At 60.8% G+C, this 57,671-nt stretch carries 47 protein-coding genes and 1 pseudogene (2 of these 48 only partly in view); 24 read left to right on the plus strand and 24 right to left on the minus strand.

Annotated elements, in window-relative coordinates:
* The 7 genes in view from nuoH to nuoN are tightly spaced (at most 33 nt apart) and all read left to right on the plus strand, a layout consistent with a single transcriptional unit that may run on beyond the window.
* A protein-coding gene (gene nuoH, locus ACY8D3_RS10025) for an NADH-quinone oxidoreductase subunit NuoH (RefSeq protein ID WP_462383904.1) crosses the window boundary here: on the plus strand, positions 1-162 show its 3' portion. 828 nt of this gene lie to the left of the window's left edge; the window shows 162 of its 990 coding nt (coding positions 829-990); its start codon lies beyond the left edge, outside the window; its stop codon occupies positions 160-162.
* Between the two features lie 11 nt (positions 163-173).
* A complete protein-coding gene (nuoI, locus tag ACY8D3_RS10030) occupies positions 174-722 on the plus strand; it encodes an NADH-quinone oxidoreductase subunit NuoI (RefSeq protein WP_462383906.1) in 549 nt (182 codons plus the stop codon).
* A gap of 13 nt (positions 723-735) precedes the next feature.
* Positions 736-1,239 (plus strand): NADH-quinone oxidoreductase subunit J, encoded by a 504-nt coding sequence (gene nuoJ / locus ACY8D3_RS10035; RefSeq protein WP_462383908.1) that lies wholly within the window; start codon positions 736-738, stop codon positions 1,237-1,239.
* The gene (gene nuoK, locus ACY8D3_RS10040; protein ID WP_462383910.1) at positions 1,236-1,544 is read left to right on the plus strand and encodes an NADH-quinone oxidoreductase subunit NuoK; all 309 of its coding nucleotides are present in this window, start codon (positions 1,236-1,238) and stop codon (positions 1,542-1,544) included. Before nuoJ ends, nuoK begins: the two co-directional genes overlap by 4 nt.
* Positions 1,541-3,388, plus strand: a complete 1,848-nt coding sequence (gene nuoL / locus ACY8D3_RS10045; protein WP_462383912.1) for an NADH-quinone oxidoreductase subunit L — start codon at positions 1,541-1,543, stop codon at positions 3,386-3,388. The genes nuoK and nuoL overlap by 4 nt, the downstream gene beginning before the upstream one ends.
* Positions 3,389-3,421: 33 nt before the next feature.
* The gene (gene nuoM, locus ACY8D3_RS10050; RefSeq protein ID WP_462383914.1) at positions 3,422-4,951 is read left to right on the plus strand and encodes an NADH-quinone oxidoreductase subunit M; all 1,530 of its coding nucleotides are present in this window, start codon (positions 3,422-3,424) and stop codon (positions 4,949-4,951) included.
* A 19-nt stretch (positions 4,952-4,970) separates the two neighbouring features.
* A complete protein-coding gene (gene nuoN, locus ACY8D3_RS10055; RefSeq protein WP_462384337.1) occupies positions 4,971-6,437 on the plus strand; it encodes an NADH-quinone oxidoreductase subunit NuoN in 1,467 nt (488 codons plus the stop codon).
* Between the two features lie 110 nt (positions 6,438-6,547).
* Here nuoN and ACY8D3_RS10060 read toward each other — a convergent pair whose 3' ends face one another.
* From ACY8D3_RS10060 to ACY8D3_RS10115, 12 genes and pseudogenes are all read right to left on the minus strand, one after another.
* Positions 6,548-7,669: an AI-2E family transporter gene (locus tag ACY8D3_RS10060; protein ID WP_462383916.1), complete on the minus strand. Its 1,122-nt coding sequence runs from the start codon at positions 7,667-7,669 to the stop codon at positions 6,548-6,550.
* Between the two features lie 235 nt (positions 7,670-7,904).
* Positions 7,905-8,984, minus strand: coding sequence for a methyl-accepting chemotaxis protein (locus ACY8D3_RS10065; RefSeq protein ID WP_462384339.1), 1,080 nt, complete (start codon positions 8,982-8,984; stop codon positions 7,905-7,907).
* An 87-nt stretch (positions 8,985-9,071) separates the two neighbouring features.
* Positions 9,072-9,623 (minus strand): annotated as a pseudogene (locus tag ACY8D3_RS10070) (cache domain-containing protein); the annotation flags it as partial.
* 145 nt (positions 9,624-9,768) lie between these two features.
* Positions 9,769-11,109 carry an ATP-binding protein gene (locus ACY8D3_RS10075; protein WP_462383918.1) on the minus strand — a complete coding sequence of 447 codons (1,341 nt, stop codon included), beginning with the start codon at positions 11,107-11,109 and terminating at the stop codon, positions 9,769-9,771.
* Positions 11,106-11,780 carry a response regulator transcription factor gene (locus ACY8D3_RS10080; RefSeq protein ID WP_462383920.1) on the minus strand — a complete coding sequence of 225 codons (675 nt, stop codon included), beginning with the start codon at positions 11,778-11,780 and terminating at the stop codon, positions 11,106-11,108. Before ACY8D3_RS10080 ends, ACY8D3_RS10075 begins: the two co-directional genes overlap by 4 nt.
* On the minus strand, positions 11,780-12,055 hold the full coding sequence (locus tag ACY8D3_RS10085) for a PepSY domain-containing protein (RefSeq protein ID WP_462384341.1): 276 nt from the start codon (positions 12,053-12,055) through the stop codon (positions 11,780-11,782). Before ACY8D3_RS10085 ends, ACY8D3_RS10080 begins: the two co-directional genes overlap by 1 nt.
* Positions 12,056-12,090: 35 nt before the next feature.
* On the minus strand, positions 12,091-12,399 hold the full coding sequence (locus ACY8D3_RS10090; protein ID WP_462383922.1) for a PepSY domain-containing protein: 309 nt from the start codon (positions 12,397-12,399) through the stop codon (positions 12,091-12,093).
* 134 nt (positions 12,400-12,533) lie between these two features.
* Positions 12,534-14,201: a DEAD/DEAH box helicase gene (locus tag ACY8D3_RS10095; RefSeq protein ID WP_462383923.1), complete on the minus strand. Its 1,668-nt coding sequence runs from the start codon at positions 14,199-14,201 to the stop codon at positions 12,534-12,536.
* Between the two features lie 277 nt (positions 14,202-14,478).
* Positions 14,479-15,228: a spermidine synthase gene (locus tag ACY8D3_RS10100; RefSeq protein WP_462383925.1), complete on the minus strand. Its 750-nt coding sequence runs from the start codon at positions 15,226-15,228 to the stop codon at positions 14,479-14,481.
* Between the two features lie 27 nt (positions 15,229-15,255).
* Positions 15,256-16,479 (minus strand): winged helix-turn-helix domain-containing protein, encoded by a 1,224-nt coding sequence (locus ACY8D3_RS10105; protein WP_462383927.1) that lies wholly within the window; start codon positions 16,477-16,479, stop codon positions 15,256-15,258.
* Complete coding sequence (locus ACY8D3_RS10110) at positions 16,476-17,393, minus strand: DMT family transporter (protein WP_462383929.1); 918 nt, start codon at positions 17,391-17,393, stop codon at positions 16,476-16,478. Before ACY8D3_RS10110 ends, ACY8D3_RS10105 begins: the two co-directional genes overlap by 4 nt.
* Before the next feature lie 55 nt (positions 17,394-17,448).
* Positions 17,449-17,679, minus strand: coding sequence for a DUF1127 domain-containing protein (locus ACY8D3_RS10115; protein ID WP_462383931.1), 231 nt, complete (start codon positions 17,677-17,679; stop codon positions 17,449-17,451).
* Positions 17,680-17,776: 97 nt separating this feature from the next.
* Here ACY8D3_RS10115 and ACY8D3_RS10120 point away from each other — a divergent pair, with 97 nt between their 5' ends.
* Positions 17,777-18,631, plus strand: a complete 855-nt coding sequence (locus ACY8D3_RS10120; protein ID WP_462383933.1) for a LysR substrate-binding domain-containing protein — start codon at positions 17,777-17,779, stop codon at positions 18,629-18,631.
* A gap of 3 nt (positions 18,632-18,634) precedes the next feature.
* Here ACY8D3_RS10120 and ACY8D3_RS10125 read toward each other — a convergent pair whose 3' ends face one another.
* Positions 18,635-19,393 (minus strand): sulfite exporter TauE/SafE family protein, encoded by a 759-nt coding sequence (locus ACY8D3_RS10125; protein ID WP_462383935.1) that lies wholly within the window; start codon positions 19,391-19,393, stop codon positions 18,635-18,637.
* Positions 19,394-19,489: 96 nt separating this feature from the next.
* Positions 19,490-20,656, minus strand: coding sequence for a mandelate racemase/muconate lactonizing enzyme family protein (locus ACY8D3_RS10130; RefSeq protein WP_462383937.1), 1,167 nt, complete (start codon positions 20,654-20,656; stop codon positions 19,490-19,492).
* Between the two features lie 98 nt (positions 20,657-20,754).
* Between ACY8D3_RS10130 and ACY8D3_RS10135 the strand changes: the two genes are divergently transcribed.
* The 3 genes from ACY8D3_RS10135 (at position 20,755) to ACY8D3_RS10145 (ending at position 24,584) form a co-directional block, all read left to right on the plus strand.
* Positions 20,755-21,621: a LysR family transcriptional regulator gene (locus ACY8D3_RS10135; RefSeq protein WP_462383939.1), complete on the plus strand. Its 867-nt coding sequence runs from the start codon at positions 20,755-20,757 to the stop codon at positions 21,619-21,621.
* 51 nt (positions 21,622-21,672) lie between these two features.
* Entirely contained in the window at positions 21,673-22,299 is a 627-nt protein-coding gene (locus ACY8D3_RS10140) for a LysE family translocator (protein WP_462383941.1), read from the plus strand.
* Between the two features lie 182 nt (positions 22,300-22,481).
* Positions 22,482-24,584: a TonB-dependent siderophore receptor gene (locus ACY8D3_RS10145; RefSeq protein WP_462383943.1), complete on the plus strand. Its 2,103-nt coding sequence runs from the start codon at positions 22,482-22,484 to the stop codon at positions 24,582-24,584.
* Positions 24,585-24,771: 187 nt separating this feature from the next.
* On the opposite strand, the gene ACY8D3_RS10150 is transcribed toward ACY8D3_RS10145, so the two are convergent.
* The 5 genes from ACY8D3_RS10150 to ACY8D3_RS10170 all read right to left on the minus strand — a co-directional run bounded on the left by ACY8D3_RS10150 (position 24,772) and on the right by ACY8D3_RS10170 (position 33,931).
* Positions 24,772-29,628, minus strand: coding sequence for an NAD-glutamate dehydrogenase (locus ACY8D3_RS10150; protein ID WP_462384342.1), 4,857 nt, complete (start codon positions 29,626-29,628; stop codon positions 24,772-24,774).
* Positions 29,629-29,856: 228 nt separating this feature from the next.
* Positions 29,857-31,161, minus strand: coding sequence for a TRAP transporter large permease (locus ACY8D3_RS10155; RefSeq protein ID WP_462383945.1), 1,305 nt, complete (start codon positions 31,159-31,161; stop codon positions 29,857-29,859).
* A 48-nt stretch (positions 31,162-31,209) separates the two neighbouring features.
* Positions 31,210-31,713: a TRAP transporter small permease gene (locus ACY8D3_RS10160; RefSeq protein WP_462383947.1), complete on the minus strand. Its 504-nt coding sequence runs from the start codon at positions 31,711-31,713 to the stop codon at positions 31,210-31,212.
* Between the two features lie 60 nt (positions 31,714-31,773).
* Positions 31,774-32,760: a TRAP transporter substrate-binding protein gene (locus ACY8D3_RS10165; protein ID WP_462383949.1), complete on the minus strand. Its 987-nt coding sequence runs from the start codon at positions 32,758-32,760 to the stop codon at positions 31,774-31,776.
* Positions 32,761-32,977: 217 nt separating this feature from the next.
* Positions 32,978-33,931 carry a LysR family transcriptional regulator gene (locus ACY8D3_RS10170; protein WP_462383951.1) on the minus strand — a complete coding sequence of 318 codons (954 nt, stop codon included), beginning with the start codon at positions 33,929-33,931 and terminating at the stop codon, positions 32,978-32,980.
* A 279-nt stretch (positions 33,932-34,210) separates the two neighbouring features.
* Between ACY8D3_RS10170 and ACY8D3_RS10175 the strand changes: the two genes are divergently transcribed.
* From ACY8D3_RS10175 to ACY8D3_RS10225, 11 genes are all read left to right on the plus strand, one after another.
* Positions 34,211-36,094, plus strand: a complete 1,884-nt coding sequence (locus ACY8D3_RS10175) for a methyl-accepting chemotaxis protein (RefSeq protein WP_462383953.1) — start codon at positions 34,211-34,213, stop codon at positions 36,092-36,094.
* A 221-nt stretch (positions 36,095-36,315) separates the two neighbouring features.
* Positions 36,316-37,068 (plus strand): 5-oxoprolinase subunit PxpA, encoded by a 753-nt coding sequence (locus tag ACY8D3_RS10180; protein WP_462383955.1) that lies wholly within the window; start codon positions 36,316-36,318, stop codon positions 37,066-37,068.
* The gene (locus ACY8D3_RS10185; RefSeq protein WP_462383957.1) at positions 37,065-37,775 is read left to right on the plus strand and encodes a 5-oxoprolinase subunit B family protein; all 711 of its coding nucleotides are present in this window, start codon (positions 37,065-37,067) and stop codon (positions 37,773-37,775) included. Before ACY8D3_RS10180 ends, ACY8D3_RS10185 begins: the two co-directional genes overlap by 4 nt.
* Positions 37,772-38,707 carry a 5-oxoprolinase subunit C family protein gene (locus tag ACY8D3_RS10190; protein WP_462383958.1) on the plus strand — a complete coding sequence of 312 codons (936 nt, stop codon included), beginning with the start codon at positions 37,772-37,774 and terminating at the stop codon, positions 38,705-38,707. The genes ACY8D3_RS10185 and ACY8D3_RS10190 overlap by 4 nt, the downstream gene beginning before the upstream one ends.
* A 106-nt stretch (positions 38,708-38,813) precedes the next feature.
* Entirely contained in the window at positions 38,814-39,773 is a 960-nt protein-coding gene (locus tag ACY8D3_RS10195; RefSeq protein ID WP_462383960.1) for an AAA family ATPase, read from the plus strand.
* Positions 39,773-40,750 (plus strand): DUF58 domain-containing protein, encoded by a 978-nt coding sequence (locus ACY8D3_RS10200; RefSeq protein ID WP_462383962.1) that lies wholly within the window; start codon positions 39,773-39,775, stop codon positions 40,748-40,750. The genes ACY8D3_RS10195 and ACY8D3_RS10200 overlap by 1 nt, the downstream gene beginning before the upstream one ends.
* On the plus strand, positions 40,747-41,244 hold the full coding sequence (locus tag ACY8D3_RS10205) for a DUF4381 domain-containing protein (RefSeq protein ID WP_462383964.1): 498 nt from the start codon (positions 40,747-40,749) through the stop codon (positions 41,242-41,244). The genes ACY8D3_RS10200 and ACY8D3_RS10205 overlap by 4 nt, the downstream gene beginning before the upstream one ends.
* Positions 41,237-42,247: a vWA domain-containing protein gene (locus ACY8D3_RS10210; RefSeq protein WP_462383966.1), complete on the plus strand. Its 1,011-nt coding sequence runs from the start codon at positions 41,237-41,239 to the stop codon at positions 42,245-42,247. The genes ACY8D3_RS10205 and ACY8D3_RS10210 overlap by 8 nt, the downstream gene beginning before the upstream one ends.
* Complete coding sequence (locus ACY8D3_RS10215; RefSeq protein WP_462383968.1) at positions 42,244-43,953, plus strand: VWA domain-containing protein; 1,710 nt, start codon at positions 42,244-42,246, stop codon at positions 43,951-43,953. The genes ACY8D3_RS10210 and ACY8D3_RS10215 overlap by 4 nt, the downstream gene beginning before the upstream one ends.
* Complete coding sequence (locus ACY8D3_RS10220) at positions 43,950-45,590, plus strand: BatD family protein (RefSeq protein WP_462383970.1); 1,641 nt, start codon at positions 43,950-43,952, stop codon at positions 45,588-45,590. The genes ACY8D3_RS10215 and ACY8D3_RS10220 overlap by 4 nt, the downstream gene beginning before the upstream one ends.
* Before the next feature lie 110 nt (positions 45,591-45,700).
* Positions 45,701-46,519 carry an HDOD domain-containing protein gene (locus ACY8D3_RS10225; RefSeq protein WP_462383971.1) on the plus strand — a complete coding sequence of 273 codons (819 nt, stop codon included), beginning with the start codon at positions 45,701-45,703 and terminating at the stop codon, positions 46,517-46,519.
* A gap of 404 nt (positions 46,520-46,923) precedes the next feature.
* Here ACY8D3_RS10225 and ACY8D3_RS10230 read toward each other — a convergent pair whose 3' ends face one another.
* On the minus strand, positions 46,924-47,106 hold the full coding sequence (locus ACY8D3_RS10230) for a hypothetical protein (RefSeq protein WP_462383973.1): 183 nt from the start codon (positions 47,104-47,106) through the stop codon (positions 46,924-46,926).
* A gap of 385 nt (positions 47,107-47,491) precedes the next feature.
* Between ACY8D3_RS10230 and ACY8D3_RS10235 the strand changes: the two genes are divergently transcribed.
* A complete protein-coding gene (locus tag ACY8D3_RS10235; protein WP_462383975.1) occupies positions 47,492-48,748 on the plus strand; it encodes an MFS transporter in 1,257 nt (418 codons plus the stop codon).
* A gap of 367 nt (positions 48,749-49,115) precedes the next feature.
* Here ACY8D3_RS10235 and ACY8D3_RS10240 read toward each other — a convergent pair whose 3' ends face one another.
* From ACY8D3_RS10240 to smc, 4 genes are all read right to left on the minus strand, one after another.
* Positions 49,116-50,018, minus strand: a complete 903-nt coding sequence (locus ACY8D3_RS10240) for an AEC family transporter (RefSeq protein ID WP_462383976.1) — start codon at positions 50,016-50,018, stop codon at positions 49,116-49,118.
* 90 nt (positions 50,019-50,108) lie between these two features.
* Complete coding sequence (gene ligA / locus ACY8D3_RS10245; protein ID WP_462383978.1) at positions 50,109-52,472, minus strand: NAD-dependent DNA ligase LigA; 2,364 nt, start codon at positions 52,470-52,472, stop codon at positions 50,109-50,111.
* Between the two features lie 94 nt (positions 52,473-52,566).
* Complete coding sequence (zipA, locus tag ACY8D3_RS10250; RefSeq protein WP_462383980.1) at positions 52,567-53,373, minus strand: cell division protein ZipA; 807 nt, start codon at positions 53,371-53,373, stop codon at positions 52,567-52,569.
* Positions 53,374-53,537: 164 nt separating this feature from the next.
* Positions 53,538-57,026, minus strand: a complete 3,489-nt coding sequence (smc, locus tag ACY8D3_RS10255; protein ID WP_462383982.1) for a chromosome segregation protein SMC — start codon at positions 57,024-57,026, stop codon at positions 53,538-53,540.
* Between the two features lie 423 nt (positions 57,027-57,449).
* On the opposite strand from smc, the gene guaD reads away from it, so the two are divergent.
* Positions 57,450-57,671, plus strand: partial view of a guanine deaminase gene (gene guaD, locus ACY8D3_RS10260; RefSeq protein WP_462383984.1) — the 5' end (the start) only. It continues 1,089 nt past the right edge of the window; the window shows 222 of its 1,311 coding nt (coding positions 1-222); the start codon lies at positions 57,450-57,452; its stop codon lies beyond the right edge, outside the window.

Consider the following 57,671-nt stretch of genomic DNA (forward strand, 5'->3'; position numbering starts at 1 on the left):
GCGCTGAAGACGGCGTTCTTCATCATGATCTTCATCCTGCTGCGTGCATCGATTCCCCGCCCGCGCTATGACCAGGTCATGTCCTTCAGTTGGAAGTTCTGCCTGCCGCTGACCCTGATCAACCTGCTGGTGACCGGCGCACTCGTGCTGGCCGCACAGTAAGGAGAGGCACTATGTTCAAGTACATTCTCGACGTACTGGTTGGGACCTACACCCAACTGCGCAGCCTGGTCATGATCTTTGGCCATGGCTTCCGCAAGCGCGACACCCTGCAATATCCAGAAGAGCCCGTTTACCTTCCGCCTCGCTATCGCGGTCGTATCGTGCTCACGAGAGACCCTGATGGGCAGGAACGGTGCGTGGCGTGCAACCTCTGTGCGGTTGCCTGCCCGGTCGGTTGCATCTCGCTGCAGAAAACCGAAGCGGAAGATGGCCGCTGGTATCCTGAATTTTTCCGCATCAACTTCTCACGCTGCATCTTCTGCGGCATGTGCGAAGAAGCGTGCCCGACGACTGCCATTCAGCTTACGCCTGACTTCGAGATGAGCGAATTCAAGCGTCAGGAGCTCGTCTACGAGAAAGAGGACCTGCTGATCTCCGGCCCCGGCAAGTACCCGGACTACAACTTCTACCGCGTCGCAGGCATGTCCATTGATGGCAAGCCCAAGGGCGCCGCGCAGAACGAGGCCGAACCGATCAACGTCAAAGGCCTCTTGCCCTAAGGAGACTCCAGGCATGGAAATCGCTTTCTATCTTGCCGCGGGCGTCGCCGTGGCCTCGACCTTCCGCGTGATCACTCACACCAACCCGGTGCATGCGCTGCTTTACCTGATCGTCTCGCTGCTGGCCGTATCGATGTGCTTTTTCGCACTCGGCGCGCCCTTCGCAGGCGTCTTGGAGATCATTGTGTACGCGGGCGCCATCATGGTGCTGTTCGTCTTCGTGGTGATGATGCTGAACCTGGGCAGCGATGCGATCGAACAGGAACGGCGCTGGATGACCCCAGGCATTTGGACCGGCCCTTCGATCCTGTCCGCCGTCCTGTTGGCTCAGCTGCTTTACGTGCTGTTCGCTCAACCCACTGGGACAGCAATTGGCCACACCACCATCGAAGCCAAGGCGGTTGGTATCACCCTATACGGACCTTACATTCTCGCCGTGGAACTGGCGGCCCTGCTGCTGCTTGCAGCGCTGGTCGCTGCCTACCACCTCGGCCGTCGCGAGGCGAACGACCAATGAACGCTATCCCACTGGAACACGGGCTGGCTCTGGCCGCCGTACTTTTTTGCCTTGGCCTCGTCGGGCTGATGGTGCGCCGCAACATCCTTTTCGTGCTCATGAGTCTGGAAATCATGATGAATGCCACTGCCCTGGCCTTCATCGTTGCGGGTGCGCGCTGGGCACAGCCTGACGGCCAAGTGATGTTCATCCTGATCATCACGCTGGCGGCGGCTGAAGCCAGCATTGGCCTGGCGATCCTCCTGCAGTTGTATCGCCGCTTCAACACCCTCGATGTCGATGCTGCCAGCGAGATGCGCGGATGAACCTACTATTCCTCACCTTCGTCTTCCCGCTGATCGGCTGGTTCATCTTGGCCTTTTCCCGCGGGCGTCTGTCTGAAAATACCTCTGCGCTCGTTGGCGTCGGGTCGGTCGGCCTATCAGCGCTGACCGCAGCATGGGTCATCTGGCAATTCAATGTCGCGCCGCCCGAAGGTGGCGTGTACACGCAGGTGCTGTGGCAGTGGATGAGCGTTGAAGGGTTTGCCCCCAGCTTCACGCTTTACCTGGATGGCCTGTCGGTCACGATGCTGGGCGTCGTCACCGGCGTCGGCTTTCTTATCCATCTCTTCGCATCGTGGTACATGCGCGGCGAGTATGGCTACGCGCGCTTTTTCTCCTACACCAACCTGTTCATCTTCAGCATGTTGCTGTTGGTACTCGGCGACAACCTGCTGTTCCTGTACTTCGGTTGGGAAGGCGTAGGTCTTTGCTCCTATTTGCTGATCGGTTTCTACTTCTCCGATCGCAAGAATGGCAACGCAGCGCTCAAGGCGTTCATCGTCACGCGTATCGGCGACGTGTTCATGGCAATTGGACTGTTCATTCTTTTCATGCACCTGGGTACGCTCAACATCCAGGAGTTGATGGTCCGCGCGCCTGAGCAGTATGCCGCCGGCGACAGCTGGCTGTGGATCGCAACGCTGATGTTGTTGGGTGGCGCGGTCGGCAAGTCGGCGCAATTGCCGCTCCAGACCTGGCTTGCCGATGCGATGGCTGGCCCGACGCCGGTATCGGCGCTTATCCACGCCGCGACCATGGTGACCGCAGGCGTTTACCTGATCGCACGTACCCACGGCCTTTTCCTGCTGACGCCGGAGATCCTCGAGCTGGTCGGTATCGTCGGTGGGGTGACATTGGTCCTGGCGGGCTTCGCCGCGCTCGTACAAACCGACATCAAGCGGATCCTGGCCTATTCCACGATGAGCCAGATCGGCTACATGTTCCTCGCCCTGGGTGTAGGCGCCTGGGATGCCGCGATCTTCCACCTGATGACGCATGCGTTCTTCAAGGCACTGCTGTTCCTTGCCTCTGGCTCCGTCATCAACGCGTGCCACCACGAGCAGAACATCTTCAAGATGGGCGGGCTCTGGAAAAAACTGCCGCTCGCCTATGCCAGCTTCCTGGTTGGTGGTGCGGCACTCGCCGCGCTTCCGTTGATCACGGTCGGGTTCTATTCCAAGGACGAGATCCTCTGGGAAGCCTTCGCGAGCGGTAATACCGCCCTGCTGTATGCCGGCCTGATCGGCGCGTTCATGACCTCGATCTACACGTTCCGCCTGATCTTCGTCGCCTTCCACGGCGAACCGAAGACCGACGCTCACCCCGGCCATGGCCTGGCACATAACCTGCCGCTCATCGTACTGATCGTGTTGTCGACCTTCATCGGCGCCTGGATCACGCCGCCCCTGGCGGGCGTGTTGCCTGAGAGCGTCGGACATGCGGGCGGTGAAGCCAAGCACAGCCTCGAGATTGCATCGGGCGCCATTGCGCTCGCGGGCATACTGCTCGCTGCCATGCTGTTCCTCGGCAAGCGCAGCTTCGTACGTGCCATCGCTTCGAGCGCACCGGGCCGCTTGCTGTCGGCATGGTGGTTCGCCGCGTGGGGCTTCGACTGGCTCTACGACAAACTTTTCGTCAAGCCGTATCTGCTCGTGTGCCGACTGCTTGGCCGCGACCCGATCGACAAGACACTCGGCCTGATTCCGCTTCTGGCTCGCGGCGGCAATGCCGCCACCAGCCGCAGCGAAACGGGACAACTGCGCTGGTACTCGGCCTCCCTGGCGGGTGGCGCCGTACTGGTGCTCGTCATCGTTCTGCTGACCTGATTATGCGAATTTGCGAAAGGAATTGAGCCCGTCATGATTCTGCCCTGGCTAATCCTGATCCCCTTCATCGGCGGCTTGCTGTGCTGGCAAGCCGAGCGACTCGGCAATGTCGTGCCTCGCTGGATCGCCCTCCTTACCATGACCCTGTTGTTCGTCCTCGGCCTCTGGCTGTGGGCGACCGCAGATTTCTCCCTGGCGCCAGCGCCCGGAGCAGCCCCGCAATGGTCTGCGGAATTCCAGCTGCCCTGGATTGAACGTTTCGGCATCAGCTTCCACCTCGCGCTGGACGGGCTTTCGATCCTGATGATCGTGCTGACCGGTCTGCTTGGCGTGTTCTCGGTCCTCTGCTCCTGGAAAGAAATCGACAAGCGCATTGGCTTCTTCCACTTGAACCTGATGTGGATCCTGGGCGGCGTCGTCGGCGTGTTCCTCGCCATCGACCTGTTCCTGTTCTTCTTCTTCTGGGAAATGATGCTGGTTCCGATGTACTTCCTCATTGCGCTATGGGGACACAGTGGAAGCCCAGGCAAGAGCCGTATCACAGCAGCCACGAAGTTTTTCATCTTCACCCAGTCCAGTGGCCTGGTCATGTTGGTGGCGATCCTGGCGCTGGTGCTGATCCACTTCAACCAGACGGGCGTGCTGACCTTCGCCTATGCAGATCTGCTGCGGACCGAGCTGTCGGAGAGCGCTGAGTACCTGCTGATGCTGGGTTTCTTCGTTGCCTTCGCCGTGAAGTTCCCAGTGGTGCCAGTCCACTCCTGGTTGCCGGACGCGCATGCTCAAGCACCGACTGCGGGCTCCGTCGACCTCGCCGGTATCCTGCTGAAAACAGCCGCCTATGGCCTGATGCGCTTCGCCCTGCCCTTCTTCCCGAATGCGTCGGCCGAGTTCGCGCCGATCGCCATGTGGCTGGGTGTGTTCGCCATCGTCTACGGCGCGCTGCTGTCGTTTGCTCAAACCGATATCAAGCGGCTGGTCGCTTATTCCAGCGTGTCGCACATGGGCTTCGTCCTGATCGCCATTTACTCGGGTAGCCAGATTGCACTGCAGGGCGCCGTCGTTCAGATGGTGGCGCACGGCCTGTCGGCAGCGGCGCTGTTCATCCTGTGCGGACAGCTCTACGAACGGCTCCATACTCGGGACTTCCGTGAGATGGGCGGCCTTTGGAAGCGCATGCCGTGGCTTCCTGCCCTCAGCCTGTTCTTCGCCGCTGCGGCATTGGGCCTGCCAGGCACCGGCAATTTCGTGGGTGAGTTCCTGATTCTCGTAGGCAGCTTCCCGGTCGCTCCGTGGATCACCGTACTCGCTGCGACAGGGCTGGTCTTTGGATCGGTCTACTCCCTGATCATGATCCACCGCGCCCACTTCGGACCTGCGCAGTCGGACACCCCACTCGAGGGCCTCCAGCCACGCGAGCTCGGCATGATCCTCTGCCTAGGTGCGCTGCTCATTCTGCTTGGCGTCTACCCGCAACCGGTGCTGGACACCTCCCACGCGAGCATGCAAGGCGTGCAGCAGTGGATGAGCGCCGCCCTCAATCAACTTGCATCGGCCCGGTAGTCTTATGGAACATCAAGCCGTGGAAATCACGACCACACATTTCGTTGCTCTGTTGCCGCTACTGATCACAGCACTCACCACGATCGTGGTAATGCTGGCGATCGCGACGCGTCGCAATCATGGGCTGACTTTCCTGCTTACTGTTATCGGCTTGAACGCCGCTCTGGTATCGATCGTTCCCGCGCTCGGCGTAACCCCCTTGGAGGTGACGCCGCTGCTCGTGGTCGATCGTTTCGCCTGCTACTACATGGCGCTTGTGCTGATCGCTACCCTTGCGTGTGCCACCCTGATGCACGCCTATCTGGGTGAAGGCCGTGGCGAAAAAACCGGCTATCCCGGCAACCGCGAAGAAATGTATCTGCTGTTGCTGCTGGCGTGCGCGGGTGGCCTGGTCCTGGTGAGTGCTCAGCACCTGGCCGGGCTGTTCATCGGGCTTGAACTGCTGTCGGTGCCAACCTACGGAATGGTGGCGTACGCGTTTTTCAACCGCCACTCTCTCGAAGCCGGCATCAAGTACATGGTCCTCTCCGCGGCGGGCAGCGCGTTCCTGCTGTTCGGTATGGCCCTGCTGTATGCCGATGCAGGTACGATGAGCTTCAGCGGCCTGGGTACAAGCCTTGCTACCATGGGCGAGAACCTGCTGGTCCAGGCCGGCATCACCATGATGCTGATTGGTCTGGCGTTCAAGTTGTCGCTGGTGCCCTTCCACCTCTGGACCCCGGACGTTTATCAAGGCGCGCCAGCGCCAGTTGCCGCGTTCCTGGCATCGGCCAGCAAGGTCGCTGTATTCGCGGTGCTGTTGCGCCTGTACGAGCTGGCACCGGCCACTGACGGCGGCTGGATGAATGGCGTGCTGACTGTCATTGCTGTTGCTTCGATTCTGATCGGTAACCTGCTCGCTCTGATGCAAAGTAACCTCAAGCGCCTGCTGGGTTACTCCTCTATTGCGCACTTCGGCTACATCCTCGTAGCCCTGGTGGCGAGCCAGGGTCTGGCCGTTGAAGCGATTGGTGTCTACTTACTGACGTACATGCTGACGAGCCTGGGTGCGTTCGGGGTCGTGACGCTCATGTCGACGCCCTTCCAGGGCCGGGACGCGGATGGCCTGTATCAGTATCGTGGGCTGTTCTGGCGCCGCCCGTATCTGACTGCAGTACTGACGGTCATGATGCTTTCACTGGCAGGCATTCCGCTCACCGCAGGCTTCATCGGCAAGTTCTACATCCTTGCCGCAGGCGTGGAAGCTCAGCAGTGGCTGCTGGTGGGATCGGTTGTAGTCGGTAGCGCCATCAGCCTCTACTACTACCTGCGCGTGATGGTGACCCTGTATCTCGTTGAGCCCAACATGAGCCGTCAGGATGCTCCGGCCAATTGGGGCGCGCGTGCAGGCGGCGTCATGCTGCTTGCCGTCTCTGCCCTTGCGTTCATACTGGGCGTATATCCCCAGCCTTTGCTGGCAATCGTTCAAAACGCCGGTTTGGGTTGATCCTCCCTACCGACGCCCGTCCTGGGCGTCGGTAGCTTCATGGCGGTGCGGTCTCGCACTGGCTCCTCAGAATCGTTACGCGCCTTCCTCAAGACCGATAGGCCTCGCGCCTACTCCGACATTCCCCGCTCGCGCTCGCGCTTGGTCGGCTGCGGCGGTCCCTCCAGATGAACCCGTGCCCCGCCCTCGCTCATCGGTTTACTGAACATCGCCCATGACGAAATGAACAGCGCGGCGATCAGCGGGCCGATCACGAAGCCATTAAGCCCGAAGAGTGATAGACCACCGAGCGTCGAAATCAGGATGACGTAGTCCGGCATTTTCGTGTCCTTACCAACGAGGATCGGGCGAAGGATGTTGTCAACAAGCCCGATGACCACAACGCCATATGCCGTCAGGATGATCCCCTGTACGAGCGCGCCGGTGAACATGAAATACAGCGCTACCGGACCCCAGATCAGGCCCGCACCGACGGCAGGAAGCAACGACAGAAATGCCATTAAAACAGCCCAGAGCAAGGCGCTCGGGATATCCATCAGCCAGAAGATGATGCCGCCCAGTGCGCCCTGGGTGACTGCGACAACAATGTTTCCCTTGACCGTGGCACGTACCACACGGGTGAACTTGCTGAACAGGCGGCGCTTTTGCGCGTCGCCCAACGGAATGGCCCGGCGGATGCGATAGACCAGTTGCGCACCGTCGCGAATGAAGAAGAACAGCAGGTACAGCATGACGCCGAAGCCGATCAGAAACTCGAATGTGCCCTGTCCGAAGCTGAACGCCTTCGTTGCAAGGTACTGGCTCGCCTGTTTGGCGTAGCCGGACAAGCTGTCACGCAGGCCCGCGGGATCTGCGATGCCGAAGCGATCCATCTGAGCCTGGATGAACGGCGGCATGGCTTCGCGGAACCGAGCGACGTAGCTGGCAACATCGAACTCACCACCTTCGATGCGGCCATAGAGACTTGCGCCTTCCTGGACGAGCAGGCCGGTGATGAAGATTACGGGAAGTACGGCGACCAGCAACGCCACCATCGTCGTGATGAACGCTGACAGCGTTTGTCGGTTACCCATCGACTTGAGCAGTCTTCGCTGTAGCGGCATGAAAATGATCGCGAGGACTACGGCCCAGAACACCGCTCCATAGAACGGCATCAATATCCAGCCGAACGCAATCGTTACCACCAGGATAAGGCCGAGAAAGACCTTGTCTTCCAACTTCGAATTGATCATGTCGCTCCATGCTTGCGTTGGTGAGGAATGGCTTCGCGATTTAAGGCCAAGGTACCGGGCGAAGCAAAGACCTCTACGCAGAAAGGTGAATCACAGGTCCTGGCCATCTAGGCGTTTAGGCACTGCGAAGCGCATGGAGTGCTGCGGGCGGGGAAAAATCGGGGCCTGCGCTCGAAGGACGAATGCACGGCAATGCAGGCCTACCGCCATCGGCAGGCCTTGCACGCGAAACACTTCAGATACGGAACTGACCAACGAGGGTACGCAGACGTGTACCGAGCGCACTGAGTTCACGGGTCGTCTGGGCACCCTGCTGCGTCTCATCCGCTACGCTGTCGACCGCAACGGCGATCTGGTGAACACTGCGATTGATCTCTTCTGCCACAGCGGTTTGTTCTTCCGCAGCACTTGCGATTTGAGCGTTCATTGCATTGATGGTCGCGATGAGCCGTGCGATGGCATCGAGTGATTGTCCGGCCTGATTAGCCTGACTACTGGTCGCTTCACCCGCTTCCCCGGAACGCCGCATCGCCTCGACCGCATGACGGGTGCCCGACTGCAGCCGATCGATCATGCCCTGGATCTCCTGGGTGCTCTGCTGGGTGCGACTGGCCAGCGCGCGTACCTCATCCGCAACCACGGCAAATCCACGCCCTGCTTCACCTGCACGTGCGGCTTCGATAGCCGCATTGAGCGCCAGAAGGTTGGTTTGCTCCGCGATGGAGCGAATGACATCCAACACGCTGACGATGGACTGCACGTCCTGCTGCAAGGTATCCAGGGAAACACCGCTGTCACGAATGTCCCCCGCCAGCGCGTGGATTCGGCCGATACTGGCATCCACGATTCGCTTCGCGGCCTGGCCTTCGCTATCGGTTTCCTGCGCTGCTTCAGCCGCATTCTGGGCACTATGAGCGACTTCCTGAGCCGCTGCTGACATCTCGTTGATTGCCGTCGCGACCTGGTCGGTCTCGTGACGCTGCCGCTCCATCGCCTGTTCGGAGCGCTGAGCCTGCGCCGACACTTCGACGACAAGCCCAGAAAGCTGTTCAGTGATCTCAACGACCTGACGGACCAGACCGTGAATCTTGTCAGCGAACCGATTGAAGGACGATGCAAGCTGCCCCAGTTCATCCTGACGGGTGACGTCAAGTCGGCGTGTCAGATCCCCTTCACCCGCCGCGATGTCATCAAGGTTCTCACGGATGACCGCCAAGGGCCGAACGATCGAATTGGCGAGTACAACGCCAATCACACCGAGAACCACCACTGAGACGAGAGCAATGGCGAAAACCACATAGAGGATGTTGTCGATACTCTCCTCGAGTTCGGCACGTGTTCCGGCCAACTTCGCCTCGATACCATCGAGGTTGATCGCGGTGCCTACCACCAGGTCCCATTTGGGTAAATAGGTGGTGTATGACATCTTCGGCACCTGCACCGCCTCGTTTCCAGGCAAAGGCGACGAATATTCGACATAGTGCGTTCCGTTCTTGGCGACGTTGACCAGCTCTTCGTTAAGCAGCACACCGTTCGCATCTTTGCGGCCTTTAAAGCTCTTGCCAACATCAGTCGGACTATCACCGCGGAAAAGGCGGACGACATCGGAGTCATAACCAAAGATGTAGCCGTCCTTTGCGTATTTCACGCGTGACAACTGCACAATAGCGTGTGCGCGGTCATCCATATTGCCTTGGGCGGATTGATCGTAAAGCGCCTGGATACTCCCAACGGCGATCTGCACGTATTGCTCAAGTTGCGCACGGCTTTCATCGAGTAACCGCTTACGACTCTGGGCAATCTCTTCCTCCATCAGACTCCGCAGCATGCTGGCCGATACCGTCGCAAAAAGCATGACGACAACGAGTAGTGGCACGAGCGCAAGCAGAATGACTTTTGTTTTCAAGGTGAGTCGCATCGGGACATGCTCATGAGTGGGGTTAATGCTTGGCATATCGGCGACGTCCGCATTTGCTCTACCAGGCAATCTCCGAAAACGACTGACCTGCTCAATCGCGCAGACAAACGGTAATAGTGGCAATTAGCCTTTACCGCCCTCAGGAATCAGCGTGCACCACGGGCAAGTTGGGTCGCGCGGATCATTCCTGCCGCCTGGTCGCAAGCGAGGGCGCCGGCAGCGTGATCCGAACTCGCAGCCCACCGAGCGGGCTGTCTTCCAGCGAGAGCGTGCCCGCCACGTTCTCGACGATGTCGCTGACAATTCCCAGGCCGAGCCCGTGGCCCGCAGTGTGTTCATCCAGACGCGTGCCCCGCGCCACCACCTCATGGCGCGAGGCCTCGTCGATGCCGGGTCCATCGTCATCCACGCACACTTGGTATTTGCCTGATACCAGCGGTTCGATCGTCAGGTCCACACGGGCCTGTGCCCACTTGCATGCGTTGTCGAGCAGATTCCCGATCATTTCGAGCACATCCTCTCGATCCCACGGGAGCTGCAGATTGAACGGTGCGTCCCACGTTATCGACAGGTCCCTGGGGTGCACGAGCTGCAATGTCTGGATAAGCGCTGGGAGCTCCTCAGCACATTTGAAATAGGTTTGAGGCAGCGCTTCGCCTGCCAATCGGGCGCGACCGAGATCGCGCAGGAGGCGTGTCTGGATCTGCTCGATTTGTTCGATCATTCGAGCCTGGATGGAAGGATGTGCTTTGAGCTCTTCCCGTTTCGCCAGGCTACCCAGGACGGCGAGCGGTGTCTTGAGGGCGTGCCCCAGGTCCCCGATGGCGAGACGCGACCGTCGTAGGCGCTCTTCGGTATGCACCAGAAGGCGGTTGACCTGGTCAACAAACGGCTCGAGCTCTTCTGGAACGTTGGCATCCAGCTCGGTTCGGCGACCTTTACGAAGGTCGACGATTTGCCGTCTCACTGCCTCCAGAGGTTGTAGACCCCGCCTCACTGCAAGACGCTGCATGACGAGCAATAGCAGCAAGGCCAGTACCCCTACCCCTAGTCCTATAAAGCGAACGCGCTGGAGGACACCGAGAACAGGGGTGTAGTCCTGCGCTACGGTAATGGAAACGCCTTGGCCGAAGCGCTTGTAGCTCGCCTGGTACATCAGGAGCTTTTGCCCATCCGGCCCCGGAACGAGATCCGCCTGCATCCCAGCCGACATGGGCGCTGCTACGCTGCTGTCCCAAAGGGAACGGGAACGCCAGCGGTGGTCACCAAGCTCGATAATAAAATAGCGACCTGAGTACGGTCGTACGTAGGCAGGGTTGATGCGTTGGGTGTCTAGTTCCAGGCCATCCGGTCCTCGGACAAGGGCGATAAGTAGACCCTCGGTTTCAGCGACGAGGTTTGTACGCAGGTAGGATCGCAACCCGTTTTCGAACAGCAATAGCGTGACCTGCAAAAACGCAACGCCAACCACTAGCGCAGTCAGAAACAGCCCGATGCCAAGCCGGCGCTGAACGGAATTCAAGTGACCGCCACGACGCCGGCGAATCGATACCCCTGGCCGCGGCGCGTTTCAATGACACAGCGCCCGAGCTTACGTCTCAAATGATTGACGTGAACCTCGATCACATTGGAATCCCGCTCAGACTCCCCATCATAGAGGTGTTCCGCTAGATGGCTCTTCGACAGCAGCTGGCCGGGATGCAACATGAAATAGCGCAGCAGCCGAAATTCTGCGGCCGTCAGCTCGATATCGCCCTCCGGGCGGGTCACGCACTGTCGTGCTTCATCCAGATCGATGCCACCCGCTGTCAACTTCGGCTGGTTAGCCAGGCCTTTCGAGCGTCTAAGCAGCCCCTGTATGCGCAGATCGAGTTCTTCGGGGTGGAATGGTTTGGTCAGGTAGTCATCTGCGCCGGCCTTCAAACCCTCTACCCTTTCGCTCCAAGAACCGCGGGCTGTCAGGATCAGCACAGGCGTATGGACATTCAGCCTGCGCCATTCCGTGAGGACATCAAGGCCGGGGCGGCCTGGCAAGCCAAGGTCCAGGACAATCAGGTCGTAGGGCTCGACCGCGCCCTGGTAGGCCGCATCACGACCATCGGCGAGCCAGTCGACCGCGTAACCTTGCTGCGCTAGGCGCTGCTGTAACTCATCAGCAAGCGCTACATTATCTTCCACCAGCAGCAACCGCATCAGTCCTCCTCGTCCTTCAGGAAATGGCCGGTGCCGGCATCAAGCTCAATTTCCCGCGCGACGCCTTCGCGAGTCAGCAGCTCGACCTCATAGACATAGATACCATCCTCGAACTCCAGCTCCGCTTCTAGCAGCCGGGCACCCGGGTATCGGGATAGCGCTTTTTCGAGCAACGTCTCGAGCGGGACGATCAGGCCATTCTGCCGTAGCTTCAGCGCCTCATCCTGATCGATGTCATGCGCGCGGCTCGGCATAGAGCCAAGCAGCGCAATCATGAGGCTGAAACCGATCAGATAGCAGGCATTACGCATCAGTCATCCTGGTGGTTCTTCAATATTTCGCCGGTTTTTGCATCGATAGCGAGATCCCACTCGACGTTCTTGGCGTCGCGTACCTCAACCTCGTAGACATACCGGCCGTATTCTTCTTCGAGTTCAGTTCCCTTGATCGTCGCGCCCGGATGCGCCTTTAGCGCGACCTCGTTGAGCCTCTCGAACGATTGAATGGTACCTGCATCGCGCAGCTTGAGGGCTTCATCCGGCCCCAGATCCCGAGCCTGGGCAGCACCTGCCGAGAGTACCAGAGCGGCGGATGCAACAAGGACAGTCAGTGTTTTCATCTTCATTCTCCTGCGGGTTTATCGTTTCGATGGGGCCACGATAAGAGGTCACACTTAAACGAAGCTGAAAAAACGATGGGCAACAAAAAGCCCCGCTGGCGCGAGCCGAGCGGGGCTTTTGGGATCCGACGGGATCAGTCTTCGCGATAGCGGCGCAGCTTCAGAGCCTTGCCGGCCACACGCGTATCCTTCAGCTTGCCCAGGAGACGGTCAAGCCCGTCCTCTGGAAGCTCAACAAGGCTGAACGTCTCGCGGATCTGGATACGACCAATCGCATCACGCGCGAGACCGCCCTCATTAAGGATTGCACCCAGCAGGTTCTTTGCGGCGATGCCATCGCGCGTACCCAGCGCGGTACGGCAACGAACGCGTCCTTCCGCCAGAGGCGCCGGGGCACGACGCTCGCGGCGCTCGTAATCACCACCCTCACGATCACGGCGCTCACGCTGCGGACCAGAATTCGGTACCAGCGGTTGCTCGCGTTCGATATCGCCGAGGTTGAGGGCCTGACCGTTGGTGGATTTGACCAGCAGCGCAGCCGCCAATGCATGCAGATCGCAACCCAGGGACGTGGTCAGACGATCCAGAAGCTCGCCATGGCTGGCTTCGGCGGACGTTACCAACGGCGCGAGACCATTGGTCAGCCGCTTGATGCGCGCTTCGAGCACTTGCGCCGAGTCGGGGAGCTTGACCTCCGTGACCTTCTGGCCGGTAACGCGCTCGATGACCTGCAGCATGCGGCGTTCACGCGGGGTCGCCAGCAGCAGTGCACGGCCATCACGCCCTGCACGGCCTGTCCGGCCAATCCGGTGTACGTAGGATTCCGGGTCGTACGGCATGTCCACGTTGAACACGTGGGTGATGCGCGGTACGTCGATACCACGCGCCGCGACATCAGTAGCGACCACGATATCCAGTCGGCCGTCCTTGAGGAATTCAATGACGCGCTCACGCTGGTTCTGGGCGATGTCACCATTGAGCGCCGCCGCCTTGTAGCCCTTGGCTTCCAACGCGGTTGCCAGGTCGAGCGTAGCCTGCTTGGTACGCACGAAAGCGATCAGCGCGTCGAACTCCTCGACTTCCAGCAGGCGCAGTACGGCTGCCGTCTTCTGATCGGCATGGACCATCAGGTACGCCTGCTCGATACGAGCAACGGTCTGTGTTTTAGTGGCGATCTTGATGTGCTTCGGCTCGCGCAGGTGCTTTTCAGCAATTGCACGGATCGACGCAGGAAGCGTTGCCGAGAACAGAACACTCTGACGGGATTCGGGAAGGGCCTGGAAGATGACTTCCAGGTCGTCCATGAAACCGAGTTTGAGCATCTCGTCCGCTTCGTCGAGGACGAGGTGGCGGACGGTGTTCAGCATGTTCTCATCACGGCGCAGGTGGTCACAGAGACGACCAGGCGTTGCGACGATAACCTGCGCGCCCTGGCGTACCGCTTTCAGCTGCGGGCCCATGGGCGCGCCGCCGTAAACAGCCACGACCTTGAGGCCAGGCAATTGGGTGGAGTAGGTTTCGAATGCGGTGGCCACCTGGAGCGCGAGCTCACGGGTTGGCGCCAGGATCAATGCTTGCGGCTCGCGACGCGCTGGGTCGATCAGCGACAGGATAGGCAGCGCGAACGCCGCCGTCTTGCCCGTTCCGGTCTGAGCCTGGCCGATCATGTCGTGCCCGGCAAGGATCTGCGGAATCGCCTGTGACTGAATGGGGGATGGCTCTTCATAGCCAACCGCCGTGATTGCGGTCAAAACGCTGGGGTGAATACCGAGTGCGGCGAAGCCGCCGGTTTCCTGGGTCATGGGTCTGCCTCATGTGCATCCGCAAAGACCCATGTCCAAGGCTGCGCGTGCCATGAAGGACCTATAAGGTCGCCCTGGCAGCCTGGTCGGCGGGGATTTGCGAAAGTGTGGATGTGAAGATGGTTCGCGGGGGCGAACCGGAGTCGAGCACGTGGCTCGATGTGCGCGTAGCTGCGCTACGCCCGGTCGGTAACTCGAACGGGCGGGCACTATACCTTATTTTGGTCGCGCTGTAAGGTGTATCGGTTCAGCGGCGACGAATTGCCTGTCCGAAAGGTCAACTCGCCGTGCGCAATGCGTCAAGCAAAGGCGTCAGGGCGTACCCCAACGCAGGCTCAAGCGCTGCGCAGCGCTGCTCCAGCCCCTCCCGGTTCAACGGCTGATCGAGCTCGGCGGGGATAAGCAATACGACGTTCCCCTCCTTTACCGGGCATTCCCAGTAATGACGATGGTAGAGACCACGCAGCAATGGAGCGCCCATTGGCTTGCCTTCATCGTTTGCCCACTGATTGATGATGAGCCAGCCGCCGGGATTGAGTTTCTCCTGGCAAGTCAGCAGGAAGTTCCAGGCAAGGTGGCCGACTGCAGGCCCGGTATCCGTATAAAGATCAACGAAGATCAGGTCCGCGGTTTCGGCGCTGTCCAGCAATTCCACGGCATCGCCGATCCGGATGGTCAGCCTTGGGTCGTCGGACAGACCGAGAAACTCCATCGCCAGGCGAGGCACGTCGGGCCGAAGCTCGATCACCTCAACGTCTTCGATCGGAAGAAAGCGCAAGCATGCCTGGGTGAGGTTGCCACCACCGAGGCCCAGGAACAGTGCCGTCTCCGGCGCCTCGTGGCACAACGCCCCGATCAGCATCGCACGGGTGTAGTCGTATTCAAGCCAGGCGGGATCGCCAACAAACGTGCAGCTCTGTTCGATCGCGTCACCAAACTCAAGAAAGCGGTAGGGCCCCACTTCGAGTACACGGATGATGCCATACGCATCCGTGACTTCAGCCAGTACCTGCTCTTCGTGTTCCATGTGCGCCCCCGTTGTGTGGGCGCCATGTTACCCGCCAGACACCAGCCTGCGTAACCGTCCGGCAAGACCGCTGGGGCATGCGAGGTTCAATCCATCCAGCCCCAGCCAGTGCGCGAGCCTACACAGCTCGCCATGAAGCGCCTCGAGCGCGACTGCATCGAACCCTGCCCGCTCCTCGTGCAGCGCGCAGATCGAAAGCACCCCGTTGGCTCGATCGGCGCGGACATCGACCCGCCCGAGTAGCCGTTCGTTGTGCAGAAATGGCATGACGTAGTAACCGTATTGCCGCTTGTGTACCGGCGTATAGAACTCCAACCGATAGTGGAAACCGAAGAGCCGCTCGGCACGTGGGCGATGCCAGATGAGCGAATCGAAGGGTGACAGCAATGCGCTGGCCTGAACACGGCGGCGCATCGCGGGCTCTCCGAGACAGTAGGCTGGCTTCTCCCATCCCCGGACCTTGACGGGTACGAGTGTCCCCTCCTCCACAAGCTCTGCCAGGCATGCCCTCGCGTCGCCCGGCTCGAGCCTGAAGTAGTCTTGCAGATCACGCGCCGTAGCGACGCCGAGCGCCTTCGCCGAAATGACCATCAGCGCTCGCCTCGCCTCACTCTCTGAGGGCGTTTCCATATTCAGTATCGGTGTAGGTATGACACGCTCCGTCAGGTCGTATCGACGCTCGAATCCACGCCGATCGGCCACCGCAACCTCACCCGCAGCGAACAGCCATTCCAGCGCCAGCTTCTCCTCGCTCCAGTCCCACCAGGAGCCTGCGCGCTCGGTTCGTACGGTAATTTCCCCCGCCGCTACCGCACCACGTGCCCGTACCGTTTCCAATACCTGCCCAATCACGTCTTGCCGCTCTTCACCAAAGCGCGCCAGCATTCGGTAGATGCCGCGCCCTTGCCGTGCACGTGCCATTCGCCAGCGCAGCAGTGGGTGCAGATCCAGCGGCAACAGCGACGCCTCGTGCCCCCAGTACTCGAAGGTATGGCGGTGACGTGGCGGGCCCCAGGCCAAGCGGTCCAGATCGCTGCGCGAGTAAGGCCCAAACCGCGCGTACAGCGGCAGGTAGTGCGAGCGTACCAACGCATTGACCGAGTCGATCTGCAGTACGCCGAGGCGATCGAGCCCCGACCGGAGCCGCCTGGGGCTGACTGCATCGAGCGTGCGACCGAAGCCCTGCGCCCCGAGCGCCAGCCGACGGGCCTGAAGGTTCGTGATTTCAATGACAGGTGTGCAGGTGCTCATGCCGATAGCCAGCGCCTGACACGCGCCTCCGCGCTCACCAGCGTGATGCCGGATAGCACCATCAGGGCGCCCAACACGAAGCTGGGCTCCAGCGGTTCGCCCAGCAGCCATACCCCGAAGGCGACGCCGTACATGGGCGCCATGAAAGAAAGGATCGAAAGATCGCTGGCCCGGTACCGCCGAAGGAGCCAGAACCAAAGAAGAAAACTCATGAACGATACGACCACGCCCTGAAAGGCAACGCTCGAGATGGAAACCGCAGTAAGCTGCACGTGGCCGATTTGCCCGATACCCCATGCAATGAGCAATAGTCCCGCGAACGCAACTCCGAGCTGATAGAAGAGCGTGACGGCAGGCGGCGTTTCGGACAATGAAGTGACACGCACCGTAATGGTGGTCATCCCCCATAAAAGCCCTGCGAGCACACCGAGTGCATCGCCGATCAGCATTCGGCTGTTGATTGCGCCCGTGTCGATACCTCCACCAAACGCCACCGCGATACCAACGAAGCACACGCCGACACCCAGCCACTGTAGCGGCTTTAGCCGCTCAGAGGGCTGAAGCATATGCAGCCCAAGCGCGACGAAAATGGGCGCGGTGTAAAGAAACACCACCATATGACCCGCCGTCGTGTATTGAAGCCCGAGCGCAATGCAGAAGAACTCCAGGCAGAACAATGCGCCTGCAGCCAAGCCGGGGCGCCACGTACGTGCATTCATATGGCGCCATTCGCGCACGGCCGTGATCAGAAGAGCCACCAGCACGGCGGACAAGCCTGAGCGAAGCGCCGCCTGCATAACCGGTGCGATATCTGCTGCGGCCCACTTGATGGCAACCTGTTGAAGGCCCCATATGGCACACAGGCCAAACATCATCCCTACCGAAAGTGCGTCCGAGTTGCTGCGTGCACTCATTCCAACGTTCCCTTCCTCACCGTTTGAACCTATCTCCCTGATGCACTAAAGCACATCAACGGCAAAACGGGTCGTCCCAAAACGGTCTTTTCCATTCCGCTTCCTGCTCGGCACGCGTCAGGCCAATGTCCTTGAGTGCCTCTTCGCTGAGCGAAGCCAAGGCGCGACGCTGCCGCGCCAGCGCCCGCCAGCGTGCGATACGCTTGAATGCGCGTACGAGAAGCGATGATGCGTCGCAAGGCGCCGAGGCATGGCTGCTCGTTTCGTACAGTGCTTTCGCTTTCATGACGCCACCTTCTGGTTGGGTATGGCGTAATCATGTGAGCAGGCATAGGATCAATCCAACGAATCTTTCTTATGCATTGCATTCCGGAGATTGATGAATGACTGCCTATCCTGCGCTCGACAGCGATCTGCTTCGGACCTTTGTTGCCATCGTCGATACAGGCGGGTTTACTCGGGCCGCTGAGGTCGTGAGCAAGACCCAATCGGCGGTCAGCATGCAAATCAAACGGCTCGAGGAAGACGTGGTCCGGCGCCCGGTCTTCCGCCGTGAAGGGCGACAGCTAAGCCTCACGACAGATGGTGAAATCCTGCTGGACTACGCGCGCCGCATCCTCAAGCTGCAGGGTGAAGTCATAAACTCTTTTCGCGCGCCCGACATGCGCGGCGTTGTGCGGATCGGCACACCGGACGACTACGTCATGCGCTTCATGCCGGGGATCCTGTCTCGGTTTGCAGCTGCCTACCCATTGGTCCAGGTCGAGCTGCACTGCGAATCGACGGTGCAACTCCTGCAACGCCGAGACCTGGACCTTACGATCGTGACCCGGGAACCCGGCATGGAAATAGGCCAGATGCTTCGCCAGGAGCGGATGGTCTGGGCCGAAGCGGCAGGCTTCGCACCGCACGAGCACGCAACGATCCCACTGGCGATGTTCAACTCGGATTGCTTCGGTCGAAAGTGGGCCTGTGAGGTCCTGGAACGCATCGGTCGCCCCTATCGCATTGCCTATACCAGCCCAAGCCTTGCCGCCCTCTTCGCTGTGACGCAAGCAGGGCTCGCCGTTACGGCGCAACTGGAAAGCTTGATCCCATCGGACATGCGAATTCTGAGCGAGGCTGATGGCCTGCCAGAAATGCAAACGGCGAAGATCATGCTAGTGCGCGCGCCAGGCCGGCAGAACGCGGTCACCGAGTGTCTGGCTGGGCACATCGTTGAGGGGTTTCGCCTCTAGCGGTCACGCGACCTGAACGTAGAGCGCAACCGCACAGATCATCAGGAAGCATGCGAACAGCCCCCGCAACAGCCGCTCCGGTAGCGTGTGTGCCAGCTTCACGCCCCAGCTGATGCTCAGCAAGCCGCCGAGCGCGAGGGGGACACCCAGCGCCCAGTCCACCTGGCCATGCCAGGCATAGACCGCGAGCGTGACGCAGGTGCTTGGCAGCGCGAGCGCCAGTGACAATCCTTGCGCGACCACTTGGGAAGCGCCAAATAAACCGGTGAGGCCCGGTGTTGCCACGACAGCACTGCCCACTGCCATAAGCCCACCCATGATGCCGGCAACCGCCCCGAGCACCATCAGCGCAGGCAGTCCATGTCGAAGCTGGGTGCTACCTGTCACACGGCCACGCAACAGCCGGTAGATCATGTACACGGCGAGCGCGAGCAGGAAGCCGGCAAAGCCCTGGCGCATCAGGTCAGCGGGAAGCTCGACGGCCCATTGGGACCCGATGTAAGCGCAGATACAGCCAGGCACAGCCAACGCCGCGGCATTTCTCAGGTCGATCCGGTTGTGCTGGTTATAGCGCCATACCGCAAGTACGACATTGGGGACGACCATGACCAGCGCTGTGCCCTGAGCCATCTGCTGGTCGAGACCGAAGACCAAACCGAGGATGGGAATCGCGATCAAACCGCCGCCAATGCCGAACAACCCTCCCGTGGTTCCCAATACGACACCCAGCAAAACATCCAGCAGGAAATTCACGACCGTCATCGCAGCGGCTCACGCAAAAAAGAGCCCGCATGCTACTACACGTAGCGAGCGGGCCTTGGGCCCGAGCTTCCCGAACGAGTCAGAAAGCTCGCCAACTCATTCCGCCAGTGTGCGCATTTCGGCGTACAACGCGGACTTGGCTTCGAAACCGACGCCAGGAATGTCCGGCAGCCCCACATAACCATTTTCGACGCGGATGCCGTCGGCGAAGCCACCAAACGGCTGGAAGACGTCCGGGTAAGACTCGTTGCCTCCCAGATGAAGGCCAGCGGCAATGTTCAGGGACATCTGATGTCCACCGTGCGGGACGACACGGCGCGACGACCAACCAAGCGCTTCCATCACCTCGAGTGTGCGCAGGTATTCGACGAGCCCGTAGGACAGCGCGCAATCGAATTGCAGGTAATCGCGATCGGGGCGCATGCCACCATAGCGCAGCAGGTTGCGCGCGTCCTGATGCGAGAACAAATTCTCGCCGGTCGCCATCGGCAGGTCATAGTGGTTTGCAAGCTCAGCCTGAAGCGCATAATCAAGCGGGTCGCCAGCCTCTTCGTACCAGAACAGACCATAGGGCTTCATGGCCTCGGCATAAGCAATAGCGGTCTCCAGGTCAAAGCGGCCATTGGCATCGACAGCCAACCGCTTGCCACTGCCCACCACATCGATAACGGCCTCGATCCGTGCCAGGTCTTCCTGCAGGGACGCAGCGCCAATCTTCATCTTGACGACGTCATAACCACGATCCAGATAGCCGCGCATTTCATCCTGCAGCTTCGAGTGATCCTTGCCCGGGTAGTAGTAACCGCCGGCGGCATAGACCCACACCTTTTCGTCCGCCTTGCCACCCCGGTAACGGTCGGCGAGCAGGCGATACAAGGGTTTTCCGGCAATTTTCGCTACCGCGTCCCAGACGGCCATGTCGATGGTGCCCACGGCTACGGAACGTTCCCCATGGCCGCCGGGCTTCTCGTTTTTCATCAGTGTCTTCCAGATCGCAAACGGATCCAGATTGTCGTTTTCGTGATCGATCAGGGTTTCTGGGTCGGCTTCGAGCAAGCGCTCCAGAAACCGATCACGCATCAAGGCGCCCTGCCCGTAGCGCCCGTTCGAGTTGAAGCCGTAGCCAATAACAGGCTTGCCTTCGCGGATGACGTCCGTCACGACCGCGACGACCGAGCACGTCATTTTCGAGAAATCGATGTAAGCGTTGGCGATGGGGGACGCGATGGACGCTGTCTTCTCGCGAATGTCGACGATGCGCATGGCTTTGGCCTCTTGTTTTCGATGCCGTCACGTTAGACTGCCGGACTCGGCGCGCCCAATGCCAAGAATGCGCCGCCCTATGCACAGATGACATACCCATGGAATTGATCTGGCTGGAAGATCTCGTTGCGCTTGCCGAGCACGGCGGCTTCTCCCGTGCGGCTGAGCGCCGGCACGTCACGCAACCGGCGTTCAGTCGTCGGATTCGGGCACTGGAGGCCTGGATGGGGGTAGCGCTCTTCGATCGGACACCACAGGGCGCGGTCGCCACGGAGGCTGGCCGACATGTTGCAGCCGCCGCGAAAGACATGACCCGTCGCCTCCACCAGATTCGTGAGGAAGCCCGCGAGATCGCTGGGCAAGCTGCCAGGACATTAAGGTTCGCTGCAACGCATTCGCTGTCGTTCACGTTCTTTCCGCGCTGGATTCGCAACATGGAGCGTGGCGCTCCGCTCGAGGCCGTCCGGCTGCAATCTGACAGCATGGCCGAGTGCGAGCGCATGCTCCAGGATGGCGATGTCCAGTTTCTTCTTTGCCATCGCCATCCCGACGTCGTGCCGACGTTGCCGAGCGCGCAGTTCAGCGCGCAGGTCATCGGCAAGGATAGTCTTCTGGCGCTGCGTGCGGCCGACTGGCACGTGCCGCAGCGAAATATTCCCTATCTTGGCTATACCCCTGCGTCAGGGCTGGGCCGGATCCTCGACGCGCGTCTTTCAGCGATGCCGCCCCTGCCGCTGGAACGGAGCTTCAGTAGCCATCTTGCGGCGGTTCTCATGTCCATGGCGCTCGAGAGCAAAGGCGTTGCCTGGCTTCCGGCGAGCCTCGCCGACCAGGAAATAAACGAAGGGCGGCTGTGCCGTGCGTTTGGGTCCGCCTATGATGTGCCGTTACAGATACTGCTTGTTCGCCCCAGGACGGCCCTCAGCCCGTTCGCAGAAAGTTTTTGGGCGCGGCTGAGCGAATGACCGTACGTTTGCATTCGAATCGTTTACCCGATTGGGCACAGTGAGAGCCAAATGAACCTCGACACCTGGCTGTTGTTTGCGAGCGCAGCGCTCGTCGTTATCCTGATTCCTGGCCCGCTGTCACTCCTGATGATCAGCAACAGCCTGAATTATGGCGTGGGGCGGTCGTGGCCCGCGTTCCTTGGCGGTGTAACGGCTGGCGTCGGGTTGCTGAGCGCATCGGCGCTGGGGCTGGGGGCGCTGCTTCTGGCGTCCGAGCAGCTGTTCATGGTGCTCAAGGTCGTCGGTGGGCTCTACCTGTTCTATCTTGCCTGGCAGAGCTGGCGTGAATCCCGCCGTCCGGCTGAGCAGGCGGACGTGCCATGCACGCCGGCAGCGCGACGTGTCGGCCCCATGTTCTGGCGGGCATTCGGCCTCGGCGCGAGCAACCCAAAGGACATCCTGTTCTTTGCTGCCTTCCTGCCCCAGTTCCTATCGGTTGACAGGCCCTTCCTGCCGCAGTTGCTTACCATGATCGTCACCTGGGCGGCGCTCGATCTTGCCTGCAAGCTCTTCTACGGCTTCAGCGCTCATGCAGCGGCGCGGTACCTGAAAACCGGACGAGGCCAGAGCTGGTTCAACCGCATCAGTGCGCTGCTCTTCAGCGGCGCAGGCACCGCGGCAATCATCAGCCGCTAGGCGCAAGCGTCGGCGCAGCCATCCGCATAGCCCTCGCCAGGCTGCCACGTGCTCCGAGTCCCCTGGAGCATTCTCACCCAGCGCGCCACCCCTTTTACTCAAAACGCATGCGTCCATATCTGGAAATGCGAATCCTTATCACTTACATTAGCGTCCCATAATTCCAAATCGGATTCGATTCGATGGCCAGAAAGGCGCCTTTTCCCCTCTCCCTAGTCACCCTGTCGCTGGTCTGCACGGCTGCGTTAGCGCAGGAAGCCGACGGCACACTCAATCTCTCGCCTCAAACGATCAGCGCCGAAGGCGTGCGAGAACGGGCCGATGGCCCGGTTGACGGTTATGTTGCGACACGCTCTGCGACCGGCAGCAAGACCGATGTGCCGATTACCGAAATTCCGCAGTCCGTATCGGTAGTGACGGCACAGCGCATTCGGGATCAGGGCGCCCTGACCGTCCAGGATTCCCTGCGCTACGTATCCGGTGTTCGAGGCGAAGCATTTGGTCAGGACAGCCGTGGCGACTCGGCACAGGTCCGCGGGATCACGCCAGGCATTTTCCAGGACGGGCTGAGGCGCACATTCGGCAGCTACAAGACGACGCGTCCTGACCCTTTCCAGCTCGAGCGCATCGAAGTGCTGAAGGGTCCGTCTTCCATGCTTTACGGGCAAAGCCCAGTAGGTGGCTTGGTGAATCTCGTGACGAAGCGCCCGCAGGCCGAGCGTCGCAACGAACTGCAGCTGCAGTATGGCAGCTTCGATCGGCGGCAAATTGCGCTCGACAGCACAGGCCCGCTCAATGAAGATGGCACGCTGCTCTACCGTATGGTCGCGGTTAAGCGCGAAAGCCAGACGCAGGTCGATCATGTCGACGACGATCGCCTGCTACTTGCGCCTTCCATCACCTGGCTGCCGACCGACAACTTCGAATGGACAGTCATGGCGGATTACCAGAAGGATGAATCCGGTACTACGTCGTCGTTTCTACCCCACCGTGGCACCCTCTATTCGGCTCCGTTCGGCCGTATTCCCAGCAATCGCTTCGTCAGCGAACCCGGCTTCGATGAATACGACACGAAGCGCAAATCCGTAACGTCCCTCATTACCTACCGGCCGGATGATATCTGGACCTTGCGTCAAAACCTTCGCTGGGATCACAGCGACGTGAGCTACCAGACGATCTATGGCTGGCCGCCCGTACTCGGCGCTGACAACCGTACCGTCAATCGCACGTACTACATTTCCAAGCCGGAGGTGACAACGTGGACGATCGATCACCAGGCCCAGGCCGACTTCGGCCACGGAGCGTTCCAGCACAGCCTCCTGCTTGGCGTCGACTATCAGCATGTAGTGACCGATGAGAAAAGCGCGCGCGGCCCTGCTACGCCGCTGGACCTATATGCACCCGTCTACGGGAGGTTCGATCCGAACGGAATTCGGCTGACGGACTCGCCCCAGCAGCGCGTTGCGCAGAAAGGGATCTACGTTCAGGACCAGATCAAGCTTGATGAGCATTGGTTGCTGACCCTGGGGCTGCGCAAGGATTGGGCGACCACTTCGATCGAAAGCACCCGGACCCAGGAAGACGCCCAAACCACGAAACGCGTTGCGCTCACCTACCTCTTCGATAACGGTGTTGCGCCCTACCTTAGCTATAGCGAGTCTTTTGCGCCCATCATCGGGCTCAACGCGATCACCCGGGAGGCCTACAAACCGCTCGAAGGCAAGCAGTGGGAAGCCGGAATCAAGTATCAGCCCACCGGTACACAGGACCTATACACCGCAGCGATCTTCGATTCCCGGGAGAAAAATCGACAGGTCGCTGATACGGCCATCAGCCAGACTCAGATAGGCGAATCGCGCGTTCGCGGGCTCGAGCTCGAGGCCCAATTCGCAATGACGGATGCATGGGATGTAATCGGTACGTACACCTACCTGGATTCGGAAATTCTGAAGGACACGCCGGCCAAGCAAGGTAATCGTATCGATGGCGTGCCGCAGCACATGGCATCCGTCTGGAACCTCTACAGATTATCGATCGCCGGCATCCCGGGGTTCCGTATAGGCGCTGGCGCGCGGTACGTGGGAGCCAGCTACAGCGAACCGGTGAAGACCGACTCGTCCATGTTGTATGACGCCATGGTGGGCTATCGAATGAACGATTGGGACTTCACCGTAACCGGCACCAACCTGGCAGACGAGACGTACTACACCACGTGTCTCGCGCGCGGCGATTGTTTCACCGGAAACCGGAGAACCATCGTTGGGACCGTCAGCTACGCGTTCTGATAGCCAGGGCACGGATGCCCTCGTGTAGGCGCTCGCTTGCTTGCGAGCCGATGGCGGTGTCAGCGGACTCGATGAAGCCTCGCACCACCGATGCGCCTCAAGATTCAACGTCCGCTAGCTAATGTCCTACCTTGAAAGACGCGCAAAAAAAACGCCGGCATATGCCGGCGTTTCTTCCATACCTACCTCAGGAAACCGAAGTGGCCTGGCCACTGTGGGCAAGGTCAGTCAATTCCCGGCTGGCCACTGCGAACATGGCATAGTCACTGGTCGTCGCTGCGTGCAGCTCGGACAGCAACGTGCGCCAGCGCTCTACCAGGTACTCCCGTTGAGACAGCCACGACTCCACACGCGCCTCCATCTCCTGCGGAGCGTCCGGCATTTGCAGCACTGACACGGTAATCGCGCGCTGCTGCATGTCCAGATCATCCCGATAGGCTTCACGCGCCAGCGCCTGCCAATTGTTTTCGACCGGCAGGCTCGTAATCTGCTGGAGATACCAGGGCAACTCCAGCTGGCCACCCACGTTGAAGTACGCGCGGGCAACCTGTACCGGGTCCTGTTGCGTCTGATCGGCGACCTCAATAATGGGTAGCAGCGTGTAGATGTGCGACGTACCCGCAACCATACGAGCCAAGAGTTCTGGCACACCGGCGTCGACGTACGTCTGGTGACGGGCTTCCCAATGCTCGCGCGTCTGGCCCTCGAGCAGCTCGTTAAGCTTCAGGCCGAGCGCCGCGATACGACCGCCGAAATGTTCGGCATCGCGGCCCGCATCCAGCTCGTTGCGGCGATTGCGCAGGAACCAGCGGGTAGCGCGACGACCCAGGCGCATCAGTTCATCCATCAGCGTGAGCTGAAGCTCTGCCGGCACCTGCGAGTCCAAGGATTCGATCTGGCGGAACCAGTGCGGCAGGTGGAACACGTCTCGCACGACGACGTAGGCGGCCACGACCTGTGCCGCGCTCATGCCGGTCGATACGGTAAGCCGTTGAACGAAAGTGATACCCATGTGGTTGATGAGGTCGTTCGCAATCTGCGTCGCGACAATCTCACGCTTCAGGCGGTGACGGCGCATGGAATCACCGAACATCTCAGCCAGGCGAGCCGGGAATGCGCTCTCCATGTTCCGCGCGAGATATTCGTCGTCCGGCACGTTCGACTTGAGCAGGACTTCCTTGAGGTCGATCTTGCTGTAGGAGATCAACACAGACAGCTCGGCCCGGGTCAGACCCTTGTCCGCTGCGGTACGCGCCGCCAGCTGCTCATCGCTCGGCAGGAATTCCAGAGCGCGATCCAGCTTGCCACGGCCTTCGAGGTCAGCCATCAGGCGACGGTACTCGCCAACGCGTGCCTTCGCCCGCCGCTCGGCCAGCGACAACGCCTGCGTCTGCTTGTAGTTGTTGCCGAGGACCAGATGGCCAACGTCATCGGTCATTTCGGCCAATAGCTGATTGCGCTGCTTACCGGTCATGTCACCCGCGCTGACGACTTCGCCCAGCAGGATCTTGATATTGACCTCGTGGTCAGAGCAGTCCACACCACCCGCGTTATCGATAAAGTCCGTGTTACAGGCCCCGCCGTTGAGGCAGAACTCGATGCGACCCAGCTGGCTCATACCCAGGTTGCCGCCCTCGCCCACGACCTTGGCGCGCAGCTCGGAACCATTGACGCGCAGCCCATCGTTCGCCTTGTCGCCGACATCGGCATGGGACTCGAGGCTGGACTTCACGTAGGTGCCGATGCCGCCATTCCAGAGCAGGTCCACCGGCGCCTTGAGCAGCGCATGGATCAGCTCTGTGGGCGTCAGGCGATCCGCCGTGATTTCAAAGCGCGCCTTCATCTCTGCACTGATGGCGATGCTCTTGGCGCTGCGGAGGAATACGCCGCCACCCTGGGAGATCAGCGAACTGTCATAGTCGGCCCATGACGAACGCGGCAGGCGGAACAGCCGCTCCCGCTCCGCGAAGCTACGCGCTGCATCCGGGTTTGGATCGATAAAGATGTGCTGGTGGTTGAACGCCGCCACCAACAGCAGGCTTTCGGAGCACAGCAAGCCATTGCCGAATACGTCGCCCGCCATGTCGCCGATGCCAAGGACGGTGACCGGATCACGCTGTACGTCGATGCCGCGCTCACGGAAGTGACGTTGTACCGAGACCCACGCGCCCTTGGCCGTGATGCCCATGGCCTTGTGGTCGTAACCGGCCGAACCGCCGGACGCGAAAGCGTCGTCGAGCCAGAAGCCGTAATTCTGGGCGATGCCGTTGGCAATGTCTGAAAACGTCGCCGTGCCCTTGTCAGCCGCAACGACAAGATAGGGGTCGTCCTCGTCGTAGCGCAGCACGTTGGCGGGCGGGACGACGTTGCCTTCCTTCAGGTTGTCGGTGATGTCCAACAGACCGGAAATGAAGATGCGATAGCAAGCGATTGCCTCGGCCTGGATCTCGTCACGCGTGCCGTTGGCGGGCAAGCGGCGTGGAATGAATCCACCTTTCGCGCCAACCGGTACGATAACGGCGTTTTTCACCTGTTGCGCCTTCACGAGGCCCAGCACTTCGGTACGGTAATCTTCCTCACGGTCCGACCAGCGCAGGCCACCGCGGGCGACCTTGCCGAAGCGCAGGTGTACGCCTTCCACGCGCGGCGAATAAACGAAGATTTCCGCCATCGGCGTTGGGCGAGGAATTTCCGGGATAGCGCGCGGGTTGAACTTGAAGCTGAAGTAGTCCTTGCCCTGCCCGGCTTCGGACTGGAAGAAATTGGTCCGCAAGGTCGCCTTGATCAGGTCCAGGTAGCGGCGAAGGATGCGGTCCTCACTAAGCACTGCGACATCGTCCAGGGCTGCCAGAATGGCCTGCTCAAGCTTGCTGAGCTTGTCGTCCAGATCTTCCGGCGACAGCTTGCGCGCCAGGTAGAAGCGCGTACGGAAAAGACGCACGAGCTCGCGGGAAATGTCCGTGTGATTGTTCAACGCGGTGGCGATGTAGCCCAGATCGAAACCGAGGCGGATCTGCTTGAGATAGCGGGCGTAGGCTCGCAGCAGCGCCGCTTCACGCCAGGTGAGGCCAGCGGTAAGCACCAGACGGTTGAACGCATCATTCTCTGCATCGCCCTGGATGATATGGACGAACGCATCCTGGAAGGTGTCGTTGAGCTGCTGGATGTCGATATCCACGCCTTCGGTATAGGTGAAGGCAAAGTCATGGATCCAGTAGGTCCGACCATTGGAGTGCTGGAGGCGATACGGGAATTCGCCCAGTACGCGCAATCCGAGGTTCTCAAGGATCGGCAGTACGTCAGAGAGCGGTAGCGGCGTGTCCGCGTGATAGATCTTGCAGTGCAGGCCCTGGTCCTGCGCGCTCAGCGGCTGGTAGAAGCTCATCACCAGCGGCCGGCTCTCGGACAGGCTCATGATGTGCTGCATGTCCACCACCGCTGAGTGCGGTGCAAAACGTTCGCGGTAGCCGGCAGGGAAACCCTTCGCAAATTCGGAAAGCAACGTCGTGCCCTGCGCTTCGCCGAAGTTCTCTACCATCAGGCTCGCATACTCGTCGCCCCAGGTACGGCAGGCTTCGATCACTTCGCGTTCCAGGCGCTGAACGTCGACCGTGACCTTGTTCTTCGGATCCAACCGAAGAATGAACTGCACGCGTGCCAACACCGACTCGGAGAAGTAGGTCCAGAACTCGCAGTCACGCGCCTGCAACCGGTCCATCAGAACCTGCTGGATCTTCACGCGGATGTCGGTCGAGTAGACGTCACGCGGCACGTACGCCAGGCAGTAGGCGAAGCGCCCGTAGGGGTCCTTGCGCAGGAACAGGCGCAGCTTGTTGCGTTCCTGAATTTGCACGATGGAAATAGCGGTGTTGAACAGCTCGTCCACCGGCGTCTGGAACAAATCGTCGCGCGGCAGCACTTCCAGAACCTGACCCAACTCCTTGCCCAGATGCGCCGAATTGCTGAAGCCTGCGCGCTGCTCGATCTCAAACACCTTGCGGCGAATATAGGGGATCTCGCGAACACTCTGGTTGTAGATGGACGAGGTGTAGAGGCCCATGAAACGGCGTTCGCGCGTTACCTGCCCGCTGCTGTCGACCTCGCGGATGGAGACAAAATCCGGGTAAGTCGGGCGGTGCACACTGCTCGGCAACGCGGCCTTGGCAAAGGACAAAAGGCGCGGTTCACGCAGATAGCTCACGGCGTCCGGCTCGATGTGCAGGTCTTCGGCGGCAAGGCCTACTCGCAACTTGCGAGACAGGCCCAACAGCGAGCGCTCGTCATAGACCATTCGGCCACCGTCCGCTTCGTCCGCAACGGTGAATTCTTCATAGCCCAGGAAGGTGAAGTGGTTGTCCAGCAGCCACTGCAGGAACACCTTGATCTCTTCACGCTCGGACGGGTCTGCGCTGGTTCCGGCGGTATCGAGCGTGGCGAGCACTTCAGCTACTTTTTCCCGCATTGATGGGAAGTCGGTAACCGCCAGGCGAACGTCTGCCAATACCTGCAGAACGGCTTTCTCGAGTGTCTTGAGTTCGGTCGCACTACCGCAACGGTCGATCTCGAGGTACATCAGGGCTTCCTGGGTAATGCCCTCGCCCTGTGTCCCCCTGGGAAGTACCTCCTGCAGCCGGCCATCGGCCCCGCGGCGAACGCTCAGCACGCTGTTCTGCAGCGTGTGGATCGAATAGCCATTGCGGTTCAGCTCCATGCGAACGGAGTCGACCAGGAACGGCATGTCCTCATGCAGCACCTCGACGACACTGTGCGTCGAGCGCCAACCATGCTTTTCATAGTCCGGATTGTAGACACGCACTTCGGCGTGCATGGGATCGAAACGTTCCAGCAGTCGCCAGGCGGACAGCGTGCTGCCTACCAGGTCCGAGAGCCGTCGTTCGGTCAACTCATCCAGCGAGATGATGCCGAAGAACTGCTCCGCGAAGACCCCGATCTGGGTAAGGGTCTGCTCGCCTACGTGCTGCGCCAGTGCCGCTTTCAATTGCTGATGAAAATCGGCTTTGCTGGCCGCGCTGAAGAACGCCATCGTTTCGCTCCGTTTCATTATTCGGGGGGTTCCTGCTCACGCCTCGGTTCGAATGATGGCTTCGCACAAAGCCGTCTACCCAGGCGTGCTGGGTTCAAGCGTAACGGCTTATGGACAGTGCTTACTTGTGCTACTGCGACATATTGATTCACGCCGCAAGCGTGCTGCCAAAAACGGCACCGGGCCTCTGTTCTGATACGAGAGGCCCGGCGCAGTTCCGCAATGATGCTACCGACTGAGCATAGCCTGAGGCAGTGCAAGGACAAGTTGCGGAAACGCCGTGATGATCACGGCGGCAGCCACGATAAGCAGGAAGAACGGGAAGCTATACTTGGCAACAGACCAAAGGTCCCTGCCGGTAAGGCTCTGGATCACGAACAGGTTGAACCCTACGGGTGGGGTGATTTGCGCCATCTCCACCACGAGGATGATGAAGATGCCGAACCACAGCAGGTCGATCCCGGCGGCCGAGACGGCCGGCATGATGACCGCAGTGGTCAGCAGGATGATGGAAATGCCGTCCAGAAAGCACCCCAGCACAATAAAGAAGACCGTCAGCGCAAACAGGAGTACGTAAGGTGACAACTGCTTGGCGATGATCCAGTCAGCGAGTGCGGACGGCAGCCCGGTAAAGCTCATGACAGACGTCAGGTAGGTAGCGCCGAGCAATATGAAAAAGATCATGCACGACGTGCAGACAGCGCCGAACAGACTGTCCATGAACGTCTTGCCTGACAGCGAGCCGGATACCAACGCGATTAGCAATGCGCCCACCACCCCCATGGCTGCTGCTTCAGTCGCCGTCGCGATACCGGAATAAATCGACCCGATCACGGCGAGGATGAGGAGCACGACCGGAATCAACAGTCGTGTCCGGGCGAGCTTCTCGCGAAATGACAACCGCTCTTCATCCACCGGCAGTGATGCGCGGTTTCGCGCCGACCAGACCATCAAATAGCCGGAAAACAGCACCAGCAGAAGCAGGCCGGGCACGATGCCGGCAATGAACAGGCGGGAAATCGAAACCTGTGCAGCGACGCCGTACACGATCATCATGATCGAAGGCGGAATCAGCAGGCCGAGCGTCCCGGCGCCCGCCAGCGAACCCATTGCAATGGCATCCGGGTACTTGCGTGCCTTGAGTTCTGGCAGCGAGATCTTTCCGATTGTGGCGGCGGTCGCCGCAGATGACCCACTGACCGCGGCGAAGATCCCGCAGCCCAGCACGTTGACATGCAGTAGGCCACCTGGCAGCCCCTTTACCCAGGGAGCGAGCCCCTTGAACATGTCTTCGGAGAGGCGTGTGCGATAGAGGATCTCTCCCATCCAGATAAACAGTGGCAGTGCGGTCAGGGTCCAGCTGGCACTGGATGTCCAGCTGGTCGTGGCAAGGATCGAGCCGGCCGGTGCGCCGCCGAAAAACTCCATCCCTACGATCCCGACGCCCAACAGGGAGAGCGCAACCCAGACGCCACCGCCGAGCAGTGCGAACAGGACGACCAACAGGGTGAATGCAATAACGGTGTATTCCACGATGGACTTCCAGAGTCAGGACGATCACGTCGTCGAATGAAGGACGGCTTACTCGCCCATGGCGGTGTCGGACGCGGTCTCGAAGGTACGGCCCCGCAGGACGGTGACGAGTCGTTCGGTCATCGCTACGACGAGCACGACCGTGCCAAGCACCATTGAGCTTTGCGGTATCCACAGCGGTATCGGCAGCATGCCGGTAGAGACTTCATTGAATGTGTAGGTCTCGAAGACGAACAGCGTGCAATGCCAGGCCAGATAAGCTGCCACCAGCAGGCCAACCAGCGTGCTGATGACCTCCATCGCATGGCAGCCTCTGGGTGGCAATGCTTTGAAGAGCATGCCGACGCGGATGTGGGCGCCGCGATGCAGTGCAAAAGGCAGCCCGAGGAACCCCGATGCTGCCATCGCATAGGCCGCAAATTCATCCGATGCCGGAATGAGTGTCCCGAGTAGGCGCGCGATGATCTGCGCGCAGATGATCAGGCAGATGGCAACAAGGAACAGTCCGGAGAGAAGGCCACAGAATTCGTATAGGCGTCTGAGCGGGCTCATGGCACCTCCAGCGTAAGGGGCGGATACGAATAGGCCCGCATGGACAGCGGGCCCAGCGACTTACTGGCGGAAGGCATCCATGATGGCCTTGCCATCCTGGCCCGTCTTGCTGAGCCAGTCCTGCGCCATAGTGTCTGCGATCTTCTTGAAGCCCGCTTCTACGTCGGCCGGCGAGGCTTCGTTGACCTGCATGCCGTTATCTCCCAGCGTCTTGACCAGTTCGGCAGTCTTCTCCTGCGCCATGGCCCAGCCGGATTCTTCAGCTTTGGCGGCAGCGTCGAGCACCGCTTTCTGTGCAGCCTCAGGCAAACGCTTGAACGCGCGCTCGTTGACGATGACGAAGTTCTTTGGAATGAACGCCTTCACATCGTAGTAGTACTTGGAGAAATCCCACGCCTGGGTATCGACCCCGGTGGCTGGCGAGGTCAGCATGCCGGTGATCATGCCTGTGCTGAACGCCTGCGGGATTTCGCCGGTATTGATGGTCGTCGGTACGGCCCCCATCAGCTCGGCCATTCTCGACGTAGCCGGGCTATAGGCACGGAATTTCATACCCTTGAAGTCGGCCATACTGTTGATCGGCACTTGAGTGAACACGCTCTGGGGTGGCCACGGCACGGCGTACAGCAGGCGAATGCCCTGCTTCGCCAGTCGCGCTTCGACGGCAGGCTTGCTGGCCAGCCACAATTTGTGAGCCTCAGGGAAGCTGCGCGCCAGGAACGGTACGCTGTCAACCTCGAAGATGGGGTCTTCGTTGCCCAGCGTTGCCATCAGCATCTCGCCGACCTGAACCTGGCCGGTCTGGACCGCGCGCTTCACTTCCGGCCGTTTGAACAGGACCGAATTGGTGTGAACGCGGATCTCCAGCGCGCCGTTGGACGCTTCCGCCGCCGATTTTGCGAACGTCTTGGCGGTCTCGGTGAGGTAGTTGCCATCGGGTTGCTCGACGGTCATGTTCCAACGGTCCGCTGCGACGGCGTGCAGGGAAGACAGGCCAAGCAGACAGGCCAGTGCCGTCAGTTTGAAGCCGGACGTGAGTGCCTTCATGGGAATCTCCGTATGGTTTTTATCGTTGCGATGCGGCAGCGTCGCCCCGAGTCTCGAAGCATTGGCCAATGCTGTCCAACTAGAAAAAACCGGCGCGGATGATCGAAAAACCTTATGTGCAGAAAGCGCGCATGCTGGCCGTCCTGCGCCCTAATAAAGGGCGCAGGGGCGAATGGACTGAACATTGCGCGAACCGAAACCACGACCCGTAGATGACTCAGGCCAGCGCGCGACTCTCCGTGTGGTTCGCTGAAGGCGTCAATTCGATGAAGCCGGGGGCGACGTCGGCGACGTAGCCTTCAATGACATCCTGGGCAAGCGCGACCATCTGCTCATTCAGCTCGAGCCCCACACCTGTCCGCCAGGTAGCGACGATATCCATGGGTGGCGGTGGCGGGACGTCATCGAGGATGCGCAGCGTGCCTTGCGCGAGATCGATCGGCACGAGCGCTGGCGGCAAGGCGCCGATACCGAAACCGTCATGGATGAGCCGGGTCATGGCCGCAACCGAGTTCACGCAGCTGACCCGCGCGGCTGTGATATTCGCCGTGTGCAGAAGGTTGAGAATATCCTGATGCGGTGTGGAGTTCTTTGAGAACGTGATGAGGCGCTCGCCTACCATCGCTTCCAGCGAACCGTAGGGTCTGTCGTAGATGGAGCCGGTCGGAACGATCCATTGGACGGTGTAGCGAGCCAAGTTCTGGTTGCGCACGGTATCGCGGCGCAGCATGTCGGTCTGGAACACGACATCCAGATAGCCCTTGTCGAGTTGCTCGCACAGGTTTCGCGCGGTGTCGGCCGTCAGCTCGATCTCGACCGAGGGGTAGCGCTCCATGATTTTCGCTACGAAAGGACTCAACCAGGTGTGAATGACGGTATCCATTGCACCGATACGAACACGGCCCTGGACATCATTCGGATCGTTCAGCGACCGCTTGAGCGCCTGCATGGTATCGAGCATATGTTCGGCGTACTCCAGTACCCGCATCCCCTCGGGCGTGAGGGTCACCCCTTTCGAATCACGCAGGAAGAGCTTGGCGCCCAGCTCTTCTTCAAGCGCTGCGATGCGGCTAGAGATCGAGGCCTGGGTACTGAAGAGCTTCTCCGCTGTCAGCCTGAAGCTCTTCAGGCGGGCCACCCAGACGAAGGTTTCAAGGAATCGGATGTTCATGTCTGACCTGAATTCGATGATTCGAAAGGCGGCACGCGCGCCTTCATGCCTGGTCGATCTGCAGCATGTATGCCAGGCCTGACACCCCCGCGCCTTATTGGCTCTTTCCATAACCGCTACAGGACAGCGTCGGAGCCGAATGGATTCAGCAGGTCTCAAGTGGATAGACGGTTCATATTGATCTACGAGCGGATGAATTTCCGCCTCAAGGTTCTGGTGCACCTGCCGATCAAGCAGTAGGGTTCGCCCCGTTACAAATATAAATATCAAGGAGCCATCATGCTGTTGTTCCTGTCATGGAAGCAGAAATTTCGCCTGTTGATCGTCATCACGCTGTTAGGCCTTGCCCTCATGGCGGCATCGGCGCTATGGGCGAACAGAAACCTCGGCTCCGCCATGGAAGCGCAGCAACGCGCGACCGACTACGACCGGCTTACCACTACGCTTCTGAACGAGTGGCTAAAAACCGAGACCATGCGTGGATACCTCGACGCCTCCACGATCGAGGCTTACCGCAACCGACTCAACAGCCTTCCCCAGCAAGCCAGTGCCCTTGTCGAGCAAGCTCGCCCGCTTGGCGATGCGGACTTGGAAAGTCGGGCGAAGGCCATCGAGGCGGCCGTAAAGGAAAACGCCAGGATCCAAGCGGAATGGCTCGACCTGAATCAACGTTTCGGCCTGGACCAGACATCGGGCGAACGCAAGACAGCGGCTGAGATCGCCGCGCCGCTCGAGGCCATTTCGATTGCGCTCATCCAGCCCTTCATTACAACAGCACTCGCCAGCCAGCGGGATTATTTCACCTCGCTGGACGGCCGCTACGCCGAGAAAGCGCGCAAGGCCATAGCGGACCTGCGTAGCAAACTGATCGAACTCGACTGGATGGATAGTCAGATCGGCGAAAACACCGAAACCTTCGCCGCGAATTTCGATCGCGCCGACGCGATAATCAGTCAGATCGTGGCGGACGAGAAACAGCTTGAAGCCCAGGGTCAGCAACTATCAGGCCTCGTCAGCGCACAGCAACAGGCGCTGCGTAACGGCATCCTCGCCAAGACGCTTGCCCAGGCTGAGCAGACACGCCAGTCGGCCTACTGGATTCTGGGTATAGCCTTTATTCTCATCGCGGCCTTCCTCATCATCGCCATCGGCCAGGCTTCCAGCCGTTTGATGAAGCAGCTCACCACCGTTATCCAGCAGTTGTCTCGCGTCGCCAACGGCGACCTCCGCGTGAACGTCGAAGTCGGCCGCAATCCGCGCGACGAATTCAACCAGCTGGGCCAGGGCACCAACGGCATGACGCGTGGAATATCGTCCCTTATCGGGCAGGTGCTCGACGGTAATCGCGAGCTGACCCGCCTGCATGGCTACCTGAGCGACGCCATGCAGCGCCTCGACAGCAACAGCAGTCACCTCGAAAGCCAGACCGAACAAGCGGCATCCGCGTCGCATCAGATTGCGGCTACAGTGAACGAGATGGCCCGCCGTGCCTCGGATGTTGGCGATGCCACCCAACACGCGCATGATTCGGCAAGAACCGGTGCCAGTGTGATCATGGCGAATACAGAAAGCATTCGCGCCCTGTCGCGCCTGATCCAGACCACTCACGCACAGGTGAATGAGCTGATCCAGTCCAGCGGACGCGTGAGCGGCATTGTCGATGTGATCAACAGCCTGGCCGACCAGACCAACCTGCTGGCCCTGAACGCGGCAATCGAGGCGGCCCGCGCGGGCGAGGCCGGCCGCGGGTTCTCCGTCGTTGCCGATGAAGTGCGTTCACTTGCGCAAAAGACCGTGTCAGCCACGACCGATATCGGGCGCATCATTGACGAACTGAAGCAGCAGACGGGCAGCATGGACAGTCTCATGAGCGAGGGCGTACGCCTTTCGACAGAGGGTGAGCGGCAGGCCGGCCAGGCAGCCGAGGCCATCAATGTGATCACCCAGTCGATGGACCGCCTCAGCGAAGAGATGACGCAGGTCGTTGTCGCCATCGAGGAAATCTCCGCAACCACCGAAGACATCGCCGGCAAGATGGAGGAAATCAATCACAGCAACCGCGAGACGCGAGATCTTCGCCTTGCACTCGATGAGCATACCCGCGGCCTCTCTGCTCGGGTCGATGCGCTCAACCAGACCACAGGCCGCTTCCAGATCGCCTGACGCCATCGCCAGCCGTGTCCCGCACGGCTGGCTCCGCCTTATCGCTACCCCTTTCCACAACTCGCACGACATGGGCCGCCGGTTGCCCCCTCCTCTCAACGTTGCCAAATCGACTTTTCTTATGGCGGGCGTCCGCTTTTATTAGTTGGACAGGCCGCAAGGCGCTTCCAACAATCGGCCCATGGCTCTAACCCCGAGCACCCGGACGAGAGGACAGTTTCATGCCCGCACTGCTACTCAATTGCGATATCGGTGAAAGTTTTGGCGCCTGGAAGATGGGTCTGGACGCCGACGTCATGCCTTATATCGACTGTGCGAATATCGCCTGCGGGTTCCACGCCTCCGATCCGCAAATCATGGTGAACACCGTGCGCCTGGCGGTAGCGCATGGCGTACGCATCGGCGCGCATCCGGCCTATCCGGACCTGGTTGGTTTTGGACGCCGGTCCATGGCCTGCACGCCGGACGAAGTCGAAGCGATGATGCTCTACCAGATCGGTGCACTGGATGGGATCTGCCGCGCCGAAGGCACCCGCGTGCAGTACGTCAAGCCGCACGGTGCGCTCTACCAGGACATGATGCGCCAGCCCGGAACGCTCCGGGCGGTTTTTCGAGCCGTCGCGCGCTATGACGCGTCCCTGCCGGTGATGGTCATGAGCACTGCCGATAACAGCCAGGCGCAGGCGCTCGCCGACGAAGCGGGTATCACGCTGTGGTTCGAGACCTTCGCGGACCGCGCCTACGACGCGAAGGGCTTTCTGGTTTCCCGACGTATCGAAGGGGCTGTGCATCACGACAGCGATGTGATCGTTTCGCAAGCGGTGACGTTCGCACGCGGCGAAGCCCTTACGGCCAATGACGGCAGCGCGCTGAACCTGGCGAGCGACACGCTCTGCGTGCACGGTGACAACGCCGGTTCGATTGCCGCCGTCAAGCGCATCCGCGAGGCGTTACACGCGCTGGAGACGGCATGAATATCAGGATCGAGGTCGTCGGTATCGACTGTCTGTTACTGCGGCTCTTCGACGGCATTGAAGAAGAAAACACGCCGTGGCTTCTGGCCGCCGTGGAGCGCATCCGCGAGGTATTGGGTCCCGCCCTTATCGACCTGGTGCCGTCCTACACCACGGTAATGGTCCAGTATGACCTGCAGCAACTGGGCGCAGCCGAGGCTCGTAGGGCACTTATAGCCGCAACGGACGGGCTGGCGCCGGTTCAATCGGGCGCGGGTCGTACACATGAGGTTCCGGTCTGGTATGACCCCAGTGTCGGGCCGGAGCTGGCCTACGTTGCGGAGCGAGCCGGGATAGACGTCGATGAGGTCATTCGGCGCCATCACGAGCACGATTATCACGTCTTCGCGCTCGGCTTCGCGCCGGGTTTCGCCTTCATGGGGCTGGTCGATCCGACACTTGCCACCCCTCGGCTCAGCACGCCCCGCAAACGCATTGCCGCGGGCAGCGTCGCCATCGCGGAACGCCAGACAGCGGCCTATCCCGTCGTCTCACCCGGCGGCTGGAACATCCTTGGCCGGACACCGACGACGCTTTTCACCACAGCCGATGGCAGCCTCCTGTTACCTGGAGACAAGGTCCGCTTTATGCCGGTCGATCACGCTACGTTCATGGCATTGGGCGGCGATGACACGCCACTACCGCCGGTAATGGGAGACTCGGCATGAACGCGTTGCGCGTTGAACAGAGCACTCCGCTCGTCACGCTGCAGGACAGCGGTCGCTTCGGCGTCCGCCATCTTGGCGTTACACAGGGTGGTGCCCTCGACTGGGTCTCGCTGCACTGGGCCAACTGGCTGCTCGGCAACCCGCTGGGCGCGGCCGCGGTCGAGATCACGTTAGGAAGCTTCACGGTCGAAGCCATGACCAATGTGACGCTGGTCATCGGCGGGGCCGATCTAGGCGCGACCGTGGGTGGGCAACCGCAGGCCCCGTGGCAGCCCTTTGAACTCAAACGCGGACAGCGACTGGCGTTCACGCAGCCGCGCCGTGGCGCCCGCGCGTACCTGACGGCACCGGGCGGTTTCACGGCGACTCAGGTTATGGACAGCGTTGCCACCGTCCATCGCGAGTCATTGGGTGGCCTCGACGGTGATGGCGAGCCATTGAAGACAGGCGACATCCTGACGTGTCTGCGCGAGTCAGCCCGGGTGAAGCGTGCGGAGAATCACCGCCTTCCCGACTTCAGCCGGCCCGCTGCACTCGACCTGGTACTGGGCGCGCAAATCGGAGACTTCGCCGGCGAAAGCCTGTTCGATGCGTTCAACAGCCAATGGCGGCTGGACAGCCGTGGCGATCGCATGGGCATCCGGTTGCTGGGTCCGGTCCTGCGCTGCCTTCGTACTGGCATGGTCTCGGAGGGCATTCCATTAGGAGCGGTACAGGTTCCGGCAGACGGCCAGCCCATCGTATTGATGAATGATCGGCAAACGATAGGCGGCTATCCCCGGCTGGGCGCTCTGACGCCAGCATCGGTTGCCCGCCTGGCCCAGTGCCTTCCGGATGAATGTGTGACGCTCCGCCCCGTCGGGCAGGACGCCGCCCAGCGCGCCCATCGCCAATTGCTCGCTCAGTGGAACCAGGCTGCGGACCGACCATGACGAAGGCGGGTTCTCCGGAGCGTGCTTGGCGGCAGCCGAACGCCTTCGTTAAGATGTGCCACCTGCGCGGATGATCCGCGCCTCGTCCGCTGCGGAACCCCGACCTATGGAACACCGAGAGGCGCTCAACGCATTGCGCCAATACCTGTCGAGCCAGATCCTCGGCCAGGAAAAGCTGGTGGATCGGCTGCTGATTGCACTGCTCGCCGATGGCCATATGCTCGTGGAGGGCGCCCCAGGCCTTGCCAAGACCAAGGCGATCAAAGACCTTGCCGAAGGCGTTGAAGCCGAGTTCCATCGCATTCAATTCACGCCCGACCTGCTGCCCGCGGACATCACCGGTACCGAGATCTATCGGCCGGAGACAGGTAGCTTCGTGTTTCAACAAGGGCCGATCTTCCATAATCTCGTACTTGCCGATGAGATCAATCGGGCCCCTGCAAAGGTGCAATCCGCGCTGCTCGAAGGCATGGCCGAAAGACAGGTCAGCGTGGGACGCAGCACATACGAGCTGCCGCCGCTATTTCTGGTCATGGCGACGCAGAACCCCATCGAGCAGGAAGGCACCTATCCGCTCCCTGAGGCGCAGCTCGACCGCTTCCTGATGCATGTGAAGATCGGCTTCCCGGATGCCTCCGTCGAACGCAAGATCCTGCAGCAAGCCCGCGGCGAAGCCCTGAACGGCGAAAGCGCTCCGCCGCACAAGGTCAGTCAGCAGGCGATCTTTTCAGCGCGCAAGGAAATTCTCGGGCTCTACATGGCTGACGCCGTGGAGGAGTACCTGGTCCAGCTGATCATGGCGACCCGAACGCCGGCCAGATTCGATAGCGAACTGGCGGAGTGGATCACCTATGGGTCGAGCCCGCGCGGCTCAATCGCCCTCGACCGCTGCGCACGTGCTCACGCCTGGCTGGCCGGGCGCGATTTTGTCAGCCCCGAGGACATCCAGACGGTTCTGTTCGATGTGTTGCGCCACCGCGTGATCCTATCGTTCGAAGCCGAAGCGGCAGGCGTAGACCAGGATCGCGTCGTCCAACGGATTCTCGATACGGTAGCGGTTGGCTGATGGAGGTACAGGCGCAGGGCCATTCGCCCGAACCGTCGCCAACGGCCCAAGACGACGCGAAGATCCGCGTCACGCTCGCGAACCTCATCGGAATGCGTCATCGGGTCCGTGAGATACGTCTGTTCTCCATGCCCAACCGCGGCAGCCCGCTGACCGGCGTTCACCATTCGCGCCTGAGGGGCCGCGGCGTGGATTTCGATCAGGTGCGGGTCTATCAGGCCGGCGACGACGTTCGCAACATCGATTGGCGCGTCACCGCTCGCACCCAGGTGCCCCATACCAAGCTTTTTCATGAAGAGCGTGAGCGTCCGGTCTTCATCCTGGCCGAACAAAGCCAGCGCCTGTTCTTCGGAAGCGGGCTGGCCCTGAAATCAGTCGTCTGCGCGCGCGCAGCAGCGCTACTGGGCTGGGCGAGTCTCGACCATAACGATCGTATTGGCGGCCTGGTCTTCAGCGACACAGCGCACCACCAGGTCAAGCCCCGGCGCAGCAAGCAAAGCCTTCTTCAGCTGCTTGATCGTCTGGAACGCCTGAACCAGGGCCTGCAGCCAGGCGAGGCGGCATCGGCGGATGCGTTCGTCCAGGCCTTGCGACGCGCGCGGGAAGTGCTGCGCCCCGGCAGTCTCGCGATCATCCTGTGCGACGAGCGCGCCATTGACGATGCGGCCGAGCAGCAGTTGGCGCTGATGGCCCGCCACGTCGAGCTTATGCTTCTACCCATCCATGATCCGCTCGACCACGCCCTGCCCTCCGCCGGCTTGCTGCGATTTCATCAGTCAGGCAAACGCCTTCAACTGGACACCGACGCGCCTGCGCTGCGCGATGCCTACGCATCCGCTGCAAAGGCCCGTAGCGCTCGCTGGGTGGACCTGGCCCAACGCCTGAACGTCATGTTGTTGCCGCTGAGCACCGAGTCGGATGTGGTTGATCAGCTGCGGGATCAGCTCGACGCGCGCATCCCGGGACGGCACCGATGAATCCGCTCGATCAGCTCGAACCCCTGATCGCGCCGCCGCCGATTGCCTGGTGGCCCCCTGCGCCGGGCTGGTGGCTGGTCGCGATCCTGCTACCACTGCTCGCCTGGTTCAGCTGGCGACGGCTGTCACGAAATCGTCGCAGCACGCCCAATGCAATGCCGGCCGAAACCGCTGACGTCGACCCTGTACGACAGGCTGCGCTCGATGAACTGGCCGATCTCCCCGCGCCCTACGGTGAAAATGCTGGGCCCTGGCTGCAACATCTCAACGGGCTTCTGAAACGCCTTTGCAAGGCGCGCTATCCCGAGCAGCGCAGCCAGACGTTGAGCGGCCGCGCCTGGCTCGCCTACCTGGACTCCCGCTGCCCTGCCGCCGGACTGACTCGCTGGATGATCCTGGTTGACGGTGCCTATCGCTCCGAATGCCGCCTCGATGATCGAGCCATCGATGAGCTCAGTCATGCCATCGAGATCTGGATTCGCAAGCATGTTTGAGTTCGCGTGGCCTTGGGTCTTCCTGCTGGCGCCCTTGCCCTGGGTCATACGCTGGCTGCTGCCCGCCGCGAGCAAGCGAGAGCCGGCGCTTCATGTCACATTCATGCCTGAGCTTCAGGCACTGCCCGGCCGACATGCCCGTGGGCAGGCGCCGAACTGGCGGCGCCAGCTTCCGCTCATCGTCATCTGGGTCTTGCTGCTGTTGGCGGCGGCGCGCCCTCAGTGGCTCGGTGATCCAATGCCTCAGCCTACCAGCGGCCGCGACCTACTCCTGGCAGTCGATGTGTCGGGCTCAATGGACTTTCCCGACATGGAATGGAACGGGCAGCCAACCAGCCGCCTGGTCCTCGTGAAACACTTGCTGGGCGACTTCATCGAGGGACGCGCCGGGGACCGCATTGGGCTAATCCTCTTCGGCAGTCGCGCCTACCTCCAGGCACCGCTGACCTTCGACCGCCGCACCGTCCGTAGCTGGCTCGAAGAGTCAATCATCGGTATCGCTGGGAAGAACACTGCGATCGGCGACACAATCGGTCTCGCGGTCAAGCGCTTGCGTGAACAGCCCTCCGACAGCCGCGTCCTCATCCTCGTCACTGACGGTGCCGACAACGGCAGTACATTGTCGCCACAGACGGCTGCGCGATTGGCTGCCGAGGAAAACGTTCGGATCTATACCATCGGCGTCGGCGCCGATCCGGGTGCTGAAAGCCCAGGTCTTTTCGGCTTCACACCAGGGTTCGACCTTGACGAGTCGCTGCTGCAATCCATAGCGAGCACGACGGGAGGCCAATACTTTCGTGCGCGTACGCATGAAGAGCTCGCGATTGTCGAGGAGGCTTTGGACCAGCTCGAACCCGTACAGGCGCAGACGTCCGAAACACGCTTTGCCGAGCCGCTCTATCCCTGGCCCCTAGGGATAGCTCTCCTGCTTTCGGTGTTGATGCTGATCACGCGGCTCGGGCCCATGACGGCACTTTGGCTGCCAGGCAGAAACAAGCCATGACGCTGCTCTGGACACATTGGGCCCGCCCTCTCTGGCTACTGCTTATTCCCTTGCTGGCGCTTCTCCTGCTTTGGCTATGGCGCCGTTCACGCACAACCGGTCGCTGGCACACATTGCTGCCCGAGGCCTTCCATGGTGTTCTGCTGACAGGCCAAAGCCGACGCGGCAGCCGCAAGCCGTGGATCGTACTTGGCGTTGCCTGGCTGCTTGCGACGCTCGCTCTCGCCGGGCCGAGCTGGCAGCATTTCGAGCAGCCCATGCTGAAGCGGGCAGACCCGCTGGTGGTCATTCTCGATACCAGCCAGGACATGCTCGCGGACGACCTATCGCCGTCCCGCATGGAGCACGCCAAACGCAAGCTGCTCGATTTGCTGGAGGCGCGACACGACGCTCAGACGGGGATCGTCGTGTATGCCGGCAGCGCACATACCCTCGTACCGCTATCGGACGATACGGCAACGACCCGTAATCTGCTTGGTGCCGTGACACCCGCGATCATGCCGGAACCCGGCCACCGCGCTGATCTGGCAGTGGCGCGCGCTCTGGCGCTGCTCGACCAGGGTGCGCAGGGCCGGGGGCGGCTGGTGCTGCTGACGTCGGCCCTGAACGACGAGGAGCGTGCCGGTATCGTTCAGGTCCTTCGAGGGCGCTCGAATCCGTTTAACATCCTGGGCTTCGGGACGGCTCAAGGAGCACCGATTGCCATTGCCGATGGCGGCTTCGTGCGTGATCCAAACGGAGCAATTCACGTACCGCGCCTGGATGCGCTGAACCTCCAGAGCTTCGCCGCTGAAGTGCATGGTCGCTACATGACGGCAGAAGTCAGCGATTCGGATCTGCGCAGTCTCGACCTGCTCACCGTGGCGGGCGATGCACGGCATCAGGCTGAAGTCAGACGCTTTGCACTTTGGGTAGACCAGGGGCACTGGCTCCTGTTGCCATTGCTGCTGGTGGCGTGCGTGGCCGGCCGCCGCGGCTGGATTCTTGTACTACCCCTGCTGGCCTGGATTCCCCAACCGGCGTATGCCTTCGAATGGCGCGACCTCTGGCTACGCCCCGATCAACAAGGCGAACGTCTGCTCGAAGCCGACAGGCCCGGCGACGCCGCAGAGCGGTTTCGCAATCCTCAGTGGCGCGCGTTCGCTCAATACCAGGCGGGCGACTACGACGCCGCAGCCGAGGCGTTCGGTCACGGACAGTCTGCGACGGACCGCTACAACCTCGGAAACGCGCTTGCGCTTGCCGGCAAACTCGAAGCCGCCATCGATGCGTACGATCAGGCACTCAAGCTCGATCCTTCACTTGAACAGGCCGAGACCAACCGGAAGCTGGTCGAGGATGTGCTCAGAGCACGTGAACCAGCCGAAGAAAGCAGTACCGAAGGTGACGCCCCGCAACCTGCCGAAGCAGACGATGACATCGCTTCGGAGCAAACGACCCCGAATGAGGTCGAAGCTTCGCCCGGCACCGAGGGCGGTGCCGAACAGGGTGAACAGAGTGATGAACTGATGCCGCAAACGCCCAATCAAGAGGCGCCCCAAACCCGGCAGGATACCGAACTCTCGGACGCTGAAGGGTCCAACCAGCGCGGCGAACGCCAGCAGGCACTTGAGCTCTGGCTTCGCCAGATTCCGGATGACCCCTCCGAGCTGCTCCGCCGGAAATTCTGGTACGAGCAGCAGCAACGCCAGGACGCCACACCGTGACGCGCTTTCTGCTCGCCTTGCTGCTTTGCCTGACCAGCGTGGGCGCACCGGCAGCCATGCTCGTGGCTAGCGTCGATCGGCTCAACCTGAGCCAGGGGGAGACGGTCGAACTCACATTGGAGACCGATGACCCGGCGGCCTTCGGCAAGCCGGACCTGTCCCCGCTCCATGACCTATTCGACGTATTGGGCTCGCGCCAGGTAAAGATAACGACCTCTGGGCAGACCAGAGCGCCGGCCACACGCTGGATGATCACTCTGCAACCGACGCGCACCGGCTACGTCGTCATCCCGCCAATTGCCCTTGGCGAGGCCAAAAGCGAACCCATCACCTTGCATGTGCACGAAGCAGCCACTCCCAATGGCGAAGCACTTGCGCCCGTCTTCATCGACGCAAGCCTCGATCAGGACTCCCCCTACGTTCAAGCGCAGGTCGTGCTGACGCTGCGGATATTCCACTCCGTGTCGCTATACGACGACAGCAGCCTGACGCCGCTGCAGATGCCGGACGCGCACGTCGAAAAGCTCGGCGACACACGCACGTATGAGCAGGTCATCGGTGGTGTGCGGCACGGCGTGATCGAACTGAGGTACGCGATCTATCCTCAGCGGAGCGGCGAGATCAACATCCCGGCACAGGAATTCAGCGCGACACTGGTTGATCGGTCTGTCCCCAACACCTTCACGCCGTTCGGTCCACGGCCCGGGAAGACGACGCGTGTCCAGTCGCCGAGCATCCCGCTGCACGTAAGGCCCAAGCCAGCCGATTATCCGGCGGACGCCCTCTGGCTACCGGCCCGCTCGCTCACGCTGACCGAAGTGTGGACGCCAGACCCATTGGAGGTCGATGCGCTGGTGGGCGAATCATTGACACGTAATCTCATGCTGCGCGCAGAGGGCTTGTCCAGCGCGCAGCTTCCCACATTGCCGAATTTCGACCTTGACGGCATCCGTAGCTACGCCGATCAGCCTCGTCTGGCCAATCAGAGCGAAGACAACGGGATCATTGGCAGCCGCGAAGAAAGCCAGGCGCTCGTGCCGACCCGTGCGGGTAGCTACGAGATACCGCCGATCGAAGTCGTCTGGTGGAATACAGCGCTCGATCGCCTGGAGCGAACCAGGCTTTCTGGACGGACGCTCACCGCGATACCGGACCCGGCCTACGGCGCCCAACGCCTCCCGACCGTCGCCAACGGCACGGAGCCAATTTTGTCTAGCCGCCCCTGGCCATGGCAGGCGCTCAGTTTCGTTTTTTTCTGCACCACTCTGCTCGGATTCGGCTTGTGGTGGCGAGCCCGTCGCAAACCCGCTGTTCTCGCCGCAGCGCCAGCGGGCCCAGACAACCGCACCTTGCTGGACGATCTACGCAAGGCCTGCCAGGCCAACGACACCCATGCCACACGTCACGCACTGGACGCCTGGGCACGTCAGCAACCTGAGACGCTTGCTGAGATGGCTGCGCGGTTCGAACCCCTCTCGGACGCCTTGAATGGTTTGAACGGTGCGCTCTACAGCGAATCCGGGCATCAATGGCAGGGCACCGGCTTATGGCGAGCGATCCGCGAATTGCCACCACCGGTTCGCCCGGAAGGCACGCAGGAAGAGGACGCCAGCCTGCCGCCGCTCTACCCGAAATGATCCGCGACCAGGCCTGACACAAGCCGCTTTGTAATGCGCTGGACGGCACTGGCAAGCGGCTTGATACGACCTATGCTTCTGGGATCCCTTGTCAGATACGGAAACGCCGCATGGATATCAATAGCCTGTTCGCCGAACTGCATACACTGCCCAGTATCCCGAAGGTCGTACAGGACCTGATCCAGCAGTTCGACAATCCGTCGTCGAACCTGGAAAGCGTTGCACGTAATATCGAACGTGACCCCGTCATCTCCGCCAAGGTGCTCCGCCTGGCGAATTCCGCCCGCTTCCGAGGCGCGCGTGAATCCTCGAGCATCGAAGACGCCGCCATGCGTCTGGGCTTCAACACGCTGCGCACACTGGTCCTGGCTTCTGGCGTAACGAGCGCGTTCAAGGCCGCGCCCAATTTCGATCTCAAGCAGTTCTGGGGCGATAGCTTCCGGGTGGCCAGCGTTAGCCGGCTCCTGGCCAAGCAGGCAAAGCTGGATACAGACACGGCGTTCAGCTGCGGCATGATGCACAACATCGGCGAGCTGCTTATCCAGACCGGCGCGCCCGATCTGGCAGCAAAGCTCAAGGCTCGTCGCGACGGCGCTGGACGTGCGGCTGAAGAAACGCTGCAACTTGGGTTCAGCTACCCGGAAGTGGGCGCAGAACTCGCGCGGCGCTGGAATCTGCCACCGTCCATTCAGAACGCGATCGCCTATCAGGCAAGGCCGAGCCAGGCACCGACGGATTGTCCGTATGCGCGGATCCTCGCCCAGGCATCGCTCATATGCGAGGCCATTACTCAGCAAGGCGGCCTTTCTCCCGAGTCCCGTCAATTACTCGATGGGCCGCTGTTCGAAGGTATCGACCTGGATAAGCTGTTTACAGACCTGCCTGCCGTGCTGGAGGCCGACAAGGCGTTTGCGGAGATGCTGGCCTAGCCGTCGCGTCCCATATGCACCGTGCAGGGATGCACCCGGCAACGACCGCGACGGAGCTGCATCAAAACTGGCAACGGCTTAAGACGCTCCAGTTTCGACAGGCAATGATCTGCCTACAGCCCACCATTCGTGAGCCGTACCAACTACCGTACCCAAGACGGTATTTGGTTGCACGGCACTGGCTCGTCTAGCCGAGCGGCCCGCCGTTGCCACCCCTCTAAGCGGGCCGATGTATTGGCGCAATGCTCGGTCGGCCATCCGCAACGACTTTCATTGAATTTCGAGCAGCATCCGCTTCTCCAAATTAGTCGCATGCCACCGGGTTCGCCGACTGAGCGATCGGTCGCAACACAATTACTTTGGCTGGAGGATGAATGAACCCGCTCGACAAATGGGTCTGGACGCTAGGAATTGACGACGTCACTACTCGTACCAGAAGGCGCGCGCTGCAGCACCGCTGCGACGTCGAGCAAGTGGGCCTGCTCAATATCGACCGGCAAGGCGTCTGTCAGTGCATTCGGGAACGCGGTGATCACCGTGCGAGCCCCATGGTTGATGCCGGCCGTGCAGCTATCGGACGCGGACATATCGCCTTTCTCGCGCTGTATCGAATGCTGAACCCCCAAGGCATTGATGGCCTGCCATGGCCGGCCTCCCTCTATCGCGCCTCGCGCCTACGATACCGCTCCGAAACGAGGCGTAAGGAGGAATCGACGAGGAAATCCATCGTAGCGTTCGAGGTTGGCGCCCCCTGAATGCAGCACACCCTGCCCGATTCGAGGCCAGCTCCAGTGGTCCTTCGGCGGCCTTGCGCCGTAACCGGCTGACTTCGGACGGTCATCTCGTACGACTAGGATGATTGTCTCGAAACAATTTTTTCCCTTTCAAATCAGATATTAAGCTCAAGAAACGGGCCGTTTTCCGTAAACCTTGCGCTTGCTATTGAACTCACGTCTGTTAGGTATATCGCGTATGCCATCACTGCTTCTACCCATCAGCTCGCTGCTGTGCGGAGTTGCCCTGTTGCTGCTTGGCAATGGCCTTCTCAACACCTTGTTAACCGTTCGCGGCTCAGCCGAGGGATATTCCTCCACCTTGCTCGGCATGGCCATGTCTGGCTATTTCGTTGGCTTTTTGCTTGGTATCTGGATTGCGCGACCGCTGATTCGACGCGTGGGACACATCCGTGTATTCGCGTTTTATGCGGCCCTGGCCGCGGCCATTGCGCTCATGCATGTGCTAGTGGTGAACATCTGGGTCTGGATGGTGCTGCGGGTGCTTTATGGCGTCGCGCTGGTGACGCTCTATACGGTGGTAGAAAGCTGGCTGAACGCACAAACGCCCAGCGAAGAGCGAGGCCAGGTATTCGCGATCTACATGGTCGTCAACCTCGGATCGCTCGCGATTGCGCAGCAATTGCTTCAGCTTGATGACCCGCTGAATTTCACACTCTTCGCCGTCGCGTCGGTACTTATCTGCTGCGCACTGATGCCGCTTGCCGTCACAAAGCAAGCGCAACCGCCTGTGCCGGACACACCCAACTCGAATGTCCGTGAACTCTTCAACGTCGCACCGATTGCGGTTACCGCCGCGCTTTTGTCCGGGCTTGCACTGGGTGCCTTCTGGGGCATGGCTCCGGTTTACGCTCGACTACAGGGCTTTAGCGCCAGCGACATTGGCCTGGTGATGAGCGTGACCATCCTGGGCGGCGCGGTCTTACAGATCCCGGTTGGCAAGCTCTCAGATCGATTCGACCGACGACGCGTATTGACCTGGGTAGTCGCTTTGGCAGTCCTGGTCAGCCTGGTCATTGCGGTGCTACCGGCCGGACGGCCCCTAATGGCCATGATGTTCCTCTTCGGCGGGTTGTCATTCGCCATCTATCCGATCGCGATGGCGCAGCTGATTGATCAGCTGAACCCCGATGAGATCCTCTCTGGTTCCGCAGGCTTGCTCATGCTCAACGGCGGGGGCGCCGCATTCGGGCCACTGATTGCAGGCGTGATGATGGACCTGATTGGCCCACGCGCCCTGCCCCTGTATTTCGCCCTCATGTTCGGACTCCTGCTTGCCTACGCCTTGTATCGCAGGGCCCATGTCAGCGATCTGGTCAGCGGCGAACCGGGACATTTCGTCCCCATGCTGCGAACGAGCCATACCGTCCTGGAACTGATGCCGGATACACCACACGACGAGGAGGACGCAGCGGCCTTCAAACCCACCGCCTGAATCGTCATCAGGTGTCAGGCTCGCTGGCGATAAACAGCCCGTTATCGCCAGCGAGCCCGCCCTGCACGCGATGAGCGATCGCCAGCATGGATCGGCGTGCCGACGCTAAAGGGGACAGCGCACGCTACTAGGACCCTATCTGGATGGAATCTTCCGCGGAAGATCCAGACGATCGCCTAAGCCTGTACCCAACCATCGCCGCGCACCTGGAGAATCAAATTGGCTTACGTCACCGGGCGCAGCCCCGAAGTGGCCATGACCTTGTTGCCATATCCTCGTACATGCCTCAGGCAGGGTTGCTCGTTTCCCGCACCGCCTGTAGGGTCCACATCAACGCGCCGTTCGCCCGCCTCTACCCGCTCAGACGCTACCCAATCCAGTCCAGCAGCGCCATCCAGGCTGGCAGGCTGATGACCGAAACGACCGTCGTAACCAGGACAGTGGAACTGTTGATGCGAACGTCATCCGGTGTCCTGGCAAACGCCAGTACGTTCACCCCGGCCGGGTTCGCGGCCATCAGTACCAGGACGGCGCGTGCCAACGGATTGAGCCCTGCCGCCAGGCAAAGCAGGAGTACCGCAGCCGGCATCGCCACCAGCTTGACTACACTCAGGACGACCGCCGTCTGGCTGGGCTTGAGTTTGAAGGTCGACAGGTTCATCCCTAGCATGATCAGCGCACACGGCAACGCCGCCTTGGCCATCCAGTGCAGTACGTGATCGACCGAATCCGGGAGCGTAATGCCGGTCAGGTTGATCGTCAGGCCGATGAGGATGCCAATCAGAAGCGGGTTGGCCAGGTTTTGCATCAGGGCACGCTTGTCGAAGCCGCCCGCACCCGAAGCGGCCGTATAGACGCTCTGGAACGAGAACAGCGTCAATGCGTGAAAGGTCAGGATGCTGAACGTGTAGATCAGCCCTGCGTCTCCGAACAGCGCACCGATCAGCGGAATGCCGATAAGCACGTTGTTGGAATAGCTTGCCGCCAACCCGAGTGAGGTCGCTACGCCGAACCGCCGCTGGACGACAATGTTGGTGACGATGAAAACGGCGAGCGCTGGCACGAAATAGGCAAGCAGCAGCGTAGGTGAGAACCCTTCGCGCAGCGGCGCATCGGCGAGCCCGGTCAGCAGTACGCACGGCAGAAACAGCTTGAAGGCCAGTAGGCTAATGCCTTTGGCCGTGTCAGCGGGCAGAACGTTGGCCCGGCAAAGCCCGTAACCCAATACGATCAAGAGAAAGATCGGAAGAATCGCATCCAGCGCGGCCACGAATGGCTCCTTCTACAACGGTCGGTACAACGCAAACCGACCTGGACGACACACTCAATATGCCGGCCAGGACGCGTTCATTCACACGTACTATCGCAGTTCGGCCAGGCGCGCGATAAATCCTTCTTCATCGAGCACGGTCAGCCCAAGCTGATTGGCCTTCGCCAATTTCGAACCTGCGCCAGGGCCAGCAACCACACAGGTCGTCTTGGCCGAAACCGAGCCGGCAACCTTCGCCCCGAGTGCCTCGAGTTGCTCCTTGGCCGCATCTCGGCTCATGCTTTCCAATGTACCGGTCAGCACCCACGTCTGACCTGCCAGCGGCAGTCCCTCGATGGCCTTTCGCTCGCTTTCCCAATGCATGCCGAATTCACGCAGCTGAGCTTCGATCGTCCTGGCCTTTCCGGCACGTTCCGCATCGCCGAAGAACGTCCGGATCGATTGCTTGGCCCGTTCGTTAAGGCCCTTCATGGCGCTAAGGTCGAGCCAGTCCGCGTTAATGATGGCATCGAGCGAACCGAATCGATCCGCAAGATTCTTCGCGCCTGTAGTGGCTACATATGGGATATCCAACTTATCGAGAAAGCCCGCCAGCGTCGTGCTCGCGGCATATTCTGGATGCACATCTCCTTCGTCCTGGATCTCCACGCCGCGCTCGCGTAACTGCTGGATGACCGTCTGGTTGTGCTCTTCTGCAAAAAACCGGTGTATTTCGTACGCGACCTCATGCCCGATGTCCGGAAGATAGGTCAGCACCTCGGGCACGGCACGGGAAAGGCGGTCCATATTGCCCAGCGCGCGCGCCAGCAGTTTCGCCGTCTCCTCACCGACCTCGGGGATGCCAAGCGCGTAGATGAAACGGGCCAGTGTCGGCTTCCGGCTGCTGTCGATGGAGGCAAGAAGATTCCGCGAGGACTGGTCGGCAAAGCCTTCAAGTTCGAACACCTGCTCGTAGCTCAGGGTGTAGAGGTCAGCCGGTGACTTGACCAGCCCCTTATCCACCAGCTGTTCGACAATCTTGTCGCCCAGGCCGTCGATATCCATCGCGCGACGGGAAACAAAGTGAATGATCGCCTGCTTGAGCTGCGCCTGGCACGTCAAGCGGCCCACGCAGCGATAGATCGACCCCTCGGTGGCGATCTCGCGGCCCTTGCTGCGCTTGATCAACTGCGTACGCTCGACATCCGAACCACACACGGGGCAGTGCGTAGGCACACCGACGGGTCGCGCATCCTCGGGGCGGCGATCGGCTATCACCCCCAGGATCTGAGGAATGACGTCACCTGCACGGCGGACGATCACGGTATCGCCAATCATTACCCCAAGGCGCGCGACCTCATCCATGTTGTGCAACGTGGCATTGGAGACCGTGACGCCTGCGACCTGGACGGGCTGCAACCGGGCGACCGGTGTGATCGCGCCGGTACGGCCAACCTGAAACTCGACATCCAGTAACTGCGTCACTTCCTCGCGCGCCGGAAACTTGTGTGCGATTGCCCAGCGCGGTTCCCTTGCGCGGAACCCGAGCTCGCGCTGCTGACCAATGTCGTTGACCTTGAACACGACACCGTCGATCTCATACGCAAGATTGTCGCGGCGCTCTCCGATATCCCGGTAATACGCCAGGCAGTCTTCGATGTCGTTGGCCTTTTTCAGCTCTCTGCTGATCGGCAGTCCCCAGGTTTTCAATGCCTGTAGCAGGTCGTAATGGGTACGAGGCAAGTCGCCGTCGCTGCGGCCGACACCATATGCGCATAATTCAAGCGGGCGGCTAGCCGTGATACGGGAATCCAGCTGGCGCAGGCTGCCGGCTGCCGCATTGCGCGGATTGGCGAATGTTTTGCCGCCGCTTTCAGCCTGTCGCGCGTTGAGCTTTTCAAAGCCGGCTTTCGACATGAAGATCTCACCACGCACTTCAAGCACGGCGGGCCAGCCGCTGCCATGAAGTTTCAATGGAATGTTCCGTATTGTCCGCACGTTTGCAGTGATGTCTTCGCCGGTCGTGCCATCCCCGCGGGTGGCTCCGCGTACCAACTGGCCATTCTCGTAAAGCAGGCTGACCGCAAGGCCGTCGAGCTTGGGTTCGCAGCTGTATTCCACCTTGCCGCCGTCAGCGAAGAGGCCATCAGTGGGGAAATCCAAACCTTCGCGAACACGCCTCGCGAAATCGATCAGGTCCTGCTCTTCGAATGCATTGCCTAGGCTCAGCATCGGCACTTCGTGCTTCACCGTACCAAAGACCGTCAGCGCCTCCCCGCCGACACGCTGTGTCGGTGATTCGGGCGTCACGAGCTGAGGATGTTCGGCCTCGAGTGCGCGCAGCTCCTTGAACAGCCGGTCATATTCGGCATCAGGCACGCTGGGCTCATCGAGCACGTAATAACGGTAGTTGTGTTGTTCGATCTCTGTGCGTAATGCAGCGATACGTTCGGCAGCGGTCTGGGCGTCAGTCATTTTCAACTCTCACAAACGAAGAGAGCAGCCTCGCTGGCTGCTCTCTTTGAGACACGCCATGCAATCGAATCGCACGGCGGCGAATCACGATCGGTCAGCGCTTCATCGTCAGGCCGCGGCGCTCGAATTCCACGATGCGCTGGCGGTAATGCTCGATGGTCTGGGCAGTCAATACGCTCCGCTGATCATCCTTCAGCTCGCCATTGAGCTCGCTGGAAAGCTTGCGAGCAGCAGCCACCATCACATCAAAGGCCTGCTTGGGATGACGAGGGCCGGGCAGGCCCAGGAAGAAGCTCACCGCACGGGTGCTGAACAGATCGATGTCGTCCAGATCGAACGTGCCCGGTTTTACACCGTTGGCCATGGAGAACAGCACCTCGCCGTTGCCGGCCATGCTCTCATGACGGTGGAAGATATCCATCTTGCCGAAGCGCAGGCCGCTTTCGAGGATGTTCTGGAGCAGCGCTGGCCCCTTGAAGCCATCCGGATCACGCGAGACCACATTGATGACAAGCACTTCCTCGAAGGACGGCTCTTCGCTGTTCGCGGGTTCGTCATCCACGCTCATGGAGGGCATTGGGCCATCTGCGTCCAGATCCAGGTCTCCTTGACGTGGCTCGGTCTTGCGACGCTTCGTCGGGGCGGGTTCCTTGGCCGGCGCGCTGAACGACATGTCTTTCTCGTCGCCCAGATCCGGTTCCTGGTGACTGCCCGGGATGACACGAGCCGGCCCGAGCAGTTCGGGGTCCGTATCATCTTCGGGAATGTTGGAAAGGTTGCGGTCCAGCTTGAACTTGAGCTTCCCCCTGCTACCGCGCATCCGGCGCCAACCGTCAAAAAGGATACCGGCGATAACGATGATGCCGATGACGATCAGCCACTCACGCAGACCGAATTCCATGAACTATTTCTACCTTTGCCTTGTAAATGATGAAGGGTCACGAAGAGCGTCCTGCCCTATGAAAAGGTACGGTGCCCCGACATCCTGTCAGTTGTGGCCTACCGCACGAAAAAAATTGTTCTTAAGCTAACACGACGAATGGCAGTTTTGCACCGCCTGACGACTCATGCCTCTGCGAGCGCCACCGCCTCCTCCACGTCGACCGCCACCAACCGCGAGCAACCAGGCTCATGCATGGTAACCCCCATGAGCTGATCGGCCATCTCCATGGCGATCTTGTTATGGGTGATGTAGATGAACTGCACCTTCTCCGACATCTCCTTGACCAACCGGGCATAACGGCCGACGTTGGCATCGTCCAGCGGCGCATCGACTTCGTCGAGCATGCAGAACGGTGCTGGATTGAGCTGAAAGATCGCAAAAACCAGCGCTAACGCCGTCAGCGCCTTCTCGCCGCCCGATAATAAATGGATAGTGCTGTTCTTCTTGCCAGGCGGGCGCGCCATGATTGCTACCCCGGTATCGAGTAAATCTTCGCCGGTTAGTTCCAGATAGGCGCTTCCTCCACCAAACACCTTTGGAAACAATGCCTGGAGCCCTGCATTGACTTGGTCGAAGGTTTCCTTGAAGCGGTTGCGCGTTTCGCGATCGATCTTGCGGATCACGTTTTCCAATGTTTCAAGCGCCTCGACCAGGTCGGCGTTCTGGGCATCCAGGTAACGCTTGCGCTCGGATTGCTGTTGGAACTCTTCGATCGCCGCCAGGTTGATCGGGCCGAGGCGCCCTATGCGCTGGCCGACGCGCTCAATTTCTTCTTCCCAGCCGGATTCAGTCGCATCCTCGGGCAGTGTGTCGAGAACACCCTGCAGATCGTAGCCGTCAGTCTGCAGCTGCTCTTGCAACCCCTTGCGGCGGACATTCAGTCCTTGCCAGTCCAGGCGCTGCTGCTCGAGCTGGCCACGCAGCATTTGTGCCTGTTGCTCGGCTTGGGTGCGGCGCTTTTCGACTTCACGCAGCTCCTTGTCGGCGTCCTCCATTTCGGTCCGGGCGACGCGCAATTCCTCTTCCACCGACATTCGCCGCTCGAGCAGTTCCTCAAGCTTCATGCGAAGCTCTTCGAGCGGGGCTTCGCCCTCTTCGAGGTTGAGCGTCAGTTGTTCACGCCGCTCGACCGCACGTTCGAACTGCTGCTCGAGTCGCTCCAGTGCCTGCTGCGTCGACGCATACTGCGCGCGCAACGAGCCCAGCCGAACAGCCAGTTGGTTGACTCGCTCTTTCGCCGCACGGGACTCCTGTCGCAGAGCCTCGAGGCGCTCGCGCCGGCGGTCACGCTCTCCCATAAGCTGCTCGCGCTGGTCATTATCCGACGCCATTGCATCGAGCGCGTCCTGCAGCTGAAGGCGCGCCTCGCCCAGGGATTCGGTTTCCATTTCACGCTGCTCGGCCAGTTCGGCCAGCTCTTCGTCCAGACGTCGACGCCTGAGCGTCAATTGCTCGGCCTTCGCCTGGTGCGCCGATAGCCTTGCCTTGAGTTCAGCATGCTCGCGGGCAAACGCCTGGCCATCACGGCGAAGCCCTTCACGTTGTTCTTCCAGCCCCTGAACGGTCGCCTGTAGCGTCTCGACATGCGCCTGGAGGTCAGTCAGCTGCGCCTCATATGCATCTCGGTCTGCCATCAGGGTTTCGAGTTCCTGGCCTCGCGCCAGTACACCCGACTCGCTGTCGCTCCCACGCTTTATCCGAAGGAAATTGGCGCCGACCCAATATCCGTCACGGCTAACGATGCTCTGCTCGGAGGTGAGCGACTCGCGACGGGCGAGCGCTTCATCCAACGTATCAACCGCCCAGACCCTGGCGAGCCAGGGCGAAAGATCAATCGGCGCCAGGACCTTGTCCAGAAGCGTCCCCGCTGGGGTCGGCGATGTACGCCCGGGCTCGACGAGCCGTAGCTCACCCTGCTCGAAGGCACTGACCTGCAACCCTTGCAGATCATCCACGAGCACGGCCTGGAGATCAGCGCCCAGCACCGTTTCGACGGCCTGCTCCCACCCACGCTCCACCTGTAACCCTTCGGCCAGACGGGGCCGGTGAATGAGGTCATTGCTACGCAGCCAATCCGATGCACCAGCGCCTGGATCGAGAGCCGCCTGCTGCAGTGCCTCCAGCGAGGCGATACGCCCGTTAAGCCGCTGCAGGTCACCCTGGACTTGCTGAACGGCCCGGTTCTTCTGCTGCAGCGATTCCCGGGTGCCCTCCAGCGCTTCCGTCAGGGAAGCCTCGTGCGCCTGGGTCTCTTCGATGGACAGCTCTATGGCAGCTAGGCCTTCGTTCAGCGTTTGAAGGGCCGCCTCCTCTGGGCCTGCGGATAACAATGCCAGCTCATCCTTGAGGCGGCGTTCACGTTCGGCGATACGTTCAAGCGTCTGCTCAAGCTGGAGGATTCGCGCTTGCTGAACTTCCGCGATACGTCGGGGCTCCGCGCTCAACTGCGTGAACGCATCCCAACGCTCCTGCCAGGCGAGCATTGAGCTCTCGGCCTCTTCGAGCGAAGCGGATGCTTCTTCGGCCTCTGCATTGGCCAGCTCGGCCTCGGGCTCAAGCATTTCCAACTCTTCGCCAAGCGTTGCGAGCAGTGTGCGGTCATGCCCCAAATGGGACTCGGTTTCCAGACGGGCTTTCTCGGCCTCGCGCAAGTCGTCCTGAAGCTGGCGCAGCCGCTGTTGGCCATGCTGGATGCTCTGCTCGACGCGAGCGATGTCGCCTCCCACCGAGTAGAAACGGCCCTGAACGAGATTGAAGCGCTCCGAAAGCGTGTGGTGGCCGTCGCGAAGACGCTCAATCCCCGCATCGGCCGCGCGCTGCTCGGCAATCAGCGCCTCCATGGCCACCTCCTGATCGCCGATGACCTTTTCGCGGCCCTTGACGGTATCGTCGAGCGCTCGCCAACGAAGCGCAGACAGCTGTGCTTTCAGCTGGCGCTCCTCGGTCTTGTATTCCTGGTATTTCTCGGCGGCCTGAGCCTGACGGTGCAGGCGCTCAAGCTGGCGATCCAGTTCGCCTCGCAGGTCGTCGAGGCGCGCGAGGTTTTCCTGCGTGCGACGAATGCGATTCTCCGTTTCCCGTCGGCGCTCCTTGTATTTCGAGATGCCGGCGGCTTCTTCGAGGAAGTTACGCAGGTCTTCAGGCTTTGCCTCGATCAGTCGCGAGATCATCCCCTGCTCGATGATCGAGTAGCTGCGTGGGCCGAGGCCGGTGCCAAGGAAGATGTCGGTGATATCCCGGCGGCGGCATTTCACGCCATTGAGGAAATAGGTGTTTTGCGAATCGCGTGTAACGCGGCGGCGGATCGAGATTTCCGCATACGCCGCGTATTCGCCGGTGAGCGTGTTATCCGAGTTATCGAAGATGAGCTCGATACTCGCCTGAGTGACCGGCTTGCGGGTGTTCGAGCCGTTGAAGATGACATCTGTCATCGACTCACCCCGCAGGTTCTTTGCTGAGCTTTCGCCCATCACCCAGCGCACGGCATCGATAATGTTGGATTTTCCACAGCCATTAGGCCCAACCACGGCCGCCATGTTGCTGGGAAATGACACGGTGGTCGGATCTACGAAGGATTTGAAGCCTGCCAGCTTGATACTTTTCAGACGCATGCAGGCCGCTCGCAGGGGGCAAGTGCCGGATAGACTGAATCGAGCGCCAGGGAAGTGGACGTCATCGCGATCCTTCGGGGAAATGAGCCATCGCAAAGACGATGTCCAGAGGGACAGCGGTATCTCGCGGACCGAGAGTTTAGCAACGCCTGAGCGGACATCCAATCCGCGGGCCACGCTTCCGCCAGACGTGCGACGGGGCGGCCGCGGCGCTAAGATGGGTGTCTGACGCCGTATAGACGCGCCTCCTGATGACTCGGGCCTTTTCCGCCAGCGCCTGTCATCGAGTAGCGAACCCAATGTCCCTCTGTTCAGGCAAACAACCTGCCTAACCCAGACTGCTCGCCCGTTGGCTACTCTTGCGGGGAACAGGGTGCGCCTGTCCGACGGCTTAGTCGCGCTTCACTGATTTCCGGAGATACCATGACCGTCCACGCCTACCGCGCCGCCCTCCTCCACAGCCTTGCCGACCCGAGTGAGGGTAATGCTGAAGCGTCCCATGAATATCACGAGGACGGCATCCTGCTGGTCGAAGACGGCCATGTGGTCCGGACAGGCCCAGCGGCGACATTGCTGCCCACGCTGAAGGGTGTAGAAGTCACGTCATACTCCGACGCGCTCATTGTTCCAGGCTTCATCGATACG

Source organism: Pseudomonas sp. Marseille-QA0892 (assembly GCF_054950135.1).

Excerpts from the sequence above, each read along its gene's own strand:
- ACY8D3_RS10080 (WP_462383920.1), bottom strand. The coding sequence starts at position 11,780 with ATGCGGTTGCTGCTGGTGGAAGATAATGTAGCGCTTGCTGATGAGTTA.
- ACY8D3_RS10150 (WP_462384342.1), bottom strand. The coding sequence starts at position 29,628 with ATGGCGTTCTTCAGCGCGGCCAGCAAAGCCGATTTTCATCAGCAATTG.
- ACY8D3_RS10115 (WP_462383931.1), bottom strand. The coding sequence starts at position 17,679 with ATGAAAGCGAAAGCACTGTACGAAACGAGCAGCCATGCCTCGGCGCCT.
- ACY8D3_RS10230 (WP_462383973.1), bottom strand. The coding sequence starts at position 47,106 with ATGTCCGCGTCCGATAGCTGCACGGCCGGCATCAACCATGGGGCTCGC.
- nuoM (WP_462383914.1), top strand. The coding sequence starts at position 3,422 with ATGATTCTGCCCTGGCTAATCCTGATCCCCTTCATCGGCGGCTTGCTG.
- ACY8D3_RS10185 (WP_462383957.1), top strand. The coding sequence starts at position 37,065 with ATGAATATCAGGATCGAGGTCGTCGGTATCGACTGTCTGTTACTGCGG.
- ACY8D3_RS10200 (WP_462383962.1), top strand. The coding sequence starts at position 39,773 with ATGGAGGTACAGGCGCAGGGCCATTCGCCCGAACCGTCGCCAACGGCC.
- ACY8D3_RS10225 (WP_462383971.1), top strand. The coding sequence starts at position 45,701 with ATGGATATCAATAGCCTGTTCGCCGAACTGCATACACTGCCCAGTATC.
- ACY8D3_RS10135 (WP_462383939.1), top strand. The coding sequence starts at position 20,755 with ATGGAATTGATCTGGCTGGAAGATCTCGTTGCGCTTGCCGAGCACGGC.
- ACY8D3_RS10205 (WP_462383964.1), top strand. The coding sequence starts at position 40,747 with ATGAATCCGCTCGATCAGCTCGAACCCCTGATCGCGCCGCCGCCGATT.
- smc (WP_462383982.1), bottom strand. The coding sequence starts at position 57,026 with ATGCGTCTGAAAAGTATCAAGCTGGCAGGCTTCAAATCCTTCGTAGAT.
- ACY8D3_RS10175 (WP_462383953.1), top strand. The coding sequence starts at position 34,211 with ATGCTGTTGTTCCTGTCATGGAAGCAGAAATTTCGCCTGTTGATCGTC.
- ACY8D3_RS10145 (WP_462383943.1), top strand. The coding sequence starts at position 22,482 with ATGGCCAGAAAGGCGCCTTTTCCCCTCTCCCTAGTCACCCTGTCGCTG.
- nuoL (WP_462383912.1), top strand. The coding sequence starts at position 1,541 with ATGAACCTACTATTCCTCACCTTCGTCTTCCCGCTGATCGGCTGGTTC.
- ACY8D3_RS10110 (WP_462383929.1), bottom strand. The coding sequence starts at position 17,393 with ATGAGTGCACGCAGCAACTCGGACGCACTTTCGGTAGGGATGATGTTT.
- ACY8D3_RS10210 (WP_462383966.1), top strand. The coding sequence starts at position 41,237 with ATGTTTGAGTTCGCGTGGCCTTGGGTCTTCCTGCTGGCGCCCTTGCCC.
- ACY8D3_RS10125 (WP_462383935.1), bottom strand. The coding sequence starts at position 19,393 with ATGACGGTCGTGAATTTCCTGCTGGATGTTTTGCTGGGTGTCGTATTG.
- ligA (WP_462383978.1), bottom strand. The coding sequence starts at position 52,472 with ATGACTGACGCCCAGACCGCTGCCGAACGTATCGCTGCATTACGCACA.
- ACY8D3_RS10180 (WP_462383955.1), top strand. The coding sequence starts at position 36,316 with ATGCCCGCACTGCTACTCAATTGCGATATCGGTGAAAGTTTTGGCGCC.
- ACY8D3_RS10140 (WP_462383941.1), top strand. The coding sequence starts at position 21,673 with ATGAACCTCGACACCTGGCTGTTGTTTGCGAGCGCAGCGCTCGTCGTT.
- ACY8D3_RS10105 (WP_462383927.1), bottom strand. The coding sequence starts at position 16,479 with ATGAGCACCTGCACACCTGTCATTGAAATCACGAACCTTCAGGCCCGT.
- zipA (WP_462383980.1), bottom strand. The coding sequence starts at position 53,373 with ATGGAATTCGGTCTGCGTGAGTGGCTGATCGTCATCGGCATCATCGTT.
- ACY8D3_RS10095 (WP_462383923.1), bottom strand. The coding sequence starts at position 14,201 with ATGACCCAGGAAACCGGCGGCTTCGCCGCACTCGGTATTCACCCCAGC.
- ACY8D3_RS10120 (WP_462383933.1), top strand. The coding sequence starts at position 17,777 with ATGACTGCCTATCCTGCGCTCGACAGCGATCTGCTTCGGACCTTTGTT.
- ACY8D3_RS10195 (WP_462383960.1), top strand. The coding sequence starts at position 38,814 with ATGGAACACCGAGAGGCGCTCAACGCATTGCGCCAATACCTGTCGAGC.
- ACY8D3_RS10085 (WP_462384341.1), bottom strand. The coding sequence starts at position 12,055 with ATGATTGCGCTGCTTGGCTCTATGCCGAGCCGCGCGCATGACATCGAT.
- nuoK (WP_462383910.1), top strand. The coding sequence starts at position 1,236 with ATGAACGCTATCCCACTGGAACACGGGCTGGCTCTGGCCGCCGTACTT.
- nuoJ (WP_462383908.1), top strand. The coding sequence starts at position 736 with ATGGAAATCGCTTTCTATCTTGCCGCGGGCGTCGCCGTGGCCTCGACC.
- ACY8D3_RS10060 (WP_462383916.1), bottom strand. The coding sequence starts at position 7,669 with ATGATCAATTCGAAGTTGGAAGACAAGGTCTTTCTCGGCCTTATCCTG.
- ACY8D3_RS10160 (WP_462383947.1), bottom strand. The coding sequence starts at position 31,713 with ATGAGCCCGCTCAGACGCCTATACGAATTCTGTGGCCTTCTCTCCGGA.
- ACY8D3_RS10100 (WP_462383925.1), bottom strand. The coding sequence starts at position 15,228 with ATGGAACACGAAGAGCAGGTACTGGCTGAAGTCACGGATGCGTATGGC.
- ACY8D3_RS10130 (WP_462383937.1), bottom strand. The coding sequence starts at position 20,656 with ATGCGCATCGTCGACATTCGCGAGAAGACAGCGTCCATCGCGTCCCCC.
- ACY8D3_RS10170 (WP_462383951.1), bottom strand. The coding sequence starts at position 33,931 with ATGAACATCCGATTCCTTGAAACCTTCGTCTGGGTGGCCCGCCTGAAG.
- ACY8D3_RS10215 (WP_462383968.1), top strand. The coding sequence starts at position 42,244 with ATGACGCTGCTCTGGACACATTGGGCCCGCCCTCTCTGGCTACTGCTT.
- ACY8D3_RS10235 (WP_462383975.1), top strand. The coding sequence starts at position 47,492 with ATGCCATCACTGCTTCTACCCATCAGCTCGCTGCTGTGCGGAGTTGCC.
- ACY8D3_RS10090 (WP_462383922.1), bottom strand. The coding sequence starts at position 12,399 with ATGAAAACACTGACTGTCCTTGTTGCATCCGCCGCTCTGGTACTCTCG.
- nuoI (WP_462383906.1), top strand. The coding sequence starts at position 174 with ATGTTCAAGTACATTCTCGACGTACTGGTTGGGACCTACACCCAACTG.
- ACY8D3_RS10165 (WP_462383949.1), bottom strand. The coding sequence starts at position 32,760 with ATGAAGGCACTCACGTCCGGCTTCAAACTGACGGCACTGGCCTGTCTG.
- ACY8D3_RS10190 (WP_462383958.1), top strand. The coding sequence starts at position 37,772 with ATGAACGCGTTGCGCGTTGAACAGAGCACTCCGCTCGTCACGCTGCAG.